The 52714-nt window shown below is 69.0% G+C and carries 68 protein-coding genes (2 of these 68 only partly in view); 32 read left to right on the top strand and 36 right to left on the bottom strand.

The window, feature by feature from the left end; genetic code table 11:
* The 3 genes from ACFYTQ_RS18280 to ACFYTQ_RS18270 form a co-directional block, all read right to left on the bottom strand.
* A protein-coding gene (locus ACFYTQ_RS18280; protein WP_387362085.1) for an RNA polymerase sigma factor crosses the window boundary here: on the bottom strand, nucleotides 1-618 show its beginning. 624 nt of this gene lie to the left of the window's left edge; the window shows 618 of its 1242 coding nt (coding positions 1-618); its start codon is at nucleotides 616-618; its stop codon lies off the left edge, out of view.
* Nucleotides 615-1001 carry a YciI family protein gene (locus ACFYTQ_RS18275; protein WP_387362084.1) on the bottom strand — a complete coding sequence of 129 codons (387 nt, stop codon included), beginning with the start codon at nucleotides 999-1001 and terminating at the stop codon, nucleotides 615-617. Before ACFYTQ_RS18275 ends, ACFYTQ_RS18280 begins: the two co-directional genes overlap by 4 nt.
* Nucleotides 1002-1086: 85 nt before the next feature.
* A complete protein-coding gene (locus tag ACFYTQ_RS18270) occupies nucleotides 1087-1476 on the bottom strand; it encodes a DoxX family protein (RefSeq protein ID WP_387362082.1) in 390 nt (129 codons plus the stop codon).
* Nucleotides 1477-1604: 128 nt separating this feature from the next.
* On the opposite strand from ACFYTQ_RS18270, the gene ACFYTQ_RS18265 reads away from it, so the two are divergent.
* Nucleotides 1605-2468, top strand: coding sequence for a sigma-70 family RNA polymerase sigma factor (locus ACFYTQ_RS18265; protein WP_387362080.1), 864 nt, complete (start codon nucleotides 1605-1607; stop codon nucleotides 2466-2468).
* On the opposite strand, the gene ACFYTQ_RS18260 is transcribed toward ACFYTQ_RS18265, so the two are convergent.
* Nucleotides 2465-3898 (bottom strand): MFS transporter, encoded by a 1434-nt coding sequence (locus ACFYTQ_RS18260; RefSeq protein WP_387362079.1) that lies wholly within the window; start codon nucleotides 3896-3898, stop codon nucleotides 2465-2467. The two genes, ACFYTQ_RS18265 and ACFYTQ_RS18260, sit on opposite strands and share 4 nt — an antisense overlap.
* Nucleotides 3899-3938: 40 nt before the next feature.
* Complete coding sequence (locus ACFYTQ_RS18255) at nucleotides 3939-4946, bottom strand: alpha/beta hydrolase (RefSeq protein WP_387362312.1); 1008 nt, start codon at nucleotides 4944-4946, stop codon at nucleotides 3939-3941.
* Between the two features lie 164 nt (nucleotides 4947-5110).
* Between ACFYTQ_RS18255 and ACFYTQ_RS18250 the strand changes: the two genes are divergently transcribed.
* Nucleotides 5111-5758 carry a fasciclin domain-containing protein gene (locus ACFYTQ_RS18250; RefSeq protein ID WP_387362077.1) on the top strand — a complete coding sequence of 216 codons (648 nt, stop codon included), beginning with the start codon at nucleotides 5111-5113 and terminating at the stop codon, nucleotides 5756-5758.
* A 6-nt stretch (nucleotides 5759-5764) separates the two neighbouring features.
* The gene (locus ACFYTQ_RS18245) at nucleotides 5765-7393 is read left to right on the top strand and encodes a molybdopterin-dependent oxidoreductase (protein ID WP_387362075.1); all 1629 of its coding nucleotides are present in this window, start codon (nucleotides 5765-5767) and stop codon (nucleotides 7391-7393) included.
* On the opposite strand, the gene ACFYTQ_RS18240 is transcribed toward ACFYTQ_RS18245, so the two are convergent.
* On the bottom strand, nucleotides 7380-8339 hold the full coding sequence (locus ACFYTQ_RS18240) for a helix-turn-helix transcriptional regulator (protein ID WP_387362310.1): 960 nt from the start codon (nucleotides 8337-8339) through the stop codon (nucleotides 7380-7382). The two genes, ACFYTQ_RS18245 and ACFYTQ_RS18240, sit on opposite strands and share 14 nt — an antisense overlap.
* A gap of 53 nt (nucleotides 8340-8392) precedes the next feature.
* Here ACFYTQ_RS18240 and ACFYTQ_RS18235 point away from each other — a divergent pair, with 53 nt between their 5' ends.
* Genes ACFYTQ_RS18235 through ACFYTQ_RS18220 form a run of 4 tightly spaced genes read left to right on the top strand, consistent with a single transcriptional unit; the run spans nucleotide 8393 to nucleotide 10837 of the window.
* The gene (locus ACFYTQ_RS18235; RefSeq protein WP_387362073.1) at nucleotides 8393-8800 is read left to right on the top strand and encodes a VOC family protein; all 408 of its coding nucleotides are present in this window, start codon (nucleotides 8393-8395) and stop codon (nucleotides 8798-8800) included.
* Nucleotides 8801-8831: 31 nt separating this feature from the next.
* Nucleotides 8832-10091 carry an amidase domain-containing protein gene (locus ACFYTQ_RS18230; RefSeq protein ID WP_387362071.1) on the top strand — a complete coding sequence of 420 codons (1260 nt, stop codon included), beginning with the start codon at nucleotides 8832-8834 and terminating at the stop codon, nucleotides 10089-10091.
* Complete coding sequence (locus ACFYTQ_RS18225) at nucleotides 10088-10474, top strand: hypothetical protein (protein WP_387362069.1); 387 nt, start codon at nucleotides 10088-10090, stop codon at nucleotides 10472-10474. The genes ACFYTQ_RS18230 and ACFYTQ_RS18225 overlap by 4 nt, the downstream gene beginning before the upstream one ends.
* Before the next feature lie 24 nt (nucleotides 10475-10498).
* Nucleotides 10499-10837, top strand: a complete 339-nt coding sequence (locus ACFYTQ_RS18220) for a hypothetical protein (RefSeq protein ID WP_387362067.1) — start codon at nucleotides 10499-10501, stop codon at nucleotides 10835-10837.
* On the opposite strand, the gene ACFYTQ_RS18215 is transcribed toward ACFYTQ_RS18220, so the two are convergent.
* From ACFYTQ_RS18215 to ACFYTQ_RS18205, 3 genes are all read right to left on the bottom strand, one after another.
* Complete coding sequence (locus ACFYTQ_RS18215) at nucleotides 10834-13416, bottom strand: ABC transporter substrate-binding protein (RefSeq protein WP_387362065.1); 2583 nt, start codon at nucleotides 13414-13416, stop codon at nucleotides 10834-10836. The genes ACFYTQ_RS18220 and ACFYTQ_RS18215 overlap by 4 nt on opposite strands.
* 231 nt (nucleotides 13417-13647) lie before the next feature.
* Nucleotides 13648-14589 (bottom strand): alpha/beta hydrolase, encoded by a 942-nt coding sequence (locus ACFYTQ_RS18210; RefSeq protein WP_387362063.1) that lies wholly within the window; start codon nucleotides 14587-14589, stop codon nucleotides 13648-13650.
* A 254-nt stretch (nucleotides 14590-14843) separates the two neighbouring features.
* Nucleotides 14844-15014 (bottom strand): hypothetical protein, encoded by a 171-nt coding sequence (locus ACFYTQ_RS18205; RefSeq protein ID WP_387362061.1) that lies wholly within the window; start codon nucleotides 15012-15014, stop codon nucleotides 14844-14846.
* Between the two features lie 188 nt (nucleotides 15015-15202).
* Here ACFYTQ_RS18205 and ACFYTQ_RS18200 point away from each other — a divergent pair, with 188 nt between their 5' ends.
* The 3 genes from ACFYTQ_RS18200 to ACFYTQ_RS18190 are packed head-to-tail and all read left to right on the top strand — an operon-like array spanning nucleotide 15203 to nucleotide 16749.
* On the top strand, nucleotides 15203-16090 hold the full coding sequence (locus ACFYTQ_RS18200) for a helix-turn-helix domain-containing protein (RefSeq protein ID WP_387362059.1): 888 nt from the start codon (nucleotides 15203-15205) through the stop codon (nucleotides 16088-16090).
* Nucleotides 16087-16293, top strand: a complete 207-nt coding sequence (locus tag ACFYTQ_RS18195; RefSeq protein ID WP_387362057.1) for a DUF397 domain-containing protein — start codon at nucleotides 16087-16089, stop codon at nucleotides 16291-16293. Before ACFYTQ_RS18200 ends, ACFYTQ_RS18195 begins: the two co-directional genes overlap by 4 nt.
* Nucleotides 16294-16353: 60 nt before the next feature.
* A complete protein-coding gene (locus ACFYTQ_RS18190) occupies nucleotides 16354-16749 on the top strand; it encodes a nitroreductase family deazaflavin-dependent oxidoreductase (RefSeq protein ID WP_387362055.1) in 396 nt (131 codons plus the stop codon).
* A 66-nt stretch (nucleotides 16750-16815) separates the two neighbouring features.
* Here ACFYTQ_RS18190 and ACFYTQ_RS18185 read toward each other — a convergent pair whose 3' ends face one another.
* The 3 genes from ACFYTQ_RS18185 to ACFYTQ_RS18175 all read right to left on the bottom strand — a co-directional run bounded on the left by ACFYTQ_RS18185 (nucleotide 16816) and on the right by ACFYTQ_RS18175 (nucleotide 18536).
* Nucleotides 16816-17613 (bottom strand): SDR family NAD(P)-dependent oxidoreductase, encoded by a 798-nt coding sequence (locus ACFYTQ_RS18185; RefSeq protein ID WP_387362053.1) that lies wholly within the window; start codon nucleotides 17611-17613, stop codon nucleotides 16816-16818.
* Between the two features lie 22 nt (nucleotides 17614-17635).
* Nucleotides 17636-18211 carry a hypothetical protein gene (locus ACFYTQ_RS18180; protein WP_387362051.1) on the bottom strand — a complete coding sequence of 192 codons (576 nt, stop codon included), beginning with the start codon at nucleotides 18209-18211 and terminating at the stop codon, nucleotides 17636-17638.
* An 88-nt stretch (nucleotides 18212-18299) separates the two neighbouring features.
* Nucleotides 18300-18536, bottom strand: coding sequence for a hypothetical protein (locus tag ACFYTQ_RS18175; protein ID WP_387362049.1), 237 nt, complete (start codon nucleotides 18534-18536; stop codon nucleotides 18300-18302).
* A gap of 155 nt (nucleotides 18537-18691) precedes the next feature.
* Here ACFYTQ_RS18175 and ACFYTQ_RS18170 point away from each other — a divergent pair, with 155 nt between their 5' ends.
* From ACFYTQ_RS18170 to ACFYTQ_RS18160, 3 genes are all read left to right on the top strand, one after another.
* The gene (locus tag ACFYTQ_RS18170) at nucleotides 18692-19111 is read left to right on the top strand and encodes a TIGR03618 family F420-dependent PPOX class oxidoreductase (RefSeq protein WP_387362047.1); all 420 of its coding nucleotides are present in this window, start codon (nucleotides 18692-18694) and stop codon (nucleotides 19109-19111) included.
* Between the two features lie 108 nt (nucleotides 19112-19219).
* On the top strand, nucleotides 19220-19375 hold the full coding sequence (locus tag ACFYTQ_RS18165; RefSeq protein WP_387362045.1) for a hypothetical protein: 156 nt from the start codon (nucleotides 19220-19222) through the stop codon (nucleotides 19373-19375).
* 14 nt (nucleotides 19376-19389) lie between these two features.
* Nucleotides 19390-19641, top strand: a complete 252-nt coding sequence (locus ACFYTQ_RS18160) for a hypothetical protein (protein WP_387362043.1) — start codon at nucleotides 19390-19392, stop codon at nucleotides 19639-19641.
* 166 nt (nucleotides 19642-19807) lie between these two features.
* On the opposite strand, the gene ACFYTQ_RS18155 is transcribed toward ACFYTQ_RS18160, so the two are convergent.
* On the bottom strand, nucleotides 19808-20119 hold the full coding sequence (locus tag ACFYTQ_RS18155; protein WP_387362041.1) for an acyl-CoA dehydrogenase family protein: 312 nt from the start codon (nucleotides 20117-20119) through the stop codon (nucleotides 19808-19810).
* 153 nt (nucleotides 20120-20272) lie between these two features.
* On the opposite strand from ACFYTQ_RS18155, the gene ACFYTQ_RS18150 reads away from it, so the two are divergent.
* Nucleotides 20273-21175, top strand: coding sequence for a hypothetical protein (locus tag ACFYTQ_RS18150; protein WP_387362039.1), 903 nt, complete (start codon nucleotides 20273-20275; stop codon nucleotides 21173-21175).
* A gap of 62 nt (nucleotides 21176-21237) precedes the next feature.
* Entirely contained in the window at nucleotides 21238-22116 is an 879-nt protein-coding gene (locus tag ACFYTQ_RS18145) for a 3-hydroxyacyl-CoA dehydrogenase family protein (protein ID WP_387362037.1), read from the top strand.
* A gap of 17 nt (nucleotides 22117-22133) precedes the next feature.
* Here the strand turns inward: ACFYTQ_RS18145 and ACFYTQ_RS18140 are convergent, their stop codons facing one another.
* Entirely contained in the window at nucleotides 22134-23591 is a 1458-nt protein-coding gene (locus ACFYTQ_RS18140) for an amidase (RefSeq protein WP_387362035.1), read from the bottom strand.
* A 166-nt stretch (nucleotides 23592-23757) separates the two neighbouring features.
* Here ACFYTQ_RS18140 and ACFYTQ_RS18135 point away from each other — a divergent pair, with 166 nt between their 5' ends.
* The 5 genes from ACFYTQ_RS18135 (at nucleotide 23758) to ACFYTQ_RS18115 (ending at nucleotide 27123) form a co-directional block, all read left to right on the top strand.
* A complete protein-coding gene (locus ACFYTQ_RS18135) occupies nucleotides 23758-24381 on the top strand; it encodes a class I SAM-dependent methyltransferase (RefSeq protein WP_387362033.1) in 624 nt (207 codons plus the stop codon).
* A gap of 9 nt (nucleotides 24382-24390) precedes the next feature.
* The gene (locus ACFYTQ_RS18130) at nucleotides 24391-24825 is read left to right on the top strand and encodes a VOC family protein (RefSeq protein ID WP_387362031.1); all 435 of its coding nucleotides are present in this window, start codon (nucleotides 24391-24393) and stop codon (nucleotides 24823-24825) included.
* An 82-nt stretch (nucleotides 24826-24907) separates the two neighbouring features.
* The gene (locus ACFYTQ_RS18125; protein WP_387362308.1) at nucleotides 24908-25819 is read left to right on the top strand and encodes an alpha/beta hydrolase; all 912 of its coding nucleotides are present in this window, start codon (nucleotides 24908-24910) and stop codon (nucleotides 25817-25819) included.
* A gap of 10 nt (nucleotides 25820-25829) precedes the next feature.
* Nucleotides 25830-26753 (top strand): aminoglycoside phosphotransferase family protein, encoded by a 924-nt coding sequence (locus ACFYTQ_RS18120; RefSeq protein WP_387362029.1) that lies wholly within the window; start codon nucleotides 25830-25832, stop codon nucleotides 26751-26753.
* Between the two features lie 82 nt (nucleotides 26754-26835).
* Nucleotides 26836-27123, top strand: a complete 288-nt coding sequence (locus ACFYTQ_RS18115) for a hypothetical protein (RefSeq protein ID WP_387362027.1) — start codon at nucleotides 26836-26838, stop codon at nucleotides 27121-27123.
* A gap of 9 nt (nucleotides 27124-27132) precedes the next feature.
* Here ACFYTQ_RS18115 and ACFYTQ_RS18110 read toward each other — a convergent pair whose 3' ends face one another.
* Nucleotides 27133-28053, bottom strand: a complete 921-nt coding sequence (locus ACFYTQ_RS18110; RefSeq protein ID WP_387362025.1) for a hypothetical protein — start codon at nucleotides 28051-28053, stop codon at nucleotides 27133-27135.
* Entirely contained in the window at nucleotides 28054-28431 is a 378-nt protein-coding gene (locus ACFYTQ_RS18105; protein WP_387362023.1) for a hypothetical protein, read from the bottom strand.
* A 511-nt stretch (nucleotides 28432-28942) separates the two neighbouring features.
* Here ACFYTQ_RS18105 and ACFYTQ_RS18100 point away from each other — a divergent pair.
* From ACFYTQ_RS18100 to ACFYTQ_RS18090, 3 genes are read left to right on the top strand one after another with little or no spacing between them, the layout of a single operon-like run.
* Entirely contained in the window at nucleotides 28943-31879 is a 2937-nt protein-coding gene (locus ACFYTQ_RS18100) for a CHAT domain-containing protein (RefSeq protein WP_387362021.1), read from the top strand.
* A gap of 60 nt (nucleotides 31880-31939) precedes the next feature.
* Nucleotides 31940-32086 (top strand): hypothetical protein, encoded by a 147-nt coding sequence (locus tag ACFYTQ_RS18095; protein WP_387362019.1) that lies wholly within the window; start codon nucleotides 31940-31942, stop codon nucleotides 32084-32086.
* A complete protein-coding gene (locus tag ACFYTQ_RS18090; RefSeq protein ID WP_387362017.1) occupies nucleotides 32065-32208 on the top strand; it encodes a hypothetical protein in 144 nt (47 codons plus the stop codon). The genes ACFYTQ_RS18095 and ACFYTQ_RS18090 overlap by 22 nt, the downstream gene beginning before the upstream one ends.
* Before the next feature lie 31 nt (nucleotides 32209-32239).
* On the opposite strand, the gene ACFYTQ_RS18085 is transcribed toward ACFYTQ_RS18090, so the two are convergent.
* From ACFYTQ_RS18085 to ACFYTQ_RS18065, 5 genes are all read right to left on the bottom strand, one after another.
* Complete coding sequence (locus ACFYTQ_RS18085; protein ID WP_387362015.1) at nucleotides 32240-32674, bottom strand: hypothetical protein; 435 nt, start codon at nucleotides 32672-32674, stop codon at nucleotides 32240-32242.
* Nucleotides 32675-32706: 32 nt separating this feature from the next.
* Nucleotides 32707-33165, bottom strand: a complete 459-nt coding sequence (locus tag ACFYTQ_RS18080; RefSeq protein ID WP_387362014.1) for a hypothetical protein — start codon at nucleotides 33163-33165, stop codon at nucleotides 32707-32709.
* A gap of 92 nt (nucleotides 33166-33257) precedes the next feature.
* Complete coding sequence (locus ACFYTQ_RS18075) at nucleotides 33258-34016, bottom strand: SDR family NAD(P)-dependent oxidoreductase (protein WP_387362012.1); 759 nt, start codon at nucleotides 34014-34016, stop codon at nucleotides 33258-33260.
* Entirely contained in the window at nucleotides 34013-34924 is a 912-nt protein-coding gene (locus ACFYTQ_RS18070) for an alpha/beta hydrolase (RefSeq protein ID WP_387362010.1), read from the bottom strand. Before ACFYTQ_RS18070 ends, ACFYTQ_RS18075 begins: the two co-directional genes overlap by 4 nt.
* Nucleotides 34921-36288, bottom strand: coding sequence for a flavin-containing monooxygenase (locus ACFYTQ_RS18065; RefSeq protein ID WP_387362008.1), 1368 nt, complete (start codon nucleotides 36286-36288; stop codon nucleotides 34921-34923). Before ACFYTQ_RS18065 ends, ACFYTQ_RS18070 begins: the two co-directional genes overlap by 4 nt.
* 256 nt (nucleotides 36289-36544) lie before the next feature.
* On the opposite strand from ACFYTQ_RS18065, the gene ACFYTQ_RS18060 reads away from it, so the two are divergent.
* Together ACFYTQ_RS18060 and ACFYTQ_RS18055 are read left to right on the top strand one after the other, a co-directional pair.
* A complete protein-coding gene (locus ACFYTQ_RS18060) occupies nucleotides 36545-37102 on the top strand; it encodes a choice-of-anchor K domain-containing protein (protein ID WP_387362006.1) in 558 nt (185 codons plus the stop codon).
* Nucleotides 37103-37151: 49 nt separating this feature from the next.
* Nucleotides 37152-37754, top strand: coding sequence for a TetR/AcrR family transcriptional regulator (locus ACFYTQ_RS18055; protein WP_387362004.1), 603 nt, complete (start codon nucleotides 37152-37154; stop codon nucleotides 37752-37754).
* 63 nt (nucleotides 37755-37817) lie between these two features.
* Here the strand turns inward: ACFYTQ_RS18055 and ACFYTQ_RS18050 are convergent, their stop codons facing one another.
* Nucleotides 37818-38900, bottom strand: a complete 1083-nt coding sequence (locus ACFYTQ_RS18050) for a diacylglycerol kinase (protein ID WP_387362002.1) — start codon at nucleotides 38898-38900, stop codon at nucleotides 37818-37820.
* A gap of 82 nt (nucleotides 38901-38982) precedes the next feature.
* Here ACFYTQ_RS18050 and ACFYTQ_RS18045 point away from each other — a divergent pair, with 82 nt between their 5' ends.
* Nucleotides 38983-39717 (top strand): glucose 1-dehydrogenase, encoded by a 735-nt coding sequence (locus tag ACFYTQ_RS18045; RefSeq protein ID WP_387362000.1) that lies wholly within the window; start codon nucleotides 38983-38985, stop codon nucleotides 39715-39717.
* Between the two features lie 56 nt (nucleotides 39718-39773).
* Here ACFYTQ_RS18045 and ACFYTQ_RS18040 read toward each other — a convergent pair whose 3' ends face one another.
* Nucleotides 39774-40250 (bottom strand): nitroreductase family deazaflavin-dependent oxidoreductase, encoded by a 477-nt coding sequence (locus ACFYTQ_RS18040; RefSeq protein WP_387361998.1) that lies wholly within the window; start codon nucleotides 40248-40250, stop codon nucleotides 39774-39776.
* 41 nt (nucleotides 40251-40291) lie between these two features.
* A complete protein-coding gene (locus ACFYTQ_RS18035; RefSeq protein ID WP_387361996.1) occupies nucleotides 40292-40663 on the bottom strand; it encodes a winged helix-turn-helix transcriptional regulator in 372 nt (123 codons plus the stop codon).
* Between the two features lie 100 nt (nucleotides 40664-40763).
* On the opposite strand from ACFYTQ_RS18035, the gene ACFYTQ_RS18030 reads away from it, so the two are divergent.
* Both ACFYTQ_RS18030 and ACFYTQ_RS18025 read left to right on the top strand, forming a co-directional pair.
* Nucleotides 40764-41129 carry a DoxX family protein gene (locus ACFYTQ_RS18030; protein WP_387361994.1) on the top strand — a complete coding sequence of 122 codons (366 nt, stop codon included), beginning with the start codon at nucleotides 40764-40766 and terminating at the stop codon, nucleotides 41127-41129.
* Nucleotides 41130-41150: 21 nt separating this feature from the next.
* Nucleotides 41151-41705 (top strand): DsbA family protein, encoded by a 555-nt coding sequence (locus ACFYTQ_RS18025; RefSeq protein ID WP_387361992.1) that lies wholly within the window; start codon nucleotides 41151-41153, stop codon nucleotides 41703-41705.
* On the opposite strand, the gene ACFYTQ_RS18020 is transcribed toward ACFYTQ_RS18025, so the two are convergent.
* Nucleotides 41698-42255, bottom strand: coding sequence for a TetR/AcrR family transcriptional regulator (locus ACFYTQ_RS18020; RefSeq protein ID WP_387361990.1), 558 nt, complete (start codon nucleotides 42253-42255; stop codon nucleotides 41698-41700). The genes ACFYTQ_RS18025 and ACFYTQ_RS18020 overlap by 8 nt on opposite strands.
* A 59-nt stretch (nucleotides 42256-42314) precedes the next feature.
* Between ACFYTQ_RS18020 and ACFYTQ_RS18015 the strand changes: the two genes are divergently transcribed.
* Entirely contained in the window at nucleotides 42315-42683 is a 369-nt protein-coding gene (locus ACFYTQ_RS18015; protein WP_387361988.1) for a VOC family protein, read from the top strand.
* Nucleotides 42684-42713: 30 nt separating this feature from the next.
* On the opposite strand, the gene ACFYTQ_RS18010 is transcribed toward ACFYTQ_RS18015, so the two are convergent.
* The 7 genes from ACFYTQ_RS18010 to infC all read right to left on the bottom strand — a co-directional run bounded on the left by ACFYTQ_RS18010 (nucleotide 42714) and on the right by infC (nucleotide 46177).
* Nucleotides 42714-43091 (bottom strand): VOC family protein, encoded by a 378-nt coding sequence (locus ACFYTQ_RS18010; protein WP_387361986.1) that lies wholly within the window; start codon nucleotides 43089-43091, stop codon nucleotides 42714-42716.
* Nucleotides 43092-43224: 133 nt separating this feature from the next.
* Nucleotides 43225-43605: a hypothetical protein gene (locus ACFYTQ_RS18005; protein ID WP_387361984.1), complete on the bottom strand. Its 381-nt coding sequence runs from the start codon at nucleotides 43603-43605 to the stop codon at nucleotides 43225-43227.
* A gap of 80 nt (nucleotides 43606-43685) precedes the next feature.
* Entirely contained in the window at nucleotides 43686-43829 is a 144-nt protein-coding gene (locus tag ACFYTQ_RS18000; RefSeq protein ID WP_387361982.1) for a hypothetical protein, read from the bottom strand.
* Nucleotides 43830-43875: 46 nt separating this feature from the next.
* Nucleotides 43876-44688 carry a TrmH family RNA methyltransferase gene (locus ACFYTQ_RS17995; protein WP_387361980.1) on the bottom strand — a complete coding sequence of 271 codons (813 nt, stop codon included), beginning with the start codon at nucleotides 44686-44688 and terminating at the stop codon, nucleotides 43876-43878.
* A gap of 97 nt (nucleotides 44689-44785) precedes the next feature.
* Nucleotides 44786-45166, bottom strand: a complete 381-nt coding sequence (gene rplT, locus ACFYTQ_RS17990; protein ID WP_387361977.1) for a 50S ribosomal protein L20 — start codon at nucleotides 45164-45166, stop codon at nucleotides 44786-44788.
* A gap of 81 nt (nucleotides 45167-45247) precedes the next feature.
* Complete coding sequence (rpmI, locus tag ACFYTQ_RS17985) at nucleotides 45248-45442, bottom strand: 50S ribosomal protein L35 (RefSeq protein ID WP_387361975.1); 195 nt, start codon at nucleotides 45440-45442, stop codon at nucleotides 45248-45250.
* 72 nt (nucleotides 45443-45514) lie between these two features.
* Nucleotides 45515-46177, bottom strand: a complete 663-nt coding sequence (gene infC, locus ACFYTQ_RS17980; RefSeq protein ID WP_387362306.1) for a translation initiation factor IF-3 — start codon at nucleotides 46175-46177, stop codon at nucleotides 45515-45517.
* Between the two features lie 326 nt (nucleotides 46178-46503).
* Here infC and ACFYTQ_RS17975 point away from each other — a divergent pair, with 326 nt between their 5' ends.
* Nucleotides 46504-46854, top strand: a complete 351-nt coding sequence (locus tag ACFYTQ_RS17975) for a DUF1844 domain-containing protein (protein ID WP_387361973.1) — start codon at nucleotides 46504-46506, stop codon at nucleotides 46852-46854.
* 11 nt (nucleotides 46855-46865) lie between these two features.
* Here ACFYTQ_RS17975 and ACFYTQ_RS17970 read toward each other — a convergent pair whose 3' ends face one another.
* The 4 genes from ACFYTQ_RS17970 to ACFYTQ_RS17955 all read right to left on the bottom strand — a co-directional run bounded on the left by ACFYTQ_RS17970 (nucleotide 46866) and on the right by ACFYTQ_RS17955 (nucleotide 50985).
* Nucleotides 46866-47474, bottom strand: coding sequence for a TetR/AcrR family transcriptional regulator (locus ACFYTQ_RS17970; RefSeq protein ID WP_387361971.1), 609 nt, complete (start codon nucleotides 47472-47474; stop codon nucleotides 46866-46868).
* A 4-nt stretch (nucleotides 47475-47478) separates the two neighbouring features.
* A complete protein-coding gene (locus tag ACFYTQ_RS17965; RefSeq protein ID WP_387361969.1) occupies nucleotides 47479-48309 on the bottom strand; it encodes a class I SAM-dependent methyltransferase in 831 nt (276 codons plus the stop codon).
* Between the two features lie 83 nt (nucleotides 48310-48392).
* A complete protein-coding gene (locus tag ACFYTQ_RS17960; protein WP_387361967.1) occupies nucleotides 48393-50117 on the bottom strand; it encodes a GMC family oxidoreductase N-terminal domain-containing protein in 1725 nt (574 codons plus the stop codon).
* Entirely contained in the window at nucleotides 50110-50985 is an 876-nt protein-coding gene (locus tag ACFYTQ_RS17955) for a hypothetical protein (RefSeq protein WP_387361965.1), read from the bottom strand. Before ACFYTQ_RS17955 ends, ACFYTQ_RS17960 begins: the two co-directional genes overlap by 8 nt.
* A gap of 265 nt (nucleotides 50986-51250) precedes the next feature.
* Here ACFYTQ_RS17955 and ACFYTQ_RS17950 point away from each other — a divergent pair, with 265 nt between their 5' ends.
* Together ACFYTQ_RS17950 and ACFYTQ_RS17945 are read left to right on the top strand one after the other, a co-directional pair.
* A complete protein-coding gene (locus tag ACFYTQ_RS17950; protein ID WP_387361963.1) occupies nucleotides 51251-51475 on the top strand; it encodes a hypothetical protein in 225 nt (74 codons plus the stop codon).
* A protein-coding gene (locus ACFYTQ_RS17945; protein ID WP_387361961.1) for a hypothetical protein crosses the window boundary here: on the top strand, nucleotides 51472-52714 show its 5' portion. The gene runs 62 nt beyond the window's last position; 1243 of the gene's 1305 nt are visible here — the first part of the coding sequence; it begins with the start codon at nucleotides 51472-51474; its stop codon lies off the right edge, out of view. Before ACFYTQ_RS17950 ends, ACFYTQ_RS17945 begins: the two co-directional genes overlap by 4 nt.

The raw sequence follows: 52714 nt of genomic DNA, 5'->3' as shown, positions 1-52714 counted from the left end.
CTCGGGCCGATCGGGCGCGGCGGTGTACCCCCGCGTGAAGATCAGGTACAGCACCGCGAGCACACCCGAAAGCCGTTCGGGCAGTTGCGAATCCGCCGGAACCTGCAAGCCGATACCCGCGTCGCGGATCTTGCGTTTGGCCCGCACGAGCCGCTGCGCCAGCGTCGATTCGGACACCAGGAACATCGCCGCGATCTGCCCGGCGGTCAGTCCCGCCACCGCTTGCAGGGTCAGCGCCACCCGCGCGTCCTCGGCCAGCGCCGGGTGACAGCAGGTGAAGATCAGACTCAGCCGCTCGTCCCCCATCCCGAGCAGGCCCTCCTCGTCGAATCCGGTCGTCATCGTCACCGCCTCGGGCGTCGGCCCGAGCTGGGCCAGCTTCTCCCGCCCCACCTTCGCGCGGCGCATCCGGTCGATCGCCCGATTCCGCGCGGTGGTCAGCAGCCATGCCACCGGATCGTCGGGCGCCGACTCCGCCCAGGACCGCAACGCCAGCGCGCACGCGTCCTGCAACGCGTCCTCGGCGAGTTCGAAATCGCCGAGGACGCGGATCAGCGCCGCGAGCATCCGCGCCCGATGCTCCCGGTACACCTCCCGCAGAACCGGCGCGGCGGTCATTCCCCGGCGGCCGCCGAATCCACCGCCCGCTCGTACAGCCCCGGCACGGGCGCGATGGGCCGCACCTCGATCGTCCCCCGCGCCGCCATCGGACACAGCGCCGCCAACTCCAGCGCCTCGTCCAGATCCCGGCAATCGAGAACGTAAGCGCCCCCGAGATGTTCGTGCGTCTCGGCGAACGGCCCGTCCGTGATCAACGTCCGCCCCTCCCGCACACTCACCGTCGTGGCGGTGTGCTCCCCCTGCAAGGGCCGCCCCCACACGAACGCCCCCCGCCGCCGGCACTCCTCGGCGAACCCGTTCACCCGAGCCAACGCCTCCTCGAACCCGGGCTCCCCCACCTCGGGCCGCTCACATCCGTAGATCAACAACATGTACTGCACAGGTCCTCCACTCCTCCGTCGGACGATCGGTTCAAGAGGATGACGAACAGACCGACCGTATCTCGACAGCCCGGCGGAGGAAGGCTCATCGGACCGGCAACCACGCCCGCGCGGCGAGGGTGCAGGCGGCGAAGACCATCGGCATGGTCCAGCGGTCGGGTCCGTCGCCGACGGTGAGATGCGAGATCGCCGCCCCGGCGTAGATGAAGAACAGGCCCGCGTACGCCCATTCGCGGGTGCGGGGGTGGCCGGGGGTGAGGATGGCCGCCAGTGCCGCGACCTTGCCGACGCCGAGGAGGGTGAGGAAGTACACCGGGTAGCCGAGGTGGACGAGGGTGTCGCGCACGATGCCGATGCGCGCGAGATCCCAGCTCGCCCCGATCGCGGTCTCGGCCAGGATCGTGACGACCGGCAGCGCCTTCGCCAGTCGGATTGCGCGCGAACGGGTCTTCGAGGGGGTGAGGGTGGTGGTCATCGCGGGTCGCTCCTTCTCGATGAGGATGGTCTCGACGCACTGACGTACGAGCCGCGCGAAACGTGACCGGTCACATTCGCCGCCGCCGATCCGTCAGGGATAGAACGGCGCGATCAGAGGAGGCACCCGTGCACGACACCGAGTTCCTGGCCGAGGCGTTCGAGCGGCACCGTGCCCATCTGCGCGCGGTCGCCGCCCGCGTGCTCGGCTCGCTCAGCGAGGCCGACGACGCGGTGCAGGAGGCGTGGCTGCGCCTGGCCCGCACCGATACCGCAGACATCGACAACCTCGGCGGCTGGCTCACCACCGTCGTCGGCCGCATCTGCCTGGACATGCTGCGGTCCCGCAAACACGAGGAACCCCTCGACGACGACCATCTCCCCGACCCGGTGATCACCCCCGACACCACCCCGGAACACGAAGCGCTGCTTGCCGATTCGGTCGGCCTGGGCCTGCTGATGGTGCTGGAGTCGCTCAGCCCCGCCGAACGCCTCGCCTTCGTCCTGCACGACATGTTCGCCCTGCCCTACGACCGCATCGCCCCCATCGTCGACCGCACCCCGCAGACCGCCCGCAAACTCGCCAGCCAGGCCCGCCGCCGCGTCCAGGGCACCGTCCCCTCCCCCGACCGCCCCCGGCAGCGCCGCGTGGTCGACGCCTTCCTCACCGCCGCCCGCGACGGCGACTTCGCCGAACTCCTGCGCGTCCTCGACCCCGACGTGGTGCTGCGCGCCGACGCCGGTCAGCTCACCCGCGTCATCCAGGGCGCCGAACCGGTCGCCACCCAGGCCCTGAGCTTCCGCCCCGCCGCCGTCCGCGCCACCTCCCACCGCGCCCTCGTCAACGGCCTCCCCGGCCTGATCAACATCGTCGACGGCACCCCGGTCTCGATCATCGCCTTCACCCTCACCGGCGACCACATCACCGGCATCGAGATCCTCGCCGACCCGGCCCGCCTGAAGGACCTCGACCTCACCGGTGTCCTGACCTAACCGCCCCGCGAACTCAACGGCGCCGCAATGCTTTCCAGCGACCGCCCCTCCGCCCGCACCCCCAACATCAACTCCACCACACCCCCGACCATCATCACCACCGCCCCGATCAGGAACGCCAGCGCCGTGCGCCCCGCGTCCCCGCCGGAGGTCAGGTCCGCGAACACCAGCGGCCCCGCGATCCCGCCCGCGGCCGTGCCCACCGCGTAGAAGAACGCGATGGCCATCGCCCGCGTCTCCATCGGGAAGATCTCGCTCACCGTCAGATACGCCGAACTGGCCCCGCACGACGCCACGAACAGCACCACCGCCCAGCACGCCGTCAGCGTCACCGCCGTCAGGTCACCGCGCACGAACAGTAATGCGGTGAGCGACAACAGGATTCCCGAACCGAGATAGGACGCCGAGATCATCGGCTTGCGCCCCACGGTGTCGAAGAACCGGCCCAGCAGCAACGGCCCGAAGAAGCTCCCCAGACACATGACCGCGTAGAAGTACCCGGTCCGATCGCTCGGCACGTCGAACGACTCGTGCAGGATGACCGCGAAATTGAACGTCACCGCGTTGTAGAGGAACGCCTGCCCGACGAACAGCGCCAGCCCCAGCGCACTACGGCGCGGGTACTGCTGGATCATCACTTTCGCGATCTCCCCGAATCCCGTCGACCGCCGCTGCCGCACCTCGATGGTCTCCTCGACCGGCGACAGCTCCGCCCCGGTCTCCCCGCGCACCCGCTCCTCCACGCCGTCCACCAGCCGCTCGGCGTCGCGGTCGCGGCCGTGGATGAACATCCACCGCGGACTCTCCGGCACATGCCGCCGCACCACCAGCACCAGCAGCCCGAAGATCACCCCGATCCCGAACATCAAGCGCCAGCCGATATTCGGCGCGAACAGGTTCGGATTCAACGCGGCCACCGACAGCAACGCCCCACCGGACGCGCCCAGCCAGTAGGTCCCGTTGATGACGATATCGATGCGCCCGCGGTACTTGCTCGGAATCAGTTCGTCGATGGCCGAATTGATCGCCGCGTACTCGCCCCCGATGCCGAGCCCCGTGCAGAACCGGAACAGCACGAACCACCACAGCGAGAAGGAGAACGCCGTCATCGCCGTCGCCACCAGATACACCACCAGCGTCACGATGAACAGCCGCTTGCGCCCGAACCGATCGGTCAGCCACCCGAACAGCAACGCCCCCACGCACGCCCCCGTCACATACATCGCCGCCGCCAGCCCCGACACCTGCGCCGACGAGATCGCCAGCCCACTCCCCGGCTCCGACAGCCGCCCGGCCACACTGCCGACCACGGTGACCTCGAACCCGTCGACGATCCACACCGACCCCAGCCCGACCACGATCATCCAATGCCACCGCGCCCACGGCAGTCGATCGAGCCGAGCCGGAATCTGCGTGCGCACGGTGCCCATGCGCGGAACGTTCCCCGTCCGCCGCTCCGAAAACCCTCCCTCACACCCCCAGCGTTCCCGCCAGGAACGGCCACGACGTCCGCAGATCGTCCTCCCAGTACCCCCACGAGTGCGTCCCCACCGGCCGATCGTCGAAGGTCACCGGAATCTCCAACGCGTGCAACCGATCCACGAGGTTCACCGTGCAATAGTGGATGGCCGCCTCGATCGGCCCGCCGAACACGATCTGCACCGGCAACGGGATCCGGCCCTCCTGCACCCGCCGATCCGAGGGCGTGTCGTGTGGCGCGGCCGGAATTCCGCTGCCCGCACTCAGGTAAACGGCTGTGCCCCTGAGCTTTTCGGCATTGAGCAGCGGATCGTTGGCGCGCCACAACGGATCGTCGGCGGGCCCCCACATATTCGCCACGCTCTGCCCGCCGCCCCAGTTCTCCACGGTGAGCCGCACGAATTCGTGCCCGACGGGATCGGAGGTCTGCGCGCACCCGCTGTAGGAGGCCACGCCGTTCCAGAAGCCGGGCTTGGCGATAGCCAGGTTCAGCACCGAGGTGCCGCTCATGGACACGCCCGCGAGGGTGCGTTGCCCGTTCGCGCCCAGATAGGACTCGATGACCGGCGGCAGTTCCTCGTTGAGGAACGTCTGCCACTTGTTGTGCCCGAGCACGGCGTCGTCGCGGATCCAGTCGGTGTAGTAGGAGTTCGCGCCGCCGATGGGCGTCACCACATTGACGTCCTTGCCGCGCAGGTAGTCCACCGCGTCGGTCTGCTTGTCCCAGCCGCTCTCGTTCGGCCCGCCGCCGGAACCGTTGAGCAGGTACAGCGTCGGCCGCGACGGCCCCGCCGCGCGCACGACCTGCACCGGAATCGGCCGGTTCATGGCCCGGGAGAACACCGTGACGGTCTCGTACCGGTCGCCCATCGGCTCGACCGAGACGACCCCGGGCACCTCGGGCGCGGCCGTCGCGGTCGCACCGGTACCGGCCAGACAGGCCATGGCGAGCACGCCCACCGCCACCCGGCACAGCGACGTTGTGGTCTTCACATCCATCCCCTTTCGCATCGGTCTCGCAGAACTTCGGACCGCTACCCCGGCCGGTTTGGTTCGCGTCCGGAAAAATTCGCACCGATCCGCGCCCGGGGTCCTCCCGAAGTCCCCTGCGACCGAAATCGCCGCGGCCACCCCGGCCGCCGATCACGAAGGCAGGAATACCGATGAAGATGCGACGTTGCGTGGTAGCGGTGCTGGTGGCGGGTGCCGCCGCGGCCGGAATGACCGCCTGCTCCGACAACAAGTCCGATTCCGGCGGCTCGACGACCACCACGATGTCCGGTTCGACCGCGAACTCCACCACCGCGAACGCCGCCGGGGCGAAAATGGTCGGGTCCGGCTGCTCCGCCTACGCCGCGCAGAACCCCACTGGCCCCGGTTCGGTGAGCGGCATGGCGCAGGACCCGGTGGCCGTCGCCGCCTCCCACAACCCCATGCTCACCACCCTGACGGCCGCGGTCTCGGGCCAGCTCAACCCGCAGGTGAATCTCGTCGACACCCTCAACGGCGGCCAGTTCACCGTATTCGCGCCCGTGGACTCGGCTTTCGCGAAGATCCCGGCCGCCACGGTCGACTCGCTGAAGACCGATTCGGCGACCCTGACCAAGATCCTCACCTATCACGTCGTGCCGGGGCAGATCGCGCCCGACAAGATCGCCGGGACGCACAAGACGGTCGAGGGCGCCGATGTCACCGTCACCGGCTCCGGCGACGCGTTGAAGGTGGGCGACGCGTCGGTCGTCTGCGGCGGCGTCAAGACCGCGAACGCGACGGTCTACCTCATCGACACCGTCCTCATGCCCCCGGCCTGATCCACGGTGTCCGCCTCCGTCGCCCGCCGCATCACGGCCGGGATCGTCTCGGCCGCAACGGTTCTCGGCGTCGGCCACCTCGTCGCGGCGGTCGTCGACCCGGCCGCCTCGCCACTGTTCGCCCTCGGCGCGGCCGTGGTCGACCGCACGCCGCACACGCTGAAGGACGCCGCCATCCGATGGTTCGGCAGCAACGACAAGACCGCCCTGTTCGCCACCATGGCCGCGGTCATGCTGCTCGGAGCGGCCGTCCTCGGCCTCCTCGAACACCGCCGCCCCTGGGGCACCCTCCTCCTGACCCTCCTCGGCCTCCTCGTCACCACAGCCGCCCTCCAAAGACCCACCGCCACCCCCCTTTTCGCCATCCCCACCCTCGTCGGCACAGTCGCCGGAGCGCTCGCGCTACACCTCCTGACCCCGACATCGCCACGCACCAAGCCCGCGCCCCTCACCACCCCAGCACACACCGAACCCACGAAGCCGTCACGCACCACCGCAGCGTCCACCGAGCCCACGAAACCCTCACGCCGCCCGCCACTCACCGCCCCAGCGTCCACCGAGCCCACGAAACCCTCACGCCGCGCATTCCTCACGATCGCGGCGGGCGCGGCCACGCTGGCCGTGGGCGCGGCGACGGCGGGGCAGTGGCTCGGCACCCGGCTGCGCGACGTGACCGCCGACCGCGCCCGGTTCCGGCTGCCCCGCGCGGATTCGCCCGCGCCCGCCCCCGGCGCGGCCCGGGTCCCGGTGCCGGGCGTCACCGGGTTCATCACCCCCGCCGATCGCTTCTACCGCGTCGACACCGCCCTGCAACTACCCGCCCTCACCAGCTCCGCGTGGCGGCTGCGCATTCACGGAATGGCCGACCGCACAATAGAATTCGACTTCGACCGGCTGCGCTCCCGCCAGGCGGTCGAACGCACGATCACCCTCACCTGCGTCTCCAACGAGGTCGGCGGCGACCTCGCCGGAACCGCCGTCTGGACCGGCTACCCCTTGGCCGATCTGCTCCGCGAGGCGGGCCCGCACCCCGACGCGGACATGCTGCTGTCCCGCAGCATCGACGGATTCACCGCCAGCACACCGCTTTCGGCGATCCTCGACGGCCGCGACGCCCTCCTGGCCGTCGGCATGAACGGCGCCCCCCTGCCCGTAGAGCACGGCTACCCGGCCCGCCTGATCGTCCCCGGCCTCTACGGCTACGTCTCGGCCACCAAATGGGTGGTCGATCTGGAACTCACCCGCTTCGACCGCGCCCGCGCCTACTGGACCCAACGCGGCTGGGCCGCCGACGCCCCGATCAAGACCGCCTCCCGCATCGACGTCCCCGCCGCCTTCGCGACCGTCCCCGCGGGCGTGGTCACCGTCGCGGGCGTCGCCTGGGCCCAGCACCGCGGCATCGACGCCGTCGAAATCCAGGTCGACGACGCCCCCTGGCAACCCGCCACCCTCGCCGCCGAGTACTCGAAAGACACCTGGCGCCAATGGTTCTGGCGCTGGGACGCATCCCCCGGCACTCACACCCTCCGCGTCCGCGCCCGCGACCGCGACGGCGTCATCCAGACCGACCACCGCGCCCCGCCCTTCCCCGACGGCGCCACCGGCTGGCACAGCCGCGTCATCACCGTCCGCTGACCCGCCCCGCCGCCGCACAACGAGAAGCCAACCGCCCGAACGCTTCCCGCAACTCGTCCGGCCGCACCACCTCGAGATCGGCGTCGAACCGCGCCAGCGCCGCCGCCAACGCCACCCACGACCACGAACCCGCCGTGAGCCGACACCGCCCCGGCCCGAGCTCCTCCACGATCCCGTCCTCGGCGAACGGCGACACCTCGGCGGCGGACCGCTCGAGGATCACCTCCCCCCAGCACGGCCACAACCCGGAACCGTCTGTGCCGCTGAACCTTCCGGCCACGAACGCCCCCACGTCCCCACCCGGCACCGTGCGCGGGCCGAACCGCGGTCCCGTCGGCGTCCGCGGCGCGATCCGATCCGCCCGGAAGATCCGCCACTCCCCCCGATCGAGATCCCACGCCACCAGATACCACCGCCCGTCCCGCGTCACGAGGTGATGCGGTTCCACCCGCCGCGGCGTATCGCTCCCGTAGTCGAACCGTAGGACCTCCCCCGCGTGCACCGCCGCGCTCACCGCCGCCAGCACCTCGCCGTCCACCGACGGCCCCGGCCGCCCGACGGCGGTCACCCGCACGGCGTCGACCCGATGCCGCAGCCGCGCGGGCATCACCTCCCGCACGACGGTCAGCGCCCGCAACGCCGCCTCCCCGATCCCCGCCCCGGTGGCCGCGGCCGTCCGCAACGCCACCGCCACGGCCACCGCCTGTTCGTCGTCGAACAGCAACGGCGGCAACCGCGTTCCCGCACCCAACCGGTACCCGCCGTCCGGCCCCTTCACCGTCACGATCGGATACCCCAGCTCCCGCAGCCGTTCCACATCCCGGCGCACCGTGCGCGGACTGACCTCGAGCCGCTCGGCCAGCGACGCGCCCGGCCAATCCCGCCGCGCCTGCAACAACGACAACAGCGCGAGCAACCGCGCGGAGGTTTTCGGCACGAATCCCATCCTGCCCGAAGAAGCGGACACACCCTGTCCTCTACCGCTGCGAATCTGGTCCCATGTCAGTCACGACCACCACCCACCTGAACTTCCGCGGCGACGCCCGAACCGCCCTCGAGTTCTACCGATCCGTCTTCGGCGGCGACCTCACCGTCGTCACCTACGCCGACACCGGGAACACCGCCGAGGGCGACCACGTCCTGTGGGGACAAGTCCTCGCCGACAACGGTTTTCACGTCATGGCCTACGACGTCCCCGCCACCCTGCCCTACCACCCCGGCGAGAACCCGACCTTCGTCTCCGTGCGCGGCGACACCGTCGAGGAGATCACCGAATACTGGAACGCCCTGAGCGCCGACGCGACCATCGTGGTCCCCCTCGGCCCGGCGGGCTGGGCCGACACCTACGGCATGTTGCGCGACCGCTTCGGCGTGGCATGGGTTCTCGACGTGGTGACGCCCGGGTAAGATAACCGCGAACACTTGGGAGGGGGGTTCGATGGTCACCTTTGTCGATTTGCGCGACGCGAAACCGCAACTCTGGCAGACCGCCGCGGACGACATGCTGGCGATCTCCAAACAGACCGAGCGCACCGCCGACAACATCCACGCCAACGGCATCAAGGAGTTGTCCGAGAGCTGGCCCGACCGGACCGGCGAGCGAGCGCGCGCGGTCCTGGTCAAGATCGCCAACCGAATGGTCAACGCCAGCATCCTGTCTCGCGGCGCGATGACCGCGTTGGACACCCTCCAGGACGCGATCGGCATCGCCCAGCGCGAGCTGACCGGCGCGATACAACGCGCCGGTCAGCTCGGCCTGTCCGTCGACGGCACCGGCCGGGTCACCATCCCCGAGGGCACCGTCCCCGACGGGCTGACCTTCCTCGAGCTGATCGAGGTCCAACGCACGATCGACGACGCCGTCGAGGCCGCCACCCAGGCCGATCAGGCGTGCGTGGAGGCCATCAACGCGGTCTCCGTCGACCCCGACACCATCGACGCCGCCCAGGCGCAGGCTCGCCAGGCCACCGCCGTACAGAAAGCCCTGGAGGCCCTGCGCGATGCGCTCCCCGACGGCCTCACCGAGACCCAGGTCGCGGAGTGGTGGGCGAGCCTGACCCCCGAACAGCAACAGGCCCTCATGCGCGCGGTCCCCGTCGAATTGTGCGCTCTGCGTGGCATTCCCGAGGACGTGAAGAACGCCCTGCGCGACGACGGCCGCGGCTACGACCCGACCAAGACCGTCGCCTGGGCCCTCGCGCACGCCAACGACACCGGCATCGACGTCTTCGGCAACAACTGCGCCAACTTCGCCTCGCACAGCCTGCGCGAGGGCGGCCTGAAGGACAAGATGGACTTCTGGAGCTGGGGCACCCTCGACAGCGACAACTGGGGCACCTCCGCCGCGGGCGATCTGGGCGTCCCGTTCATCCAGGGCAAGACCCACACCGAGTCCTGGTACAACTCCGACGCCCAACGCAAGTTCTTCCTCGACCACGGCGGCTCGGAAGTGCCTGTCGCCCAAGCGAAACCGGGCGACATCGTGTACTTCAACTACGCCGACGGCCCCGGCGACCACCCCGACGGCGTCAGCCACCACACCGCCGTCGTCACCGCCGTCCTCCCCGACGGCGAGGTCCTCTACACCCAGCACACCCCCGGCGCGGCCAACCAGAGTCTCCAGGACCGGTTGCCCGTCGGCGAGCAGCGCGAGGGCCGCCAGACGGTGACGATCGTGCGCCCGAAGGAAACCTGGTGACCCTGCCGCGCCTACGCCCGGCCCTCATCGTCGGCCCGATCGCGCTCGCCGCCGCCGCACTCGCCTTCTGGACCCGCGCCGCCCGCCGCGCGCGCTGGCACGACGAGGTCGTCGGCACCCACTGCCGCCTCGTGCCGCCGCTACCGGACGTCACCGCGGTGACCGTGCTCGCGATCGTCGCCGCGGCCCTGGCCGCGGCCTGTTTCGCCCTCGCCTGCCGAGTGCTGGCGAACCGATCGCCCCGCCCGCTGCTGATCCTCGCCGCCGTGCTCTGCGCGCTCGCGGTCGGCGGCGTCGTGACCGGGGTGTTCTTCCTGATCTCCGCACCGACCGATCCCTACGGAGGTTTGGACGGCAGCGGCCTGCCCTGCGGCAGCGGTTAGAAAAACACGACGAGGGGGATTCTCATGAGTGGGGACGAGATCAATATCGAACCGGACCGAGTCGGCGGCTCCGGCACCATGATTCACACCGAGGCCGGGACGGCCCGCACGGCGCTCGATACGCTGTTCGACTCCGCCCAACCGGCCGCCGACGGCAACAAAGGCTTCGCCACCGGCGCCGTCCTCGTCAAATACGCCGCGTCCCTGCGCGGCGAGATCGAGGACACCATCACCGAACTCGAGACGGCGGGCGAACGCATCGTCTCCGCCGCCCAGACCCTGCACGGCATGGACGTCGACAACACCACCGGCTTCAACCGCATCGCGACGGCGCTCAACGGCCTGGGCAAACCCCCGTCCTAATTCGTTCGCGGACACCAGCTTTCGGGGGCCAACTCCTCGGTGGCCGCACCGCAATACTTCCGGAACCCCAGATCGATCTCGCCCCCGTCCACCCGCAACACCGCGATCGGCTTGTCCAACGGCACATTTCGAGTGATGTCGCCGCCGTAGTCGATGCGCCCGGTGACACCCTCGAGCGGTTTGCTGTTGGTGTCCTCGGTCGCGTGGATGGTGGTGATCTGACGCCAGACCGTGCCGGGCGTCAAGGGAATCGACGGCCGGGAGTCGTGCAGATAGCCCGCGGCGGCGATGATGACCTGAGCCGCGTCGTAGGCGAGCGCGCCGTAACCGTCGATCCCGCGCCCGCGCCCGGACGGCTCGACCGAGAACAGCCCCGCCCACGAGTCGTAGAAGTCGCGCGCCGCCCGGGTGGGCCGATCGATCGGGGCATTGGCGAAGTTCAGGTAGTAGTACGGAAACGACCGAACATGCTGGCGCGCGGTCTGATCCGCCACATGCGCCGACACGTCGTCGTCGCCGATCAGGACCGCCTTGCTCCCGCACTGCGCCGCGGCGGAGGCGAATCCGTCGAAGTCGGAGCCGCGCGCGGCGTAGAACACCAACCCGTCGTAGGAGCAGATGTCCCGCCCGGCCGCCGCCGCGTTGGCGAACACGCGGTCGTTGTTGCGCAGCGACGCCGATCCCGCCCCGAACGCCGCCGCGGACACATCGAAGTCCCGCCGGGCGAACGAGTCCCGCGCGTCGTCGCGCAGGTTCACGCTGTAGATGTCGTCCTCGTCGTTGGAGTAGTAGATCCGAATCCGCTTGCCCCGCACCGGCGTCGACTTGTCCGCGAGCAGGGTCTCGGCGAACGCGGCCGCCACCTCCGCCTCCCGCCGATTCTGCGGCGCCACTTGGAAATACATCGGCGACGCGTCCACGAGCTGATCGGCCGACAGCGTCGACCCCACCATCGGCAACCCGATCGTGGTGATCGACCGGATCAGCTCGATCACCGTCCGGCGGCTCTCGTCGAATCCGATCACCCCGACCACGCTCGGATCGCGCCGCACCAGCGCGCGCAGCGGCTCGACCAGACGCGCCCCCTCCCGCAGATCGCGGCCCGCGTTGGCGAGCAGGATCCGCACGATCGGCGCCGAGGCGTCGCTCGTATTCAGTTGGCGCGCTTGGGCGACCGCCGCGCCCTCGACGGACTCGAGCGGTTCGGTGAGCCCGGTGGTGGTGCCGGTGGAGGAGGTGAACCCCTCGAGCACGACCAGGGTGATGAACGGCCGCTCCGGTTGGGCGCGCTGCATCGCCTCGGCCTGCCGGTTCTGCCTCGCCAACAGCGCCTCCACCTGCCGGACCGGCTCGTCGGAGGGCTGGAACAGATCGAACGATCCGTCGCTCAACCCCACGCATTCGGTGCCCGTCCACACCAGCCCCTCGTCCCGCACCCCGCAATGCGCGTGCAGATACGTCTCCCCGCGCCACACCAGCACCCCGCCGACCAGCGCGAGCACGACCACCGGCACCCCGATCCGGGTCCACCGGCTCAGCCACCACGCGGGCCGCCCCGGCCGCACGGGGAAGTGATGCCCGCCGGGCACGGTCGACCACTGCTCGCTGCCGATCCGGATCGGGAGGTACCAGGCCGTCTCGCCGCGCTTGCGCTGCGCGTCGTGCAGCGTGTCCTGCCAATGGTGATAGGCGGCGAACGCCTGCGTCGCGTCGTACCCGGCCCGATGGTCCGCGTCGGTCCCCACGTCCGGCGGCAGCTCCTCGCACGCGCCGATCACCAACAGCGGATCGAACAGCCCGCTCTGATTGCGGACGTCATTGACCAACGCCAGCAGCGCGAATCCTCCGTTCCCGGCGTCGATATCGTCGAGACACAGCAGGGGATAGACCATTTCGCGCCGCCGCCACACCTGCCAGAACGGCAGCCGATAGGCCCGCCGCAAATCCTCGAGGAAGGCGTGGACCAGCAGCAGGCACAGCGATTCCCGCTCCTCCTTCTCCCATTCCCCGGCCGTCAACCGGCTCGCGAATCGCACGAATGTCCCCGACAGTTCGGGCGCGAGATACCGCTGCCGCAGGAACCACCGATATCGGCCGGACAGCGCCGGAACCCGCCCCGTCACCGCGAGCTGGAACACCCCGACCGTCAGCAGCCGCAACCACCACAACAGCAGCCGCCACCACCAGCTGTCGTAATTGATTCTGTTCCCGCCACTTTCGACGAACGCCCCGAGCCGATCGGTCAACCCCCGCTGCTGCAACCGCAACCGCAACGTGCGATCCGGATTGGGGTCGCCGATGTCGATGCTCTGCCGCATCAACCAGACCACCAGCATGAATCGCTCGAATCGCAGCCGCCGCCCGCGAATGTGGTTGCGCACGAATCCCGTTGCGGCCGCGTCCAGCAGATCCCGCATCCGCTCGACCTCGTCGGCCGCCTCCCCGTCCCCGCGCGGCGCGGGAAGCTCGGGGTTGCTGATCCGGATATCCCCCGGCATAGCCCGTTTCAGATGCGTGACGATATCGGGCACCACATCGGGATGCCGCTTTTTCTCCCGCGCCAGGCACAGCAGCGGCAACCCTCGGCGACCGACGAGGTGTCTGCCCTGCCCTTCGCGACGCCACCGATCCCCCGCTCGCGGGCGCCTGCACAACTCTCGGATCAAATCGTAAAGTTCGGGCGCTCCGCGAAAACCGGTCATCTCACCCTTCCCCCAGGCTCTGGCCGTCCCAGCCGACGAGTCCCCGCATCATGGCACGTTCGGCCGGGTTCGGGACCGGAACGCACGACCGAATTCTATTGCGCCCGACTACGCCCCGATAGCCGCCGCAATTCGGGGCCACGACTCGTGCAGATCGGTTTCGAACAGACCCCAGGTGTGCGAGCCGTCGGAGTGCACCACATGCGTCGCGGGAATCCCGAGATGGTTCAGCCGCGTCGCGAACGAGGTGGTGCACGAGTTCGCGAGCGCCTCCACCGGCGGGAAGGGCAGACCGCCCCGATCGGTCGGCCCCGGCGTCCCCGATCCCGCCGACAGGTAGACGGTCTTCCCGGCCAGCGCCCCCGCCCGCGCGAAAGCGTCGTGGGCGAGCCAGGTTTCGCTGCCCGGCGCACCCCACATGTTCAGCGGATTGCCGCCGCCGCGCACCACCTGCGCCGCGATCATCGCCGTCCCCGAGGCATCCGCGGTCCACGGACACCCGCTGTAGGCGGCCACCGCCGCGTACCGGTCCGGCGCCTGGATGGCCAGATCGATCGCCGACCCCGCGCTCATCGACACCCCCGCGATCGCGTTGCGCCCGTTGGTGTTCAGCCGCGCGTCGAGCACACCCGGCAACTCCTGGGTGAAGTAGGTCTGCCAGCGGTTGCGGCCCAGCACGGGATCGTCGGCGAGCCAGTCGGTGTAGAGGCTGGAGGCCCCGCCGACCGGCAGCACCACATTGACGTGCTTGTCCGCGAAGAACTCCCGCACATCGGTGTCGTCCCACCACGAGATGTTGTCCACCCCACCGCCGATGCCGGTGAGCAGGTACAACGTCGGGGCCGGGCCGCCGCCCGCCGCGCGGATCACCCGGTTGCTCACCACCGTGTCCATGGCGGGCGAGTACACATCGATCCGCTCGGTCGAGTCCCCGAGGGGTTCCGCGGTGACGATCCGAGCCCCCGGAGGTTCCGCCGCGACCACGCCCGGCATCACCCCCGACGCCAGCACCGCGCACACCAGAATCGCAAAGAATGTCGACGCCCTCACCCTGGCCGGGTACCCGCGCGGGGGTCGTTCGAACACCCCTACGGCACAGTCGGACAGCGCGGACACTCCGAGGGCGAGTCCCCCGGTCGCGGATGCCCGAGTGCGAGCAGCCGAGACCAGCAGAACCGCTTCATATCGCACGTATCGAACGTGCATCGCGCGTGCCGAACATGCCGCAGCTCCAAATGCATGGCCCGCGCCGACATGGCATGACCCGGGAGCCGGTGAAACAACCCCATCGGTTGCTCCGCCATTCAGAATCCCATTTTTGGAATTGATGCGGGAACAATGCGTCCCGCCTCCACGAGCGTGCGCAACGCCTGGGAACGCAACGGGCACACCGAAGTCGGACATTCGATATGGATCTGCATGATCAGGTGGGCGTAGGCGAGGGTCATCACGGGGACGGCGGAATGGTCGGTCACGGGAACATGATGGGAGACAAACAATCTGGCGGTCCTTCCGAGCGAAAGTGGAAGCGAGGCTTGCGGTTGTAGTGTTACTCTTCCGCGCGGCAGGGTGGGAGTTTCTCGGGAGCATCGATGGCGCTGCTCGAATCACCTTCCAAGGGTTCAACTTCCAAATTTCATGCAAATAGAAAGCGAGGCTAACGATGGCGAGTTCGACGCTGGCGAGCAGGGCGCTGGGATGGCAGTTGAAGAAGCTGCGTGAGCGGGCGGGGTTGTCGAAGTTCGCGGTTGCAAGGGCCGCCGAAACGTCGTCGCAGACGTACGGCCGTCTCGAGGACGGGCAGAAGCACAACACCACGACGCTCGTGATGAACGCCATTTGCGACAAGTTGAAGGTGAGCAACGAGGAGCGGCAGAAACTGCTCGAACTGGCGGACGAGGTCCGAAGAGATCGGAAATCGGAGGGCGGTTGGTGGCGACCTGCGCTCGGTAACCTCAGGAACAATTTCGAATACTTTCTTCAGCTCGAGGAGTCGGCCAAGAAGATCACACATCTCCATCTCAATCTCGTCCCCGGGCTTCTCCAAACTTTGGACTACCGACGCCAACTTGCGTGGGCTGAGTTCCCTCAAAGCCCTTCGGATGAGCTCGAGACACTGGTTGATCTTGTACGCCAGCGCCAAGAACGGCTGCTGGACCCGGATTTCGAGTTCGAGGCGTTCGTGTCGGAGGTGGTCTTGCGACGCCCGATCGGCGGCCCGGGCGTCATGGAGGACCAATTGCGCCATCTCGCCGAAGTGGTCGACCTGCCCTCGGTCAATCTCAGAATCGTTCCCGACAACGCACGAAATCCGCTCGGCTTCATCACGGGGACGTTCAGCTACATGACTTTCCCTATACTGCCGAACACTAAACTGACCCCACCTCCGGTCGTCTATGTGGAGAACTACGTAGGCGCTCTGTACTTGGAGCGGCAAGTAGAGATCGACAAGTACCGAGATACGATCCCGGTCCTCCGGCAGGTAGCGTTGGACACAGACGCAACCAGGAACCTGATCCTGGCGACCATAAGGGAGTACTCGTCATCATGAGCACGGATCTGTCGGCAGCAGCCTGGTTCAAGTCGAGTCACAGCGCTGGCGGCAGCGACTGCGTCGAGATCGCCCACCTCCCGACCGGCGAGGTGGGCGTCCGCGACTCCAAGAATCCGACCGGCCCCGCTCTGGTCTTCTCCGCCAGCGAATGGGACGCTTTCACAACAGGTCTCAGCACGGGCCGATTCGATCACTCCTGATCTCGCCGGGCACCGAATGGCGCACTCCCACAACCACTCTCACCGAGGAGACCCTCTGACATGACCGAGGCCAAGCCCGCCGACTCCATGTTCCCGCCCTGGCTCGACCGCCTCCAGAGCAAGTACTTCAACCCCCTCATCCGCCCCCTCGCCCCCTACCTCCCCGGCCTGACCCTCATCGAACACCGAGGCCGCAAATCCGGCACCCCCTACTCCACCCCCGTCACCGGATTCCGCTACGGCGGCAACAAGTTCTGTGTGGTCCTCGGTCACGGCCACACCGACTGGGCCAAGAACATCATCGCCGCCGGAGAAGGCCACGCCCGCATGACCTTCCGCCGCTACCACCTCACCAACCCCCGCCTCGCCACCCGCCCCGAAGCAGGCCCCGACCTCCCCTTGGGCGCCCGCCTGATGTCCGGCAACAACCTCATCTTCCTCGCCGACATCACCTGACCCCCGCCCGATGCACGACCGCGAGACACCTCGCGGGACAAGCGAACCCGTCGGTGGCAGACGGGTTCAGCTGTCCTTGAAAGGGTTGAGGGTCTTTCCCAGGAAATAGCCCAGGTGGATGGGCAGGGGTTTCATGGCGGCGGCGGAGATCTTGTTGACGGCGCCGGGCACACACACGGGCTTGCCCTTCATCACGGCGGACCAGCCTTCGGCGACGACGGATTCGGGCTGCTGCCAGAGGATTCGGGGCAGATGGTCGGCCTGGTCGCGAGTGCCCATCACATCGTGGAACTCGGTGCGCGTGAAGCCGGGGCACAGCGCGGTGACGTGGATGCCGTGGGGTTTGAGTTCCATGTCGAGGGCTTGTGAGGTGTTGAGGGTGAACGACTTGATGCCGGTGTAGAGCAGGCTGGCCGCCGGTGGGGCGAACGCGGCGAGCGAGGACAGATTGACGATGCGGCCCCACTGGCGCTTCTTCATGCCGGGGACGACGCGGTGGACGAGTTCGATCTGGGCGGTCACCATCAGCTGGATCTCCCCGGCCAGGGCGTCCCACTCGGAGTCGGCGAAGGCGGTCTTGCCCGACAGGCCCGCGTTGTTGATCAGGACGTCGATGTCCAGGTCCTGCTGGTCGGCGTGGTTCAGGATCGCGGCGGGTGCGGCGGGGTCGGTGAGGTCGGCGGCGAACACCTCGCAGCGCACATCGTGTCGTTCGGTCAACTGCGCGGCGAGTTCCTGGAGGCGGTCGCCGCGGCGGGCCACCAGGAGCAGTTGATAACCGCGTGCGGCGAGGTGGCGGGCGAACGTCGCGCCGATGCCGGCCGAGGCGCCGGTGATCAACGCGGTGCGGGGGGTTGCGGTCATGATTCCTTCGTTCGGGGTGGTGTCAGGCGGGCGGACCGGGCAATTCGCGGCGGCCGGGCGTGAAGGCGGGACGCTCTCGCCCGACGTCGCCGCGGTACGGACCGACCGGGCCGGTCAGCAGGAAGGGGCGCGGGACACGCCGCTGGGCGTCGGTGAATCCCCAGGTCCCCATGCCCAGGTAGACGCCGGGCGCGGCACGCCGCACCTCGTCCACCATGTGGATCGCCCCGCACGCCGAGAGGTAGGCGCGATAGATGAGCGTGTAGGCCGGGGCGCCGTCGTAACGGGACGGGGCCACGAGCGTGCGCATCGGGTAGCGCTGCCGGATCCGTCCGAGTTCGTCGAAAGTGTTGTAGCCCCGGCCGTTTTCGTCGTCGACGGGCCGAAACCCCTTGCACAGCCACGGCCCGAGCGGATTGGCCACGGCCACCTTTCCGGTCACCACGGCGAACAGATTCGGCTGGGCCAGCAGGGTGGCCCTGTACTCGCCGTCGATCTCGCTGATCGCCGGAGCTTCCAGGGTCAGGTACCGGGCGAGCAGGTCGCTGGTATCCAATCGACGCAGCTCGGCGGCCACATCGTCGTTCTCGGCGCCCAAGGGAACTCGCCTTTCGGTTTCTTGACTGATCACCAAGAGGGTAACGACTTCTTGACTGTCATTCAAGAAATCCGGCGCGACCTCCCCCTCAGTCGGCAGGCCCCCGCGCGGTCAGGACGGTCCGAAGCACATGCTCGACCGCGGATTCGAACACCGCCCCCCGCAACTCGTCTCGCGCGGCGAGGTTCCGGGTGGCGAGGTCGAGCACCTGATCGGAACTCAACCGACGCACCACCAGGGCTGCGACATCCTCCAGATCGAGATCACTGTCCGCGTGGTCCAACCGCGCCAGAGCGAACAAGACGACGATCTCCTCGTCGGTCATACACCACCTCCGCGCCACGCTCACCAGGCCCAATCTTACGGGACCAACCCCCTCACTAGAGCGAACTATTGCCAGCGATGAGTTTCCAACCCCCACCCCGTCGGCATCAACGAGGGCATCCGCCCTCGACCCACCCCATCGCCAAGAGGGACACCATGAAACTCGACGACAAGGCCCGCGAACTCATCGCCTCCACCCCCGCCACCCTCGTCACACTCAACCGCGACGGCAGCCCCCAGATCAGCCTGGTATGGATGGTCGTCCGCCCCACCCCCAACGGCGACGACGAACTCCTCACCGCCCACCTGGCCGAACACCAAAAGGTCCGCAACATCCGCCACGACCCCCGAGTAGCCATAACCTTCGTCTCCCCCAACCGCACCACCCTCCAAACCCCCTACCTCTCGATCAAGGGCACCGCCCACATCGAGCAAGGCGGCGCCCCCGAACTCCTGGACGAAATCGCCACCTCCCTCCTGGGCCCCAACACCGGCTTCCCACCCCCCGGTTCGCCCGCCGGATATCTGACCCACATCACCATCGACCGCATCGGCGGCGTGGGCCCCTGGGCATAGAAACAGGAGGACCGGACCACCCCGGTCCGGTCCTCCACCGGCACAGCCGAATTCGAATCGCGACCCGCCTCCGTCCGAGTCACCCAGGACGTCGCTACCGTGTCGCGCGTGACCACGTCGAGCGAATCCGACCCCAACAACCTGCCGGTACACCAGTACGTCACCACACTGAACCGCAAGCGCATGGCCGCCGGGGTCCTCTTCCGAGATCCGCGCGACCGGGTGTTGCTGGTCGAGCCCGGAACGGCTGGCGCACTCCGGTAGGCCGCCTCCTGGTCGTGGATTACGTTCGCCCACAAGACAACCGCCCCGAGGGAATCGTCTTCGTCTTCGACGGCGGCGTACTGACCGAACCCGACCTCACCACCATGGCACTCAACCCGACCGAAATCCTCTCGGCAGCCTTCTATTCCCTGAAAGACGCTGCCGCACTGGTGAAACCGCTACTCGCCGACCGTCTGTCGGCGGGCCTGGAGGCAGTCCACGATGGTGTTACCGTGTTGTGTGAGCAGGGGCGGCGCATCACTTGAAAGATGTGCAGGACCGCCTGATGTGCTGCTTTCCGGCGGCCCGGTAAAGGCTGTCGTGAATACCGTCGGCGTACAGCAGCCCATTGAGATCGCTGCGAGTCTTCGCGGCCCGGCTGTCGGCGCGGAATCCAGCCGCGCCCAGCAGTAGCACCAGCTCGGCGGCAGCCTAATTCGCGAGATCGATCCCATGGGCCTTCGTCACCGCGGCCCACCACTCCGCGTCCGGATGCCCCGCCTCGCTCAGCCGTGCCGCCGCAACGGCACCGAGCAGCGCACTCATCAGTTGCGCACGGGCACGCCCGATGGTCACCAACGCCGAATCCCGCACCCGCGGAAGGTCACCGGCCGCCTGGCGGACACCGAGCGCCGCGGTGACCAAGTCGAACACCGCCGCGGCACCACCGACGGCGGTTGCGGTGACCAACGGCCGGTATCGGGCAAACCGATCCAGCAGATCACCCTCAGCCTGCTCCGCCATCCCACCGCGAACACACTGCGAGGACTGCACGCGTTCGCGCGGCGCACCGGCATAGGGCATGCCCCATATGTCCAGTTTGCCGATTAATAGCCATCGGCTACGATGAACCACGCAGGCACCAGGTGCTGTCGTTTCCGACCCCGGAGGCACATCGTGACCGAACTGCTCGCGCTCGACATCGCCGCCCGCGTCATGCATGCGATCTCCCTGGACGGCACCGAGATCCGCACGCTGGTCGACGGCCTCGACGTCGTCCCCGACGGCATCGCCGTGGACCATCACCGGGGCCACATCTATTGGACGAGCATGGGCGCCCCCGACGAGGCTCCGGCACCCGGGCGGGAGCCGCCGTTCTTCCGCCGCAACGGGATGATCGAGCGGGTCGATCTCGACGGCGGCAATCGCGTGACGATCGTCGCGCCCGGCGCGTTCACGACCGGCAAGCAGCTGACGGCGGATTTCCAAGCGGGGCAACTGTTTTGGTGTGATCGCGAAGGAATGCAGGTGCTGACCTGCGATCTCGACGGTGGTGATCTGCGGGCGCTGGTGGTCACCGGCGAGGGCCCCGAGGATGCGCAGGTGGTGCGCAATTGGCCGGTCGGGATCGCGGTGGATACCGACCGCCGCCTGCTGTACTGGACCCAGAAGGGCGCGGCCAAGGCGGGCGACGGCCGGATCTTCCGCGCGCCGCTGGATCTTCCGCCGGGTATGCCCGCGAATGCCCGCACCGACATCGAGCTGCTGTGGCAGGACTTGCCGGAGCCGATCGACCTGGAACTGCGCGACGATGGTGACACGCTGGTGTGGACCGACCGCGGCAAGGAACCCACGGGCAACACCCTCAACCGCGCGCCGGTGCGTCCCGAGGCGGGACCGGTGCGGATCCTGTCGAGTGGCTATCGGGAGGCGATCGGAGTGGCCGCGGTGAGCGAATCCCGTTTCTACGTCGGCGATTTGAGCGGTTCGATCCGTCTGGTCGATCTGGACGAGGGCATCGACACGGTGATCGCCCGCACCGGAGGCGCGCTGACCGGTCTGGCCCTGGCCGAGCTGTAGCGGTGAATCCACGAATGACATTCCGCCAGAAGGCAAGTCGCCGATTCGAGTCGAAGGAGCCCATGGTGAGCACCATTCCGCAGGACTACCGCGATCGGCCGGTCGCCGTGATCGGCGCGGGCACGCTCGGCAGGCGTATCGCGTTGATGTTCGCGACCCGCGGCGGGCTGGTGCACATCACCGATCCCGATGCGGCACAAGGCAATCGGGCTGTCGACTGGGCCATGGGCGAGCTGCCCGCGGTGGCCGCGACGGTCGACGGCGGCACGCCGGGCACCATCACCTACGTGCCCGAGCAGAAGACGGCGGTGGCGCAGGCCTGGCTGGTGATCGAGGCGGTACCCGAGCACCTCGACCTGAAGAAGACGATCTTCGCGCAACTCGACGCGGACTGCCCACCGGACGCCGTGGTCTCGTCCAACTCGTCGTCGTACGCCAGCAGGTTGTTCACCGAGGGCCTGAAAACCAACAACCGCATGCTCAACACGCATTTCTACATGCCACCCGGCTCGACGGTCCTGGACGTGATGTCCAACGGCCACACCGCCCCCGAGATCATCGACTTCGTCCTGCACACCTTCCCCGAATACGGCCTGCACCCATTCCTGTGCCGCACGGAGAGCACCGGCTTCATCTTCAACCGAATCTGGGCAGCGATCAAACGCGAAGCGCTCGAGGTCGTCTACGAAGGCGTCTCGATCCCCCAGGACGTGGACGAAATGTTCGCCCTCAACTTCGGCACCAAGGCCGGCCCGTTCCGAATGATGGACCAGGTCGGCCTCGACGTGGTCCTCGACATCGAACAGCACTACGCCAAGGACAACCCGAATCTCCCCGAGGGCCCCCGCATCCTGCTCCAGAAATACATCGACGAGGGCAGGCTCGGCGCCAAATCCGGGGCGGGTTTCTACGACGACTACCCGAAACCCGAGCGGAGCTGAGCCGACCGCTCGTCACCTCACTCGAACCCCGGCGGCGCCACGAACCCCCCGAACTCCCGCTCCACCAACTCCGCGAACCGCAACGTCGTATGGTCCTCCAAAAACGGCCCCACGATCTGCATCCCGAACGGCAACCCCTCATCCGTCCGCCCGATCGGCACCGCCGTCGACGGCAGCCCGAGCAGCGTCGCGATACTCGCCCAAATGAGGTTGTAGTTGTAAGGGTAAGCGGCGCCGTCGATTTCGAGCGTGCGCTGGTCCATCTCCGAATGATCGTGCGGGAACGCGGGTGTCGGGGTGACCGGGCACAGCACCACGTCGAATTCGCCGCACAGCCGCCGCCATTGGGCGGCGAGGGCGTGGCGCGTCCGGTCGGCCTTGACCCAGTCGCCGTGACTGATCAGGAACGCCCGCAGAATGGTGGCCTCCACCCCGTCGTCGCCGGGCGGTAGCTCGGCGAGGGCGGCCTCCAGCCTGCGGTGCTCATCGGGTGACATGTCGCCGCCGAACTGCGACATCAACAGTGTCAGATAGGTTTTCGCCGTCACCGTGAGGTCGGGCAGCGCCGCGCTGTGCCGGGCGACGACGGCCCCCGCGCGCTCGAGCCCCCGCGCGATCCGCTCGAACCCCTCCCGGATGACCGCCGAGGTCGGCACCAGCGGATGCGTGTCGACGACCAGCACGCGGAAGCCGTCCAACTCGGTGTGCCGCGGTGGCCGCAGCGCCAGCTGGTACGCGACCGCCTCCACCTCGTCGGGCCCGGCGAGCAGCAGCGTCGCGTAGGTCAGGTCGGCGGCGGTGCGCGTCATCGGCCCGACCACGGGCAGGTCCTGCGGCACCGGCAGCACCGGCACCCGAGGCGGGGTGTTCCCGCGCCCGGGGAGCAGCGTGCGGGACGGTTTGTGCGCGTAGATGCCGCAGAAGTGCGCGGGCACCCGCAGCGACCCACCGATGTCGGATCCGAGCGCGAGCGCGACATATCCGGCCGCGAGCGCCGCCGACGACCCGCCGGACGACCCGCCGGGTGAGCGCGTCAGGTCGAACGGGTTGGCCGTCGTGCCGTAGAGGGCGTTGTAGGACTGCCAATCATGCAGTGCCAGCGGCACATTCGTCTTGCCGAGCACCACCCCGCCCGCACCCTTGACCCGCGTCACCAAGGCCGCGTCATCCTCGGGCAGCCATCCCTCCGCGGCCGGATCCCCCCACGTCGTCGGCAGCCCGGCGACATGGAACGATTCCTTCACCGCCACCGGCACCCCGAGCAGCGGCCCACCCTCCCCGCGCGCCAGCACGTCATCGGCGTGTTTCGCGGCGATCCGGGCCCGATCGAAATCCCGTACCACCACCGCATTGATCTTGTCGTCGAACCGCTCGATCCGCGCGATACTCGCCTCGAGCAACTCGACGGCCGACACCTTCTTGTCCCGCAACGCGGCAACCTGCTCCCGCAGGGTCGCGTATTCGAATCCTGGCATGAACCCGATGCTATACACATCGCGCCGAATTCGAAAGGCGTTCTGGCACAGTTATTTTCGCCTACCATGTAGCCATACCGACGCTCGAATGTCAAGACCTGTGCCTTACGCCGCCGATCACCCGGCAATGGCAGAGTGAACACATGCCGACCCCGAGGAGACAACCGTGAGCGAACGCACCCCCAGCCAGTGGGAGGACCTCACCGCCGCCGACCCCCACCACTCGACCTGGTACGTGGAACGCTTCCGCACCCTCGCGGCCCAGGGCGCCGACATCGTCGGCGAGGCCCGCCTCGTCGACGCGATGCTCCCCCGCGGCGCCCGGGTCCTCGACGCGGGCTGCGGCCCCGGCCGCATCGGCGGCTACCTGCATCGAGCCGGTCACGTCGTGACCGGCGTCGACGTCGACCCGATCCTCATCGCCGCCGCCGAACAGGACCACCCCGGCCCGACCTGGCTCGTCGGCGACCTCGCCGAACTCGACCTCCCCACCGAGTTCGACGCCATCGTCTGCGCGGGCAACGTCATGACCTTCCTCGCCCCCACCACCCGCACCCCCGTCCTCACCAACTTCGCCCGCCACCTCACCCCCACCGGCCGCCTGATCATCGGCTTCGGCGCGGACCGGGGCTACGAGTTCCCGCAGTTCTTCACCGACGCCGAAAAGTCCGGTCTCACAACGGATTTGCGCCTGTCGACCTGGGACCTCCGCCCGTTCACCGAGGGGTCGGATTTCCTGGTGGCGGTGTTCTCCCGCGTCCCTCCCGATGCTCGCGGCGTGGCCCGTTAGGGTGGACCGATGGCACAGGTCAGACAGATCCAGGTCACCTTCGACTGCGCGGACCCCGAGCGTGTCGCTCGATTCTGGTGCGAGATCCTGGGTTACGTCGTGCCGCCTCCGCCGCGGGGGTTCGCGAGCTGGCAGGAATTCGACAGCGCGTTGCCAGCCGAGCGACAGGGGTCCGCCTTCGCGTGTGTCGATCCGAACGGGGTGGGGCCGCGGCTGTTCTTCCAACGCGTGCCCGAGGGCAAGGTGGTGAAGAACCGGGTGCATCTGGATGTGCGGGTGGGCACCGGGTTGACAGGAGACGAACGGCTCGCCGCATTGGAAGCGGAGTGCGCTCGGCTCGTCGCGCTCGGCGCGGTGCGCGTGCGGCTGCTCGCCGCGGACGGCTTCAACGAGTCCTGCATCGTGATGCAGGACATCGAGGGCAACGAGTTCTGCCTGGACTGACCTCGGGCGACAACCGAAAGCGCTCCGGCACAGACGATTCGGTTGTTCGACATCCGCCGTGCCGCCTGATTGGATCCTGCTCATGCAGATCGGGCTGACCCATTTGATCGACGAGAGGCTCCTCGAATTCGCCGAGGAGACCCGACAATTCAACGCCACCAGACAACCGGGCGTGGGCCCCACCGGCATCGAGGAACTCCGGCGGGTGCGGGCCGCGCAAACCCCCTTCTCGGCGGACACCAGGGCGACCGAGCACACCGCTGAGGCCGAGAACCGTTGCGTCCCAGTGCGAGTCACACTGCCGCGACAGCGCGAGATCCGAGGCGCTCTCCTCGACATCCACGCCGGAGGCTTCTACCTCGGCGCGAACGCCGGCGACGACACCCGCAACGCCCGACTGGCCGACGCCCTCGGCGTCGCCGTGGTCAGCGTCCAGTACCGCCTGGCCCCCGAACACCCCTGGCCCGCCGCCCCCGAGGACTGCGAAACCGCCGCCCTGTGGCTGCTGGAACACGCCGAAACCACCTTCGGCACAACATGTTTGGCGATCATCGGCGCATCCGCCGGTTCGAATCTGGCCATGACCACCCTCCTCCGTCTCCGCCACCGCGCCCTGATCCACCGATTCACCGGCGCCGTACTGCAATTCGGCGCCTACGACCTCGCCGGACAAACCCCCGGCGGCCGCCGCTACGCCGACGAATACTTCATTCGGGCCTACGCCGCCCACGCCCCCGACTGCACCGACCCCGACATCTCCCCCCTCTACGCCGACCTCACCAACCTCCCACCCACCCTCCTCCTGATCGGCGCCCAAGACCCGGTCCTCGAAGACAACCTAGCCCTAGCCGCCCGCCTGTCCGCCGCCCACAACGACATCGACCTCCGCGTCTACCCCGAATCCCCCCACGCCTTCACCTTCCGCCCCACCCCCATGGCCGCCGCCGCCCACCACGACATCGACACCTGGCTCGACCACCACTTGACCGCATAACGTAACCCCAGTGGAGCACAACGGGATCGAGGTCACCGCCGAACTGGTGCGCGACCTTCTGCGCGATCAGCACCCGGACCTGGCCGGCCTCCCCATCCGCCTCGGCGCCCGAGGCTGGGACAACCAGCTGTGGCGGCTCGGCGACAACCTCGCCGTCCGCCTGCCCTGGGCGACGGAATCCGCCGACGCACTGCTCCGCAAGGAATACAGGTGGGTTCCCGCACTCGCCCCGCACCTTCCCCTCCCCGTTCCCGTACCCCAGCGTTACGGCCACCCCTCCCAACGCTTCCCCCGCCCCTGGATCGTCACCACGTGGGTCACCGGCACTCCCGCCGACCGCTCCCCCATCACCCACGGCCGCGAAGCCGCCACCACCCTCGCAGCCTTCCTCACGGCCCTGCACCGCCCCGCCCCCGAGGACGCCCCGACAGGCCGCGATCGCGGCGGCCCGCTCGCCGACTACACCGACACGTTCCTTCAAAGCCTCACCAGGGCAGAACAATTGGGCCTGATCCCCGACCCCGACGCGGTCCGCGCCGTCTGGCACGACGCCATCACCGCCCCCGCCTGGCAGGGTCCGCCCCTCTGGCTCCACGGCGACCTCCACCCCGCCAACATCCTCACCACCGACGGCACCCTCTCCGGCATCATCGACTTCGGCGACCTCTGCGCGGGCGATCCTGCCCACGACCTCGCCGCCCCTTGGCTTCTCCTCCCTGATGACGCCATCCCCCACTTCCACGCCATCCACCCCCGAGACCCCGCCACCCTCCGCCGAGCCCGCGGCTGCGCCGCCATGCGCGCCGTCGGCGGCATCCTCATCGGCCACGCCGGAGACCACAACCGCCCCGGCGGGAAATCCACCTGGGGCCCGCCCGGCCGAGCGGCCCTCCGCCGCCTCACCGCCACGCCCGTGAACAGGGCAAACAGGTAGCCCCCTACGCTAGGCCCCCAACCCACGACCCCCATACGCTCCGTCGCGAACCCAACCCACCACACGAAACGGAGCAACGATCATGTTCGCGCACTGGGGCACCTTCACCAAGCCCAACTCACTCAATGTCTGCCTCGGCTTCGCCGACGACTCCCTGCGTCAGCACGGATATCAGGTCTGGGAGACCGCCAATGACGGGGACTACATGCTGATCGGCGGCAACAACAACGTCATCGTCAATGTGACTTGCGTTCCGCAGCAAGGCAATACGTGGATCTCGGTGAGCGCCTACTCCCCGGATTCCGCCACCGCCGAGGCCGCCCGCAACAGCGTGCGGGAGACCATCGTGAATCTGCAACTCATCGATTAGTCCGGAGTACTACGACTCCGCCGACGTCAACAGCCGCGTCACCGCGTGCCCGAGCCGCGGGGTGACCACCCCTTCGTGCTCGATCCCGAGTTGCGTTGCGAGCGAACCGATATGGAGCCACGTCGCGCTCTCGAGCAGCGTCGCGTAGGTGTCGGTCGCGGCGCGGATGCGGTGGCGGGCGGTCAGGGCGATGACCAGAGCCAGCGGCGCGGCGGGCCACCACCAGATCGTCAGCGGCACATAGAGAATCGACCAGGCGGCGAGCGTGGCCGCGCGGGTCGATGCCGTTCGGGCGTCGGTGATCTGCGTGCGAACCGCGTCCGGCAGGAGCAGCCAGAGCGGGGGCCAGACGGTGGCGAGGTCGAGGTGGAGGTCTCGGTCGAGCCGAACGGCCGCGGCGTGGACGCGGTCGCCGCTCCAGGTGGGTCGTTCCGGCCGTTCGACCGCGACACGGGCGCGGGTACGGGCCGCGCGATGCCGGAGTACGGGATCGGGACGGTCGGCGGGATCGGGGGCCAGCGCCTTGCGCAGTTCCTCGTCGTAGGCCGCGCCCGCTGCCTCCCAGCGCCGCCTGCGCCGGGCGACCGCCCAGCGAACGGGCCGATACGCGAGGCGCGGCCAGGTGGTCCAGTCGGCGGCCAGCGCGAGATGCTCGACCAGCGTGCCGACGGCCTGCGCGCACAGCCCGACCGCGGCCGCACCGGCGAGAATCCCCGCCAACAACGCGACCTGCCCGCCCGTGGTGCCGACGGCGGGATCCTTGGCGTAGGCGGTGATCCTGCGCACGAGCAGACCCACATCCAGCGCGTGCGCGTGGCCCAGCGTGAGCGCGGCCGCCGCGACCGCGAGATAGAACGCGCCGGGCAGGACCAGCATCGTCAGCCACTTCTCGGCGAGCTTCTTGGCCAGCTCGCTCCACAGCCCGCCCATTCAGGAAAGCCGCTCGCGCAACAACTCTCGCCCGGCGACGGCGCAGCGCGGGGAATCCTCGTCGATCTCACCGGCCGCGCGGCCCGTGCACCGCCCCAACGGGCAGCGGTAGACGACCTCGAGGTGCCGTACCCCGACCGGACCGATCCCGCGCTGATTCCCGTACAAACCCCGTGCGTCCCCCGCGCTCCGCAAGGCCGAGTGGACCGCGTCGAGCGCCGGACCGACGTCGGCGGCCTCACCGGACCGCACGACCTCGAGCAGCCGACGCAGCGGTTCGTTCCCGTCCTCGCCCAGCGTTTCGCGGACATCCGCCAAATGCCCGCACAGATAGGCCAATCCGGCCGCGACCCGCCCGGCGTCTTGTGACGGCTGCACCCGACCCCCTGAACTCCGGGCCGCGCCCGGCTTGATCATGTCGTCGGAATACGTTATGCCACAGGTGATCGAATAGCCAAGGGTCGAGGGGAGGCGACGTGTCCGGTCTCGACCGCGTGCGCGGGCGCGTCAACCGGGCGAAAACCGTTGCCGAGCTGGACGACGCGATCCGCGCCGCCCGGCGACTGGCCGCCGACACCGAGCCCGGCCACCCCGACTTCGCGGGCACTCGATACCACCTGGCCCGCGCGTCGGCCACACCGCCGCCCCGGCCGATCTGGACGAGGCCATCGCCATCGGCCGGGACACCCTGGACCGGATCGACGCCGGAACCCCCTTCCATCTCGACCTGCTCGCCGCGGTCGGGCACAGCCTGTACATCAGGTTCGAGCGCACGCACGCGACCGCCGATCTCGACGACGCCATCCGCCTGATCCGAGACGCGCTCGCGCGCACCGACTCCGGCGATCCGAGCCTGTCCCGCAGGATCGACATTCTCGGCGCCGCCCTCATGACCCGATTCCGGCGGACGGGCACACCCGCCGACCTCGACGCCGCGATCGCGTTGCGGCACCGCGCGACCGCGACGAGGGGTCCGATCGAACCCGCCCGCGCGGTATGGCTGATCAGGGTCGCCGGTGCGCTCGCGGACCGGTACGCGCGCACCCGGGCCGTAGCCGACCTGAACGAGGCCATCGCGCTCGGCGAACACGTGCTGTCCCGCCTTCCCGCGTCGATGCCGGAGGCCGTTCGCGCCGAACTCCGCCACGCCCTCGGAATGAGTCTGCGATTCCGTTTCGACCATTCGGGCACGCCCGCCGACGTCGACGCGGCCGTCGCCCACGCCCGGCGGGCCTTGCACGACCTTCCCGCCGACGCCCCCATCCGGACCGAGGCCATGAACGCCCTGCGCCAGTCGCTGCTGAATCGGTTCTGGCGCACCGGAATTCGATCCGATCTGGACGAGGCGGTCGAGCTGGCCCGGCAGGTGGTCGCGGCCGCGCCGGACGACGACCCGAATCACGCCCTGTACCTGGCCAACCTCGGGATCACCCTGCGCACCCATTTCGAGCGCACCGGGAACCCGGCGGATCTGGACGAGGCGATCCAGGTGGGCCGCGCGGCCATCGCGGCCATGAGCACCGACGATCCGACCTTCCCGGAACGCGCCAGCAGCCTCGGCCGGGCGTTGGTCGATCGCTTCGGCCTGACGGGTTCGACGCGAGACCTTGACGAGGCCATCCGGTTCGCGCGGCTGGGCGCGTCCGCCCCCACGGACAGCGGGGTGCGCGCCGGTCGCCTGACCACCCTGGGCGTCGCCCTGCGAAAGCGCTACGAGCGCAAGGGAATCCGGTCGGATCTGGACGAGGCCATCACCGTCCTGCGCGAAGCCGTGGACGCGGCCCCGCCCGAGTATTCGGCGACGACCTTCCTGCTGATGAACCTCGGCAACGCCCTCTGGAGAAGATTCGAATCCAATTCCACGCCAACCGATCTCGCGGAGACAATCGCACTGTTCCGCCGCGCGGTCACGGAAACGCCCCCCGACCACCGCGAACGCGCGACCATGCTGTCCGGCCTCGGCCGCGCCCTCCGCGCCCGATACGAGCAGACCGACAACCCAACGGACCTCGACGAGGCCGTCACCACCCTGCGTCAAGGCGCGGACCTGACCCCCACCGACCACCCCGACCGCGCCGAACGACTCCTCGCACTGGCCGCCGCGTTGATGACGCGATTCTGGCGCGCGGGAACGGCACCCGACCGAAACGAAGCCCAAACGGCCGCACTGGCCGCAGCCCGCCTCGAAATCTCCCCACCACAACCACGCATCCTCGCAGCCCGCGCCGCCGCCGACCTACTCGCACCAACCCACCCGCAGGAGGCCGCCGCCCTCATCGCCACCGCAATCCGCCTCCTCCCCGAGGTAGCCCCCAGACAACTGGAACGCTCCGACCAACAGTTCGCAATCGGCGAATCCGGCGGCTTCGCCGCCGACGCCGCCGCCCTAACCCTCCGCAATCCCCCTGTACCCCAGCCAGATCGGGCCACCACGGCGTCCCACAACCCCGCTGCACCCGAAACGAATCGAGCCGATCTGGCGCTGCGCCTCCTCGAGGCCGGGCGGGCGGTGCTGCTGGGCCGAACGCTTCAAATCCGCACGGACGTCACCGATCTCGCGGACCAACACCCGGCACTCGCGGCCGAATTCGTCCGGCTGCGGGACCGGCTCAACGATTCCGGCGACTCGGACCGCGTCGAGCTGGCCCGCGCGTTCGAGCGCACGCTCACCCGAATCCGCTCCGAACCCGGGTTCGAGACCTTCGCCCTGCCGCCGTCGACCGAACAATTGCGCGCGCAAGCCACCGACGGGCCGGTGATCGCGTTCAGCGTCAGCGATTACCGCAGCGACGCTTTGCTGTTGACCGCGGACGGCATCGCCGCCCACCCGCTGCCCGGCCTGTCCGCACGGATCGTACGGGAGCGGGCGGCGGCCTTCCGGGCGGCGCTGCACACCGCCGACCACGGCGCCACCGGACCGGAACGGCAAGCGGCGCAACGGCATTTGACCGAGACCCTGGAATGGCTGTGGGACAACGCGATAGGCCCCGTCCTGGACGCGCTGGGCTACCGGGAGCCGATCGCCCACGGGCAGCCCGGCCCCCGAATCTGGCTGTCACCCGGCGGCCTGCTCGGTCAACTCCCCCTGCACGCGGCCGGGTACCACACGCGCACAACGGATTCCGAGGCAAGAACGGTACTGGATCGGGTCGTCCCGTCCTACACCCCGACGGTCGCCGCCCTCGGCTACGCGCGGCAACGCCTCGCCGCCACCGATCCGGCCGCGCCGCCCCGGGGCCTGGTCGTCGCCATGCCCACCACGCCGGGCGTCGCGGGCCGGTTGCATCACGTGCTCGACGAGGCCCGACTGGTCGCCGCCCACCTGCCGGGCGCGACCGTGCTCACCGAGCCGACCACGGCCACCGTGCTGGACTTCCTCTCCAATTGCGGCGTAGCGCATTTCGCCTGCCACGGCGCGACGGACCCCGACGATCCCTCGCTCAGCCGCCTGCTGTTGCGCGACGACGCCACCTCGCCGCTCACCGTGGCCGCGCTCGCCCCGATCCACCTCGACCGCGCCCGCCTGGCGTACCTGTCCGCCTGCGATACGGCCGACGGCGGCACGCGTCTGGTCGACGAGTCCCTCCACCTCGCGTCCGCCTTCCAACTCGCGGGATACCCGCATGTGATCGGTACCCTGTGGACGATCGACGACGGCACGGCCAGCGACATCGCCGACACCTTCTACACCGGCCTGCACACCGCGCCCGCGACCCTGGACGTGACCCGCGCCCCGTACGCCCTGCACCACGCGATCCGTACCGCCCGCGACGACCTCCCGGCCACCCCGTCCCTGTGGGCCGCGCACCTGCACACCGGGGCCTGATGTCACACCCGCGCTCGCGGCGTCGTCAACCCGACGACACCACGAGCGAAGGGAACCGCCATGAACACCACCTACCATGTCGTCGCCGTGATCGCCGCTCTGTGGGTCGGCTTCTCGGGCTACTCGCTGTTCTCTCGACAGCGGTTCGTCATCGAGCCACTCGAGCGATACGGCGTCCCCCGGCCGTGGTGGAACCGGCTGGCCTGATCCTCTACTTCCTGGGCGCCACGGCCACCGCGATCCGGGCGCACTCGTACGCGACGAGCGTCTTCCCGCTGCTGTACCTGGCCCCGGTCGCGGCGGCCCTGACCCTGCAACTGGCCCGATGAGAAACCGACTGTGCCGCAAAGACTTCGCCGATCACCGCCAGGGCAGCAGCCGACGAACCGCCTTGCGTCCCGAGGTGGTGTGCGGGGGTTGCGACATCACGGAATCCTTCCCGCGAATACTCCACCCGTACGCCACCCAATGACCCTCGTCATCGGTGATCACATATTCCTCCGCACCCCCGAGAATGATCGCCTCGACCGCCGCCGCCGCCTGGGACGGCCTGTCCTCGAATTGGATCTCGTAGTCGGCGACGGCCCGGACACACCAGCCGGTTTCGATGCGTACCGAGGCATCCCCCATATCCACCAACTTGATGTGTGGATTGGATCCCTTCGCCTCGTCCTCGAACGAGGGAGATCCGCTGGGAAGCAACAAAATACCCGGATAGCTGTACACCCGGAGGTCGTAACGCTCGGCGATCCCCCGAACCTCCGAGCAGAACATCTCCCATTCCGTCCCGCTCACCCGGCCTCCCAACCCATTCGCGTCCTCGGCCGCTATTTGTCGCACGGATTCACCACGGTGTCCGAATACTGCCACGCCGAGGATTGCGAGGGTACTCCCCCGTACACCCCGCCCCCGCGAGCGGCCGTCCGATACTCGCCGTCCGCGCAGGTGGTGGCCCCTTGCGCGACGAGCTTCGTCCCCGCGGCGGGATTGCTGACCTCATTGTGGCCGCCGCCCACCTTCTTCCAGCCGCCGCCTTCCTTGCGCTGGAGTTCGACATCGATGTACAGCGAGTCGATGGCCGCCGTGCAACTGATACTCCCCTTTCCGACGATATCGGTGGGCGTGCCCTTGGAATTGTGCGGATTCATGGCCTTCACGGCGTCCACATGGCAGCGCGCGTCGCCGGGCCCGGCGGCATTCGCTGCGGGCACGGACACACCCGTGGTCAACCACACCGCCAGCACGCCGCCCGCGACCGCGCCGATGTTCCTCGCGTACTTGTTCATTCGCTTACCCCCGGTCGATGGATTCTTCGGTTCGTCATCTTCTTGGATGTCGAAGCGCCCCCATCGGTTCCCTCGTTTCGCGAATTTCTTTTTCAGCCGCCCTGCGCCAACGCCCGAACCTTGCCCAGCACATCGGGATACCGGCGCAGGTGCGCGCCGCCGTTGAGATCGATGGCCGCGCCCGTCATCCAGGTCGCCTTGTCCGAGGCGAGGAACACGGCGAGGTCCGCGATCTCCTCGGCGCGCCCGCTGCGACCGAGGGGTGTGTTCTCGAGGTACTCCTCCCGCAGCCCCGGCACGAAGGCCACGCCCGCCACCAACGGCGTGTCGACCAGTCCCGGGGAGATGGCATTAACGCGAATTCCCCGCTCCGCCAACTCCATTGCCGCCACCTCGACCAGCATGAGCACCCCGGCCTTGGCCGCGCAGTAGGCCGCCATCCCGGTACCGGGCTGGCGTCCGTTGAGCGAGGCGATGCACACGATGCCGCCGCCGTCCGACAGATGCCGCCCGGCGTGCTTGAGCACCAGGAACGTCCCGGTCAGGCAGACGTCGACGGTGGTCCGCCAGCCCGAGAGCTCGAGTTCGGTGATGGCCCCGGGCACCGAGACGCCCGCACAGTGCACGACCACATCCGCAGTGACGGACTCGAAAACTGTTGCGACGGAAGCCTCGTCGGTCACATCCATGCCGACCGAACGCACCTCACCGCCGAGTTCGTCGGCCAGCGCGCGGGCCGCGTCCGCGTTCAGGTCGGCCACCACGACCCGATACCCCTCGCTCGCCAGCGCCCGGACCGTCGCGGCCCCGATTCCCGACGCCCCGCCCGTCACCACCGCTGTCCGGCTCATACCGCCTCCGCTCCGAGATGCCTACGCAGGAAATGCAATTGGTGCGCCAACCCCGTGTCGTGACACGGCCGCCCGGGGAACAGATCGAAGTGATCCGCCGGATAGTGCCGCACCTCGGCCCGCGCCCGGAACGCCACCCTCGCCGCGGCCTGCGGCGGCGCCGCCCGATCGAAGTCGGCGATCTGGATCAGGATCGGCGCCGCGATGCGCTCCACCTCTCGACCCACCCGGAACCCGCCGACGTCCAGCCCGACCGCCGCGTCGACCTCGTTGCGCCAGGTCGGACCGGCCAGTCCGACATACGCGTCGTAGAACCCGTCGGCGGTGAGCGCCGCCCGCTCCCCCGGCCTGCCGACCAACGGCATCATCGCGGCCGCCCCGCCCAGCCGGGACGACACCGCGCTGCGCATTCCCGACACCGTCGACCCGGCGATGGCCAGCGCCCCGACCTGCCGCAACGCGTGCCGTCCCGCCGCCGGACCGGATACGAGCGGCACCATGGCGACCACCGCGCACACCTCGGGGCGGCCCGGCGCGACGGTCAGTACATGGCCGCCCGCCATCGAAACACCCCACAGCACAACACGTTCGGCGTCCACCCCGGGCTGCCGCACGGCCGCGCCGATCGCCGCGCGATAGTCGTCCGCCTGCCCGACCATCGAGATCCGTTGCCGCGGTTGCCCTTCCGACGCGCCGAAGCCGCGATAATCGAAGACGAACGCGGCCAGTCCCGCCGCCCGGAACGCCCGCGCGAACGGCTCCAGTCCCGAATCCTTGGTGCCGCCGAACCCGTGCGCCATCACCACGACCGGACAACCGCCCGGCCTCTCGAACGGGCCGCCGGGCTCCGGCTCGAAAAACCATGCGTCACAGGTCGTTCCGCTCGAGGAGAACCGAACAGACTTCATCGCGTCGCCTCCGCTCCGGTCCGTTCTCCCGCCCAGCTCGGCGGCCCGGCGACCCGCGCCCGCCGCGCCCCGGCCGGGAGTTCCCGCACCCGGATGTCGTGCTCGTAGAGGAAGTAGTCCACCTGCTGGGTGTGCCGCGGCCGGTCGAGCATGTGCCCGGTGTAGCGCCGCTGATCGCTCACGATGACCCGCCGCATCTCCGCCTCCGACGGCACCCGATACCGGCCCACCGCGTACGCCCCGATCAGCCGGGCCTGACATTCCACGAACGGGAACAGCGTCGGCGTCGCCTGCGCGAACCCCGCGAACACCAGATCCTCGATGCCCGGCAGGAACATTCGCTTGTACAGGTCGATCCGATTGTCCGGCGCGCTGATGAACTCCGGATCGAAGAACGGGAAGGTGATGTTGTAGCCGGTAGCGTAGATGACGACGTCGAAATCCTCGCGCGTGCCGTCCCGGAAGTGCACGGTCCGCCCGTCGAGCCGCTCGATATCGCCCTTGGGGATCACATCCCCCGATCCCAGCCGCAACGGCAACTCCACCGACTGCGTCGGATGCGCCTCGAAGAACTTGTGATTCGGCGTGGGCAGCCCGTAGTTCTCCGGCCGCCCCGCGGTCAGCGGCTGCCCCCACTGCGCGATCTTGCGCTGCCACGACAGCGGCAGATACGGCGTCGTCCGGTAGTACTTGTCGGCCGGGCGGCCCGCGATGTACTTGGGCACGATCCACGCGCTCGACCGCGTCGACAACACCAGCCGATTCCCCAGCGCCTTCGACGACAGCTCCACCGCGATATCGGCGGCGCTGTTCCCCAAGCCCACCACGAGAATCCGCTGATCCCGAAAGTCCAGCGGCGTCCGCGGATCGATGTAGTGATGCGCGTGCAACGTCTCCCCGGTGAACTCCCCCGGGAAATCCGGATACCGCGGATCCCAGTGATGCCCATTGGCCACCACCAGCAGATCGAACCGCCGCGTCTCCCCGCGCTCGGTGTCGAGCTCCCACCCGCCCCCGGGCAGCCGCCGCGCGTGCGTCACCCCGTTCCGGAACTCGATGGCCTTCCCGAGATCGAAAGCGGCGCAATAGGAGTCGAGATACTCCTTGATCTGGCTGTGGTGCGGGAAGTCCGGATACTCCTCCGGCATCGGGAAGTCCCGGAACGACAGCTGATGTTTCGAGGTATCGATGTGCAACGACCGATACGCGCTACTGTGCCCGTTCGGATTCCCGAACGCCCAGTTCCCCCCGACCCGATCCGAGGACTCGAAGCACACGTACGGAACCCCGTAGTCCGCCAGCATCTTTCCCGCAGTCAACCCGCTGATCCCCGCGCCTATGACCGCGGTCCGCGGTAGGTACATCCTTGATCCCTTCCGAGCTGTAGACAGATTCTGAATTCTGTCTACTGAGGACAGGATGGCAGATCGAATGAGTTCCCGAGGCGAAACCGGGCAATCGTCTCCACCGCACGGCCGCGAGTAGAAGACGGGCCGGATGGTTTGTTGGTCGAAGTCGGCTGTTGTGCAATCGATTTCGGTCACGGGGCGCGCGGTGGGGGCGGATGATGGAGTCGCAACGGCAGATCGCCGACGCGATCGGATCGAGGGGGCCTCGGTTATGGGAAAGGTCGACACCAAGGGCGTGTGGACGCGGGTCAGCGTGGACGAATCACAGTTCGAGGGGCTGCGGCAGGCGCCCGACGGCACAAAGTCCAGACTCAGATGGGGTACCGGCGCGGACGGCGGCGAGAAGAGCGGGTACGACTTCACCGGGCTCACCGGCGTGGACGCGCAGCTGGACGGCACGGATTTCAACCTGGGCATCTTCGCCCACTACAACCGCCGAGTCGTGTTGGAGCACACCCAGTTCTCGGTGTTCCTGAAGGTCACGGTGGACTTCCAGGACGAGGGGTTCGACCACACGTTCACGCTGCGTTTCCGTCACGACGAGACACCCAATGTGCCCGGCGACGTCGACGACGTGGTCCGCCTGCCGATCGTCCACGAGAACGACATCGTGCGCGTCGACGGCACCGAATACCAGGTGACGATCAGCGGTTTCCGAGACCACGGGGGCCACGGGGAGGTACAGGAGACCTACACCATCGGCGAGGGCGAGATCAAGAGACTGTGGCTCGTCGCCCGGTTCGACCCGACGAGCGAGCCGAGTTCCTGAGCCGACTTGCTATCGTTTCCCCCGGAACTGGCGGCGAGAGCGGGGGCGCGTGACCGAGGTATCGACGACGCAGGTGGTGGATCGGCTGCTCGACGCGGCGCAGGTTCTCTTGGCGCGCAAGGGGATTCGCGCGACCACCGTGAGCGAGGTCGCCGAGGAGGCGGGGGTGTCGCGGGCGTGGCTGTACCGGCACTTTCCGGACAAGTCGTCGCTGTTGGGGGCGGCGATCGTGCGGTTGAACGAGTCGTTCTGGAGCGGGGCGCGGGCCGAACTCGACACCCTCGTCAACTTCGCCGAACAGCTGGTGGCCGGGGTGCGGATCGGGCGCGGCGCCTACGACGATCCGGGCGCGCTGCCGCTGCGGTTGCGGGCGGCCGAGCCGGAGGAGTTCGCGGCCTGCGCGGGTGCGGGCGTCACCGCACTGGTCCCGGACCTCGGCGCGTTCTGGCGACCGTTCGTCGAGGCCGCGATCGCCCGTGGCGAGATCCACCCGGCGCACGATCCGGGTGAGGTCGCCGAATGGGTGGCCCGCGTCCTGATCAGCTTCGGCACCATGCCCGGCGAGACCCTCGACGCCGACGACCCGGCCGCCGTGTTGCGGCACATGCGGCGCTTCGTCCTGCCGGGGTTACGCGCGAAGCCCGAAGGCTGACAATGCGATTCGGGTCTCGCATGTAATTGCCCACCCTCCCCGTGATCGTCGGTCCCCCGACCCCTAATTCAGGGGCGGAGCGTAGAGTCCCGTGCCGGTGATCAACGGCAGATCCATGGTCGTTCGAATACCGGGCTCGGCCGCGACGACCGCGGGAATCGCGTTGACGATGCGCCCGGCCGCCGCCGCGATGGCCGCGTGATTGTGGTCCCCGTACCGGCTGGTCGGGCAGATATCCACCGCGTAGGAGGGCTCCCCGGTGATCTCGATCCGATACGACCCGCCCGGCTGCGCGGGCTGCGCCCAATCCGGCCGCAGATCCCCCCGCAGCCGCGTGACGTGCTCGATGACGATCGCCGGATGCCCGTCCACGATCCCGTGGATCTCGAAACGCACCGCGGCCAAACCGCCTTCGGGAATGTGCCCGGCCGCCACGTCGAACGCCTCGGGCGCGGGCACCCGCTCCACGAAGTCGGTGATCTTGTCCACGGCGAGCCCCAGCCCCGCCGCGAGCTGCCGGATGGCGGTCCCCCACGCCAGGCTCAGCACCCCCGGCTGGTACAGCATGGGCACCTCGTCCATCGGCTTGCCGAAGCCCATGACGTCGAACATGACGATCGAACCGTCGTAGGTGGCGTAGTCGGCGATCTCGAGGCAGCGGATCCGCTCGATCTCCCGGCATGTGCTCGCCAGCGCGAAGGGCAGCAGATCGTTGACGAACCCCGGATCGACACCGGTGATGAACACGCTCGAATTCCCTTGGTGCGCGGCCTGTTCCACGCGCTCGATGTACTTGTCCGGGACCACACCCCACGGGTACTGGAGAACTCCGGGAGCCGAGCCGATCACATTGATGCCCGCGGCGAGGATGCGCTGGACATCGGCCATCGCCTCCGGCAGCCGGGTGTCGCCCATCGCGCAGTACACGACGCAATCCGGTTGCGCGGCAAGGATGTCCGACAGGTCGCTCGTCGCGGCGACGCCGGTGTGCCGCCCGAGCCCGGCCAGCTCCCCGGCGTCCCTGCCGACCTTGTCGGGGCTCGACACCCAGACGCCGGTCAACTCGTACCCGGGATGGGTGATCAGCTCGATCAGCGCCAGCCGACCGACATTGCCGGTGCCGATGTGGGCGACACGGATTGCCATGTTTTCTCCTCGTCACGTCTACGGGGCAGGGTTCCGGAACGGTGTCTAGAACCTGTTCCAGTTTGATGGTAGCGTTCCGGCCATGGGACGCGTAGACGAAAAAGTGGCGTTGATCAGCGGTGGCGCCCGGGGAATGGGCGCGGCTCACGCCCGGCTGCTGGTGGCCGAGGGCGCCCGGGTGGTGATCGGGGACGTGCTCGACGAGGGGAAGGCCGTGGCCGAGGAGCTCGGCGACGCCGCCCGGTTCGTCTCTCTCGACGTCACCCGGCCCGAGCAGTGGGACGCGGCGGTCGCCACGGCCGTGACCGAGTTCGGCAAACTCGATGTGCTGGTGAACAACGCGGGCATCGTGAATGGCGGGCCGCTGCACAAGTTCGATATCGAGCGGTGGCGCAGAATCATCGACGTCAACCTCACCGGCACATTCCTCGGGATGCGCGCGGCGGTCGAGCCGATGATCGCCGCGGGCGGCGGGTCGATCATCAACATCTCCTCGATCGAGGGGCTGCGCGGCGCGCCGTGGGTACACGGTTACGTGGCGTCCAAATGGGGTGTGCGCGGGCTGGCGAAGTCGGCGGCACTCGAGTTGGCGCAGCACAAGATTCGGGTGAACTCGGTGCACCCGGGCCTGATCCGCACACCCATGACCGAGAACATCCCCGACGATCTGGTGACCATCCCCCTCGGCCGTCCCGCCGAGCCGGAGGAGGTCGCGACCTTCGTACTGTTCCTGGCCAGCGACGAATCGGCGTACTCGACGGGTTCGGAGTTCATCGTCGACGGCGGTTTGGTGACCGCGGTCCCGCACAAGTCCTGAGCGCCGCCTCCCGGCGCGGGCCGCGTGGAACTCCCTGGCGTCCAGAGAGTTTCACGTCACCTCGGTGACAGGATGACGACCGGGATCTTGCGGTCGGTCCAGGATTGGTAGGAGTCGAAGTCGGCGTACAGCTCGACCAGACGCGGCCACAGCTCGGCGCGCTCGGCGTCGGTGGCCTCGCGGGCGCGGACGGGTGTGCGCTCGGGCCCGATCTGGACGTGGGTGTCGGGATCGACGAGCAGATTGCGGTACCACTGCGGGTGATTCGCCGCGCCGCCCTGGGAGGCGACCACGATGATGTCCTCGCCGGAGCGCAGGTACAGCAGCGGAGCCGCGAACGTCTTACCCGATTTGCGCCCGCGATGTTCCAGCAGCAGCGTCGGGACCGGCTTGCGGAAGCCCGCGCCGATCCGCCACGTCGTGCCGATGCGCCCGCCGCTGCGGCGGTACACCCACGACTGGGCGCGAGACCCGTACTTGAGGATCACCTTGGTGATCGGCGAATCGAGGCCGGGGGGGCGGTTCGCTGGCATACCTTCTGCATAAACCATTTTCGGACAACCGTCCAGACGCCTTACCGCTCATCGAAACCGGCCCGGCTGGCCTCGATCTCCTCGATGTGCTCGATGGCCCACCCGGCGAGGGCCAGCGCGGGCGGGATGAGGCTCTTGCCCGTGGCGGTGAGTTCGTATTCGACGCGGGGCGGGACCTCGGCGTAGGCGGTGCGGGAGACCAGGCCGTCGCGTTGCAGATTGCGCAGGGTCAGGGTGAGCATGCGTTGCGAGATGCCCGGGATCTGCCGCTGCAACTCGGTGAACCGCAGCGCGCCGCGATCGAGGGTGACCACGATGAGCAGCGCCCACTTGTCGCAGATCCGGTCGAGGATCGCGCGGATGGTCCGGCCGCCGTCACCGCGAATCATGCAGGTGTGCTGGTAGTCCGACATCGATCTCCCCCGATGGTTACCTGTGTGTGCCTTTTGTACGGGTTCCGACGGTAACGCATGATGGGGCTGCTTACCGACAGTAACCATCGAGAGGGTCGTCATGAACGTCGCCTACTGGATCGTCGCCGGGCTGCTGGCCGTGTTCTATCTGTACGCCGGGGGCATGAAAGTGCTTCGGAGCCAAGCGGATCTGCGGCCGATGATGGGCTGGGTGGATCAGATACCGATGCCCGTCGTCCGCCTCATCGGCGCGCTGGAGATCGCCGGCGCGGCGGGGCTGATCCTCCCGCCCCTCACCGGTATCGCGCCCTGGCTCGCCATCGCGGCGGCGGTCGGGCTGGTCCTGGTCCAGATCGGGGGCACCGCCGTGCACGTCGCGCGCGGGGAGACCCGCGTCATCGGCCTCAATATCGTTTTGCTCGTCCTCGCGGCGGTAACCGTCTGGCTGGGAACCGTTTGGATCTGAGCCGACCGTGAGGAGCGCCCGATGACCACCGTGGACTTCTGGTTCGACCCGATCTGCCCGTGGACCTGGCTGACGTCGCGGTGGCTGGTGGAGGTGGAGGGGGTGCGCGACGTGCGGACGCGGTGGCGACTCATGAGCCTGTCGATCCTCAACGAGGGGACGCTCGACCAGGGTGCGGATCTGCTGCGGGTCTTGGCCGCGGCGGGCGACCAGTACGACAACGAAGCCGTAGCCCGCCTGTACACCGCCCTCGGTACCCGCCTGCACGTCCGCGGCGGGGACGTCGATCTCTCCGCCGCCCTCGCCGACGCCCAATTGCCCACGGAGCTGGCCGCTTTCGCCGACTCCGACTTCTACGACGCGGCGATCCGCAACTCTCATCAGGAGTCCCAGGACGCCTTCGGCGACGAGGTCGGCACCCCGGTCCTCGGTGTCGGCGACGCCGTCTACAACGGCCCGGTCGTGAGCCCCGCCCCGAAGGGCGAGGACGCCGGGCGACTGTGGGACGCGGTGGTGGGCGTGCCGGGGGTGTACGAGATCAAGCGGCTACGGACCACCGCACCGGACTTCAGCTGAGAATCCTCGCCATCTCGCGCCGCAACGCCTCGGCCGGGCGGGGACGAAGACGTTGCTGGACGATCGTGCCCATCAGCCAGGACAGCAGGGTGTGCGCGGTCTCGTCCGGGTCGTCCACGGGAATGTCCGCCGCCAACTCCCGCAGCAGGGCGTGCATGTCGTCCAGCGCGCCCGTGATGGCGGCGGACTGCCCGCGGCGGCCGGTGTCGATCCAGTACTCGAACCACAGATAGGCCACGCTGGGCCGGTCGGCGAACGTGGCCAGGTACGCCTCGGCGACCGACCAGAGCCGTTCCGGCGCAGTGGATTCCGTGGCGGCGGCGGCGCGGAGCTGGTCGACCAGCGCCGAGACGTGGTCGCGCATGGCCAGGTCGATGATCTCGTGGATGTCGGCGAAGTAGTAGTGGACCGCGCTCTTGGTGAGGGGGCTGGCGTCGGCGACGGCACGCGCGGTACAGGCGGACAGGCCGTCCTGGGCCAGGACGTGTTTCGCGGCGTCGATGATCTGCTCGCGTTTGCCGCGGCGGTTGGCCTCGATCACGGGTCTCACGGTGAACAATCTACCGCCGCCGTTGCCGAATTGGGACAAGCGACCTAAAGTTAGGACACATGTCCCAACATTTCGTGTTCCACGACGTCCGCACGACCGATCTCGACGCCTCCCGCCGCTTCTACACCGAGCTGTTCGGCTGGGGCGTCACCGAGACCCCCGCCGGGCCGATGCTCGGCGAGGGCGACGCGGTGTGGGGCGGCTTCACACCCCTACCGGAGGGGGATTCCCGTCCGCCGCAATGGATTCCGTACGTTCCCGTCGACGACGTCGACGCCGCCGCGGAGCGCGCCGTCGGTCTCGGCGGCCGGATCGTGAAGCCGCGCGTGGACCTTCCGCCGGGTTCGGTGGTGGTCGTGGCCGAGCCGGGCGGCGCCACCCTCGCCCTGTGGCAAGCGGCCGCAGGGCATGGCCGGGCCCTCAATTGAATCGAATGCGTCAGGACCGGGCAGGGGGTGTCAGAGGTAGGGCCGGGTGATCATCTCCAGGCCGTGCCCGGCCGGATCCCTGAAATACACTCCGCGGCCGCCGTGTTCGTCGTTGATCTCGCCGGGGCGGCGGCCGTGCGGGTCGGCCCAGTGGTCGATACCGCGCTCGACCAGCCGCGCGTAGGCGCGGTCGAACAGCTCGTCGTCGACGAGAAACGCGTAGTGCTGCATCTGAATCGACTCCACCGGCGGCTCGGCGAACTGCAACAGCACCCCGTCGTCGCAGAGCAGATTGGTGAACACGCCCCACGAGGGCGCGTCCGCGAATTCGAAGATGTCGCGGAAGAACGCGGCCGAGGCCGTGCGGTCCTTCGCGGCGATGATCGTGTGATTGAACCGTGCGGTCATGAGAACTCCTGTCGTGATTGATCTTTCGAGCTCGAGAACAATCACGGCGGAGGAGGCGCCCGCGCTCAGGCGAGCACCGGGTCACCCGTCTGTGCGTGGCGTGGCGCCGTCCCGGTCATCATCGCCGTCGAGTCTAACCGGCCACCGCCGCGGGCCGCCGGGAGGTCCGCAGGAACATGTAGGCCCCCGAGACCAGCAGCACCGCGAGCGGGAACAGCGGCAGATACGACACCCACACGATCGGCTCCTCCTGCGCGAGCGCGACCACGGTCGCCAGCACGGTCACCACGAACACGACCACCGCGGCCCGGTGGATCCGCCGCACCGGCGAGACCGCCCGCCCCCACCCCCGCACGAACATGACCAACCCGGACACCGCCAGCACGGCCAGCGGCGCGAGCGGCAGATACAGCGCCCACTGCGCACCCACCGCCGCACCTGCCACGGCGACCACGATCGTCACCACGAAAGCGACCGCCGCCCACCGATGTCCCTGCCGCATCCACGCGCTCATCGAATTCTCCTCATCGTCCGAAACCAGTACGGAAACGGTACGGAGAACCCGCCGACCAGCGCTTCTCGATTCCTGACCGGTTACAGCTCCTCGGTGGGCTTGTCGCCCTCGCGCTGGGCCTTCTCGAGTTCGCCGCGGAGGCGGTCGGCGGTTTCGGTGTCGCCGCGGTCCTCGGCGGTGGTGATGTCCTGACGGAGTTGGGCGAGCACGTCCTGGAAGGTCATATCGGCATCCTTTCTCGTTCGTCGTGTTCGAGGGGTTGCCGGTGGGTCATGATCGAAACTCGCGGTGCTGGACGCGGGCGCTCGCGTAGAGACAGATGGCCGCCGCGGCGGCGAGATTCAGGCTCTCGGCGCGGCCGTGGATGGGGATGCGGACGCGGTGGTCCGCGCGCGCGGCGACCTCGCGGGGCAAGCCGTGCGCCTCGTTGCCGAACAGCCAGGCGACCGGGCCGGAGAGGATCTCGTCGGCGTCGTCGAGATCGACCTCGCCGGTCGCGGTCGTGGCCAGGACGGTGACGCCCGCCTCGGCGAGCGCGTCGAGGACCGCGCCGGTGTCGCGCTCGCGGGCGATCGGGACGTGGAAAAGGCTTCCAGCACAGGCGCGGACGCATTTGCCGTTGTGCGGGTCGACCGAATCACCGGCCAGCACAACGGCGTTCGCGCCGACGGCGTCGGCGACGCGGATCAGGGTGCCCGCGTTGCCGGGGTCGGCGATCTCCACGGGGACGGCCAGCATCCGCGGCGCGTCCGAAAGAACATGGGAGAGCGGCACATCCACGCTCTCGCAGACGGCGACCAGGCCGGGCGGGGTGACCGTCTCCCCCAGGTGTTCGGCGGCGCGCTCGCTCACCGGGGTCGCGCGCACCCCCCGGGCGACGGCGCTCGCGACCAGTTCGTGTTCGCGTTCGGCGGCGCGCGCGGTGTAGAACAGTTCCCGCGCCCGCTCGGTATCCAGCGCCGCCGCAACGGAATTCGCGCCCTCGGCGAGGAACAGGCCGGTCTTGCGGCGCTGCGGGGCGCGATGGAGTTTCACCGCGGACACGATCCGCGGATTGCGCCAGTCGATCACGGCGTCGGTCATCGCCGGCCCCGCCGCGCACACGACGGAACGACCCGCGGCCGCGCTCTGCGAGCGCTGGCGGCGGGTCGTTCCGAATGCTGTTGTGTCACCTGGTGATTCAGGCGGCCGGGGCGTTGACATCCTCCGGCAGGGCGGCCTTCGCGACCGCGACCAGGCCGGTGAACGCCTCGGCGTCGGAGACGGCGAGCTCGGCGAGGATCTTGCGGTCCACCTCGACACCCGCGAGCTTGAGGCCCTGGATGAAGCGGTTGTAGGTGATGTCGTTGGCGCGGGCCGCCGCGTTGATGCGGGCGATCCACAGCTTGCGGAAGTCACCCTTGCGCGCCCGGCGGTCCCGGAAGGCGTAGGTCAGCGACTTGAGCTGCTGCTCCTTGGCCTTGCGGTACAGCCGCGAACGCTGGCCGCGGTAGCCCTTGCTGGCCTCGAGAACGGTACGGCGCTTCTTCTGAGCGTTGACGGCCCTTTTGACGCGTGCCACTGGTCAGTCCTTGTTTCGATCGAGGGGCGCGCGCGGCGCCCGGGGGATGGTCGGGAAGTAAACGAATCGCGGAGAGCGAACTCAGATACCGAGCAGCTTCTTGACGCGACGGACGTCGGCCTTGGCGACCTCCACCGTGCCGTCCAGACGACGAGTCCGGCGAGTGGGCTTGTGCTCGAACAGGTGACGACGGTTCGCCTGCTGGCGACGCAACTTGCCGCTCCCGGTCACCTTGAATCGCTTCGAGGTGCCGCTGTGGCTCTTCATCTTCGGCATGGATTCCTCAATCTGTCTCGGCCGGCGGGCACGCCGAAAGCGCGCGTCCCGCCGGTTGCTGTATCGGGATTACTACGAGGGGGCCCCGTCGGCCTGGGCGGCCGGAGCGTCACCACCGGTGGCGGGCGCGGCATCACGCTGCGACGACGCCGCCTGCTGTGCCTTCGTCCGCGTCTTCGCGCCCTTGTGCGGGGCGAGGACCATGGTCATGTTCCGGCCGTCCTGCTTGGCCGAGGTCTCGACGAAGCCGTAGTCGGCCACATCGGACGCCAGCCGCTGCAACAGGCGGAACCCGAGTTCGGGTCTCGACTGCTCACGACCGCGGAACATGATCGTGACCTTGACCTTCGAGCCGGCTTGCAGGAAGCGAAGGACGTGGCCCTTCTTCGTCTCGTAGTCGTGGTCATCGATCTTGGGGCGGAGCTTCTGCTCCTTGATCACGGTCTGCTGCTGGTTCTTCCGGGACTCGCGCGCCTTCTGCGCGGTCTCGTACTTGAACTTGCCGTAGTCCATGATCTTACAGACCGGTGGGCGCGCATCCGGTGCGACCTCGACCAGGTCGAGGTCTGCCTCCATGGCGACGCGCAGTGCATCTTCAACACGCACGATCCCAACCTGCTCGCCGCCCGGTCCGATGAGCCGGACCTCGGGCACGCGGATGCGATCGTTGATGCGGGTCTCAGTGCTGATGGGGCCTCCTAGGTCAAGCGGTGTCGTCCAACGACCGCAAGCTATAACTGCAACCCCATATCCAACACGAAAGCCCCGGTGCGGTATTTCACCGCCACGGGGCCCGATGTCGACCGATCGCCGACGCGAACGACTCGCGTCGACCCTGTGCGGGGCATATGCCGCACGAGGAACCCATCGCGAACGATGGGCGACCGGACCGTCGAGCCTGGCGTGTCGCCGGCCGGCGGTGGGAGTCGGGCTCCACTTACAGGCCCCGGTACCGGACCGGGGCGGTCGTCGCAGGACAGCTTAACATCCCCCGCGTCGAACCTCCCAATCGCCCGCCCCCGCGACCAGGCACATCGGGTCCGGATGCCATGCTACGGGCCATGAGTGAGGCCCCGCTGAACGAGCCCGAGACCGTGCGCGACCTGGCCGACATCCCGGCCGTCGAGGTGATCAGCCGCGCGGCCGTCATGCTGATGAGCTCGGCCGCCGAGAAGCTGGGCCTGGCCGACGACGACCCCGACACCAGCCCCCGCCGCGACCTGGACGAGGCCCGCCGCGTCATCACCGCCCTAGCCGGCCTGGTCACCGCCTCGGTCGAGTACCTCGGCCCCCACGCCGGCCCGATCCGCGAGGGCCTCCAATCCCTCCAACGCGCCTTCCGCGAATCCTCCGCCCACCCCGACGCCCCCGGCAAGGGCCCCGGCGAAAAGTACACCGGCCCGGTCTACTGACCCCCACCCTTCTAGGGGGTGAGGGATGGGAGGAGGGTGGTGATGACGGCGGTGGGGGTGGTGGTGGGGTGTGGGGGGCCGCCGGGGAAGAGGGCCGAGAGGACGGCGTCGTGGCAGATGCCGACGAGGATGGCGGTGGTGGCGTCGAGGTCGGCGGTGGGGGTGATGCGGCCCAGGGCGCGTTCGGCGATGAGGTGGGTGGTGAGGGCGTCGCGCCAATCCGGTTGGGTGCCAGGGGTTTGCGCGTAGCGGGTGAGGACGGCGGGGTGGGCGAGGAGTTGGGTGAAGACCGGGAGGATGCCGCGGTGCAGGGCCAGGCCGTGGTCGAGCCAGCCGAGCAGGTTCTGGGCGAGGGTGCCCGCGCCGGGCGTCGGCGGCGGGGTGAGTTCGGCGTGGACCGCGTCGACGTGGGCGCGCAGGGCCGCGGCGAGCAGTTCTTCCTTGTCGGCGAAGTGGTTGTAGAGCACGCCGTCGGCGACACCGGCGGCGCGCGCGATGGCGCGCACGGTCAGGCCCGCGCCGCCCTGCTCGGCGATGAGCCGCCGGGCGGTGGCGACCAGATGGGCGCGCAGATCCGCGTCGTCGCGATCGCGCAGCGCCGCGGCCTTCCTCGGTGACATGCCCTCACGGTAGCGGGACCGACGCGGTGACCAGCAGGCCCGCGCCCCGCAGATACACCCCGTCGGGCCGGGCCAGGGGTTCGAGGGCGGCGGTCACGGCGGCGCGGACGCGGTCGTCGGTCGCGAAGCCGTTGCGTTCGCGGTGGTAGCGGACCGGACCCCAGCCCATGACGAACTCCGTTGCCGCCGCGACATTCTCGCCCCAGCATCCGGACGATTCCAGCACACGCGCCGTGACATCCCCGAAACCGGCCTCCCGCAACAGCTTTCGAGTACCGTCCGGATCGCCCAGCGCGTCGAACCCGTGACCGATCCCGAACCCGGGCAGATGTTCCCCGGCGGCGGCGAACACCGCGCCGATATCGGTGTCGGCGTCCGCGGGCATGGCGACGTACGCCAGCCGCCCACCCGGCCGCAGCGCCCGCGCGATATTGGCGAACGCGGCCACGGGATCGGCGAAGAACATGACGCCGAACCGACTCGTCGCGACATCGAAACCGCCTGCGGGAAAGGGGAATACCTGCGCGTCGCCCTGCTCGAACGACACATTGGCCACCCCCTCGGCCACCGCCCGCTCCCGAGCCCGCGCCAGCATCGGCCCGGACAGATCGACCCCGGTCGCCGACCGCGCCCGGCGGGCCGCCAGCCGCGTCAATTGCCCGGTGCCACAACCGATATCGAGCACCCGATCCCCGGGCCCGACGCCCGCCGCGGAGAGCAGCGGTTCGTTGTACCCGCCGTTCACCGCGTCGTAGCGGTCGTAGTTATCGGCCCAGTGCGAGCCCTCGTAGCCGTTCCACGCCTGCGACTGCGCGGTGTTGACGATCGGGTTCATGGCACACCTCCCATTATGAACACTCGTTCATGAACGTACGTTCATACTGTGCCACGAGCCCTCCGACAGTCAACCTCCGCAGCTCACAGCCCCAACTCCGCCAACCGCGCCGAGATCCGCTTGTCCGTACTCGGGATCGGCGACTCCTTGTCCACCCAGCTGTCGCCGCCGAAGTAGATCCGGAAGATCCGCTCCGCGGTGCGAGTCGCCAGGGCCTGCGTGGACAGGGTGGGATTCGGGCCGCCGAGCGAATTGGCCAGGGCGGAATTGTCGGCGATGAAAAGCCGCTTCACCCAACGGGATTCGGCATTGACGTCGAGCACCGAATCGTGCGGGGAGGTACCCATGCGCATGGAGGACTGCACATGCAACAGCAGCGGCGCCCAATCCATCCGATACACCGTGCGCGCCCCGGCGGCCCGCATGATCTCCGCGCCCCGGGTGGCGACCCACTCCCGATTCGCGTGCGTGGCGGCGGAGCGGCGGCGGCCGACCACATCGATCTTCGCCGGGGCGCCGTTCTCGTCCGCGGGGATCAGGAAGTTGAGCAGGTTGTCGATGCCGGTGCCGAGCAGGTCCATCAGCTCCTGGCCGACGAGGCGGCCCGCCCGGCCGTCCCACGGGCCGGTCGGGCCGCGCCCGTTGTCGTAGACGCCGCGAACCCCGCTGTCGGACAGGTTCATCGAGAACGCCTGGATGGCCGGGGTCAGGCCGACGGGTTCGATGCAGCCGTGCCCGGGGAAGTCCATGCGGGCGGAGGAGTTGGCGCCCTTGGAATTTCCGGTGTACTCGTCGAATACGCCGACCACCCAGTCGAGGTAATGGTCGGTGTGGCCGCGCCCGACCCAGTCGTTGGGATTGGGCAGGCCGCTGTTGAACCACACCCGCGGGCTGCCCGACGCGCCGCCGGAGAGCACCACCACCGCCGCGTCCTCGGTGAACACCTCCCCGCTGGAGTTGTTCCGCCACGTCACACCGGTCGCGACGGCCTGGTCCCCGCGCTGCTCCCAGTTGATCGTCGTGACGAAGGAGTCGGCGAGCAGGTGCACCGGACGGCCGCCGGGCCGCACCGCGTCGGCGGCCAAACCCAAAGGGACGTAACTGTTGTCGGTGGAGCGCTTGGCGAACTGGTTGCGCGGGGCGCGCACCGGCTGGTAGCAGCCCTGGAAACAGTGGCCGCAGAAGGTACATCCGGTCGCGGCCGGGTAGGTCAGCAGGTCCTCGCGGTCGGTGCGCCCGGCATTTCCGCCCGGTTGCAGGATCGCGTTCTGTTGCGGGCGAAAGGAATCCCGATAGCTCGTCCGGGTGGTCTGCACCGGAAGCCCGACGGCCTCGCAGCCACGGAAGGAGATGCTCTCCTTGGTGCCCATGGCCGCGGTCTGCACCGGCAGCGTCTCCTCGACCCACTCCAGATACGGCACGAATTCCTCATAGGGAAAAGGGAATTCGTGCGCGCGGTCGTAGGCCGCGGCGTCCGGACCCGAATAGCCTTGGAACACACCGGGAAACGGCCGCGGGCAGTTGCCGAAGTAGTGCTGGGTGGTGCCGCCGACGCCGGACAGCTCCCAGACGAACATATTGCCCGCCCACTCCCGGAACCAGGAGGGTTTGCGGCGGTCCTCCGGCCCGAAGCGCAGGAAACCGGTGTTGGGGTTGTTGGCGTCGTTCTCCGCGTGCGACCACTGCGAACGCGGATCCGCGTGGCGCGGACCGCCTTCCAGCAGCAGCACGTCCAGGCCGCGCCCGGCGAGTTCGGCGGCGACGACGGGGCCGCCGCCCCCGGCTCCGATCACGATGACGTCACGCATCGGCGGGCACCTCCGTCCGGCCCTGGTAGTAGCCGATCAGATCGGGTTGCCCGTCGACCAGTCCGGTCGGCCGATAGCCGGTGAGCTCCCACGACGGAGGACGTTGGCGCACATCGCGAGTCGCGGGATCGAACAGGTACAGCTCCGAGTGCACGGCGAAGGCCGCGCCGTCGAGCAGGATGCCGCCGCCGAACTGGAGGAAGCCGCTCGCCGACCCGTGCAGTGGACCGGGCAGCACCCGATCCACGATCGAAACCAGGTCGGGCAGTGGACGTTCCAGCAATTCCACCACCCGGCACTTGTCGCGCAGGCTCAGCCGCGCGAACGGCGAACCCAGCGGACCCACCACCGAACCGGGCGCGACCAGCACCGCCCCGAAGGTCAGGATCAGCGCCATCAGACCCGACAACGGCAGCCACCGGTCGGCGTAGGCGTAGCCCAGCGCCTGATCGACCGTGTGCGCCTGCTCGGGTGAGATCCCGAGGAACGGTGCCACCGGTATGCCCAGATCTTGCAACGCCTCGCCGATGCCGACCGCCACCGGGCGGGTGAGCTGATCGCCCGCGGCCAGATAGTGGTCGAACAGGTCCATCAGGAATTCGCCGCCCCCGAATTCGATGGGCCCCGGGGCGTTTCGGCTCACCCCCTGCGCCCGCGACCAGTCGTCCGCGCCCGGGAAGACCATCACCGCGACCGCGCGCATGGTGTCCAGCGCGAACGCGTCCCCCGGGCCCAGCGGCCCGGCCGCGTGCGCGATCGGCGGGGACGCCGCCGGAAGGAGTGGACGTACGCCGAGAATCGCCGCGAGCCAGGCCGTGTAGGTCAGGAAACGCCGACGGCCCACCGCCCCCTCTGCACTGTTACTCATCATGGCCCCCTGCTGGCCGAGTTGTGAATCGAGCGAGACTCACGGTAACGATGAGCGCACCCCGGACCGGCACGTCGCCACCGCGGCCGAGGGGATGACACAGCGGCCGTGATCATCAACTGTGAAGTCCAACAGGGTCTTTCGATCTTCCTTGCCGAGCACCGCCCGCGGCACGTCCCGTGAGATGGAGCAAACCCGGACGGATTCGCCCCTGGCGTCCCGGCCGGGCTCCTACCATGCGAGACACGGACGAACCAGGAGCAGCATGACCGCGAGATCGGATCTGGAACGGGAACTGGGCGGGCCGCTGGCGGCCCTGGACGAGCTCGGCGATCGGGAGGTCACCGATCTGCTGGTGTTGCTGCACGCCGCGCGGCGGCACGAGACGGCCGCGCTGAACGAGGCCGTCGACGCCATGGTCGGCGCGCTGCCCCGGCCGTTGCGCGGGATCACGAAGAAGATCATGTTCGGCGACCGGCTCGACCGATGAGCGATCTGGTCACCCGCGCGCAGCTGGTCCTGCTCGCCCGCACCCTGCACGTTCCGCCGGAGCGGCTGGCGCATCTGGAACGGCTGGGGGCCGATCGGTTGCACGAGATCCAGCAGCGGCTGGCCAATGCGCTGTTCGATCAGCACGCCGAAATGTTCTCGCGAATCAGCAAATTGGTGCCGATCATCCCGTTGACGATCTCACTGCCGCTGGTGCAGCGGCTGGTGCCGCCGATGATGACCGGGCGCGCGGCGGGGGCGGTCGGGGTGGATCATCCGAAGAAGGCGGTGGAGACGGTCAGCATGCTGAACCCGTCCTACGCGGCCGACTGCGCGCCGTATCTGGACCCGCGCGCGCTGGGCCTGCTCGCGGATCTGGCGCCGCCCGGACCGGTGGTGCGGGCGGTCAACGAGATCCTGCGCCGCCGCGACTACATCACGGCGGGGCCGTTCCTCGCCTACGCGACACCGGCTCTGATCGAGGCGGTGGAGCACGGTGTCGACGACGACGCGGGGCTGATCTTCTCCGCGGCCTACGCCTTCGAGGCCGACAGCGTGGACGCGATCGTCCGGCACCTGCTGGTCGGTGCGTCGCAACGCATTCCGCGCATGATCCGGACCGTGCTGGCTGGGTCGCCGGAGTTGCAGGCGGCGGCGTTGTCGATCTTCTCCCGCTGTCACCCGGAGACGGTGGCGGCGGTGGGCGAGATCCTGTTCACCATCGGGTCCATCCCGCAGTTGAGCAATTTCGTCGACAACGCCATCCGGGTCCGCGCGGTCCCCGAATTGCTCACGGTCACAGGGCATCTCGGCCCCGGCGCGCTGGGCCGGTTGGCGACCAACCCGATCCTCGCCCACGATCCGGCGCTGCACGCGCTCGTCAGCGGCCTCGACGGCGAGGCGCGCCCGGCGCCCTGGCGGGGCCTGCTCGCGCTGCTCCGCGCCGCCCCCGCCGACATCCGGCAACGCGGCGCCCGGATGCTGGCCGGATTGTCCCCCGCGACGCTGGCCGAATTGCCCGCTCTGGCAACCCAAGCCGACCTGTGGTCGCCCCTGCTGGAATTCCTCGCGAGCGCCGACGCCGAGGTCCGCTCCCACGTCGGCGCGATCTGGGCGACGCTTCCGCCGGAACGCCGCACCGCCTTGCAGTGGCACCTGGCGGAATACCGCGACGACCCGCGGCTCGACGTGATCGCGGCGGCGATACCCCAGGAGTCGGCGGAGGAGGTGTTCTTCCGCC

The organism is Nocardia sp. NPDC004068, assembly GCF_042874315.1.
Lineage (GTDB): Bacteria > Actinomycetota > Actinomycetes > Mycobacteriales > Mycobacteriaceae > Nocardia.
Note: the sequence above shows the minus strand (reverse complement) of the source record. Positions and strands in the feature narration are given on the sequence as shown.

What these genes read in the sequence shown, in the direction of transcription:
- ACFYTQ_RS18270 (WP_387362082.1), bottom strand. Translation starts at nt 1,476, where the DNA reads ATGACCACCACCCTCACCCCCTCGAAGACCCGTTCGCGCGCAATCCGA.
- ACFYTQ_RS18260 (WP_387362079.1), bottom strand. Translation starts at nt 3,898, where the DNA reads ATGGGCACCGTGCGCACGCAGATTCCGGCTCGGCTCGATCGACTGCCG.
- ACFYTQ_RS18255 (WP_387362312.1), bottom strand. Translation starts at nt 4,946, where the DNA reads ATGGATGTGAAGACCACAACGTCGCTGTGCCGGGTGGCGGTGGGCGTG.
- ACFYTQ_RS18250 (WP_387362077.1), top strand. Translation starts at nt 5,111, where the DNA reads ATGAAGATGCGACGTTGCGTGGTAGCGGTGCTGGTGGCGGGTGCCGCC.
- ACFYTQ_RS18240 (WP_387362310.1), bottom strand. Translation starts at nt 8,339, where the DNA reads ATGGGATTCGTGCCGAAAACCTCCGCGCGGTTGCTCGCGCTGTTGTCG.
- ACFYTQ_RS18235 (WP_387362073.1), top strand. Translation starts at nt 8,393, where the DNA reads ATGTCAGTCACGACCACCACCCACCTGAACTTCCGCGGCGACGCCCGA.
- ACFYTQ_RS18230 (WP_387362071.1), top strand. Translation starts at nt 8,832, where the DNA reads ATGGTCACCTTTGTCGATTTGCGCGACGCGAAACCGCAACTCTGGCAG.
- ACFYTQ_RS18220 (WP_387362067.1), top strand. Translation starts at nt 10,499, where the DNA reads ATGAGTGGGGACGAGATCAATATCGAACCGGACCGAGTCGGCGGCTCC.
- ACFYTQ_RS18200 (WP_387362059.1), top strand. Translation starts at nt 15,203, where the DNA reads ATGGCGAGTTCGACGCTGGCGAGCAGGGCGCTGGGATGGCAGTTGAAG.
- ACFYTQ_RS18195 (WP_387362057.1), top strand. Translation starts at nt 16,087, where the DNA reads ATGAGCACGGATCTGTCGGCAGCAGCCTGGTTCAAGTCGAGTCACAGC.
- ACFYTQ_RS18190 (WP_387362055.1), top strand. Translation starts at nt 16,354, where the DNA reads ATGACCGAGGCCAAGCCCGCCGACTCCATGTTCCCGCCCTGGCTCGAC.
- ACFYTQ_RS18185 (WP_387362053.1), bottom strand. Translation starts at nt 17,613, where the DNA reads ATGACCGCAACCCCCCGCACCGCGTTGATCACCGGCGCCTCGGCCGGC.
- ACFYTQ_RS18175 (WP_387362049.1), bottom strand. Translation starts at nt 18,536, where the DNA reads ATGACCGACGAGGAGATCGTCGTCTTGTTCGCTCTGGCGCGGTTGGAC.
- ACFYTQ_RS18170 (WP_387362047.1), top strand. Translation starts at nt 18,692, where the DNA reads ATGAAACTCGACGACAAGGCCCGCGAACTCATCGCCTCCACCCCCGCC.
- ACFYTQ_RS18155 (WP_387362041.1), bottom strand. Translation starts at nt 20,119, where the DNA reads ATGGCGGAGCAGGCTGAGGGTGATCTGCTGGATCGGTTTGCCCGATAC.
- ACFYTQ_RS18145 (WP_387362037.1), top strand. Translation starts at nt 21,238, where the DNA reads ATGGTGAGCACCATTCCGCAGGACTACCGCGATCGGCCGGTCGCCGTG.
- ACFYTQ_RS18140 (WP_387362035.1), bottom strand. Translation starts at nt 23,591, where the DNA reads ATGCCAGGATTCGAATACGCGACCCTGCGGGAGCAGGTTGCCGCGTTG.
- ACFYTQ_RS18130 (WP_387362031.1), top strand. Translation starts at nt 24,391, where the DNA reads ATGGCACAGGTCAGACAGATCCAGGTCACCTTCGACTGCGCGGACCCC.
- ACFYTQ_RS18125 (WP_387362308.1), top strand. Translation starts at nt 24,908, where the DNA reads ATGCAGATCGGGCTGACCCATTTGATCGACGAGAGGCTCCTCGAATTC.
- ACFYTQ_RS18115 (WP_387362027.1), top strand. Translation starts at nt 26,836, where the DNA reads ATGTTCGCGCACTGGGGCACCTTCACCAAGCCCAACTCACTCAATGTC.
- ACFYTQ_RS18110 (WP_387362025.1), bottom strand. Translation starts at nt 28,053, where the DNA reads ATGGGCGGGCTGTGGAGCGAGCTGGCCAAGAAGCTCGCCGAGAAGTGG.
- ACFYTQ_RS18100 (WP_387362021.1), top strand. Translation starts at nt 28,943, where the DNA reads ATGACCCGATTCCGGCGGACGGGCACACCCGCCGACCTCGACGCCGCG.
- ACFYTQ_RS18095 (WP_387362019.1), top strand. Translation starts at nt 31,940, where the DNA reads ATGAACACCACCTACCATGTCGTCGCCGTGATCGCCGCTCTGTGGGTC.
- ACFYTQ_RS18080 (WP_387362014.1), bottom strand. Translation starts at nt 33,165, where the DNA reads ATGAACAAGTACGCGAGGAACATCGGCGCGGTCGCGGGCGGCGTGCTG.
- ACFYTQ_RS18075 (WP_387362012.1), bottom strand. Translation starts at nt 34,016, where the DNA reads ATGAGCCGGACAGCGGTGGTGACGGGCGGGGCGTCGGGAATCGGGGCC.
- ACFYTQ_RS18070 (WP_387362010.1), bottom strand. Translation starts at nt 34,924, where the DNA reads ATGAAGTCTGTTCGGTTCTCCTCGAGCGGAACGACCTGTGACGCATGG.
- ACFYTQ_RS18065 (WP_387362008.1), bottom strand. Translation starts at nt 36,288, where the DNA reads ATGTACCTACCGCGGACCGCGGTCATAGGCGCGGGGATCAGCGGGTTG.
- ACFYTQ_RS18060 (WP_387362006.1), top strand. Translation starts at nt 36,545, where the DNA reads ATGGGAAAGGTCGACACCAAGGGCGTGTGGACGCGGGTCAGCGTGGAC.
- ACFYTQ_RS18050 (WP_387362002.1), bottom strand. Translation starts at nt 38,900, where the DNA reads ATGGCAATCCGTGTCGCCCACATCGGCACCGGCAATGTCGGTCGGCTG.
- ACFYTQ_RS18045 (WP_387362000.1), top strand. Translation starts at nt 38,983, where the DNA reads ATGGGACGCGTAGACGAAAAAGTGGCGTTGATCAGCGGTGGCGCCCGG.
- ACFYTQ_RS18040 (WP_387361998.1), bottom strand. Translation starts at nt 40,250, where the DNA reads ATGCCAGCGAACCGCCCCCCCGGCCTCGATTCGCCGATCACCAAGGTG.
- ACFYTQ_RS18035 (WP_387361996.1), bottom strand. Translation starts at nt 40,663, where the DNA reads ATGTCGGACTACCAGCACACCTGCATGATTCGCGGTGACGGCGGCCGG.
- ACFYTQ_RS18030 (WP_387361994.1), top strand. Translation starts at nt 40,764, where the DNA reads ATGAACGTCGCCTACTGGATCGTCGCCGGGCTGCTGGCCGTGTTCTAT.
- ACFYTQ_RS18025 (WP_387361992.1), top strand. Translation starts at nt 41,151, where the DNA reads ATGACCACCGTGGACTTCTGGTTCGACCCGATCTGCCCGTGGACCTGG.
- ACFYTQ_RS18015 (WP_387361988.1), top strand. Translation starts at nt 42,315, where the DNA reads ATGTCCCAACATTTCGTGTTCCACGACGTCCGCACGACCGATCTCGAC.
- ACFYTQ_RS18010 (WP_387361986.1), bottom strand. Translation starts at nt 43,091, where the DNA reads ATGACCGCACGGTTCAATCACACGATCATCGCCGCGAAGGACCGCACG.
- ACFYTQ_RS18005 (WP_387361984.1), bottom strand. Translation starts at nt 43,605, where the DNA reads ATGAGCGCGTGGATGCGGCAGGGACATCGGTGGGCGGCGGTCGCTTTC.
- ACFYTQ_RS18000 (WP_387361982.1), bottom strand. Translation starts at nt 43,829, where the DNA reads ATGACCTTCCAGGACGTGCTCGCCCAACTCCGTCAGGACATCACCACC.
- ACFYTQ_RS17995 (WP_387361980.1), bottom strand. Translation starts at nt 44,688, where the DNA reads ATGACCGACGCCGTGATCGACTGGCGCAATCCGCGGATCGTGTCCGCG.
- rpmI (WP_387361975.1), bottom strand. Translation starts at nt 45,442, where the DNA reads ATGCCGAAGATGAAGAGCCACAGCGGCACCTCGAAGCGATTCAAGGTG.
- ACFYTQ_RS17975 (WP_387361973.1), top strand. Translation starts at nt 46,504, where the DNA reads ATGAGTGAGGCCCCGCTGAACGAGCCCGAGACCGTGCGCGACCTGGCC.
- ACFYTQ_RS17970 (WP_387361971.1), bottom strand. Translation starts at nt 47,474, where the DNA reads ATGTCACCGAGGAAGGCCGCGGCGCTGCGCGATCGCGACGACGCGGAT.
- ACFYTQ_RS17965 (WP_387361969.1), bottom strand. Translation starts at nt 48,309, where the DNA reads ATGAACCCGATCGTCAACACCGCGCAGTCGCAGGCGTGGAACGGCTAC.
- ACFYTQ_RS17960 (WP_387361967.1), bottom strand. Translation starts at nt 50,117, where the DNA reads ATGCGTGACGTCATCGTGATCGGAGCCGGGGGCGGCGGCCCCGTCGTC.
- ACFYTQ_RS17955 (WP_387361965.1), bottom strand. Translation starts at nt 50,985, where the DNA reads ATGAGTAACAGTGCAGAGGGGGCGGTGGGCCGTCGGCGTTTCCTGACC.
- ACFYTQ_RS17950 (WP_387361963.1), top strand. Translation starts at nt 51,251, where the DNA reads ATGACCGCGAGATCGGATCTGGAACGGGAACTGGGCGGGCCGCTGGCG.